This window comes from Duganella sp. OV510 (assembly GCF_900100205.1).
Classification (GTDB): domain Bacteria; phylum Pseudomonadota; class Gammaproteobacteria; order Burkholderiales; family Burkholderiaceae_D; genus Rugamonas.
On the sequence record NZ_FNEQ01000004.1, the window covers coordinates 1 to 56,680 of the forward strand.

At 61.5% G+C, this 56,680-nt stretch carries 53 protein-coding genes and 1 tRNA gene (1 of these 54 cut by a window edge); 10 read left to right on the forward strand and 44 right to left on the reverse strand.

Going from position 1 to position 56,680, the window contains the following annotated elements; translation table 11 throughout:
• Nucleotides 1-114 precede the first annotated feature (114 nt).
• From BLS51_RS12270 to BLS51_RS12305, 8 genes are all read right to left on the reverse strand, one after another.
• Nucleotides 115-1,368 (reverse strand): amidohydrolase, encoded by a 1,254-nt coding sequence (locus tag BLS51_RS12270; protein ID WP_090192398.1) that lies wholly within the window; start codon nt 1,366-1,368, stop codon nt 115-117.
• Nucleotides 1,369-1,377: 9 nt separating this feature from the next.
• Entirely contained in the window at nt 1,378-1,959 is a 582-nt protein-coding gene (gene pth / locus BLS51_RS12275) for an aminoacyl-tRNA hydrolase (RefSeq protein ID WP_090192399.1), read from the reverse strand.
• 76 nt (nt 1,960-2,035) lie between these two features.
• On the reverse strand, nt 2,036-2,638 hold the full coding sequence (locus BLS51_RS12280; protein WP_090192400.1) for a 50S ribosomal protein L25/general stress protein Ctc: 603 nt from the start codon (nt 2,636-2,638) through the stop codon (nt 2,036-2,038).
• A 135-nt stretch (nt 2,639-2,773) separates the two neighbouring features.
• Complete coding sequence (locus tag BLS51_RS12285; protein WP_090192401.1) at nt 2,774-3,724, reverse strand: ribose-phosphate pyrophosphokinase; 951 nt, start codon at nt 3,722-3,724, stop codon at nt 2,774-2,776.
• 152 nt (nt 3,725-3,876) lie between these two features.
• A tRNA-Gln gene (locus BLS51_RS12290) sits at nt 3,877-3,953 on the reverse strand.
• A 75-nt stretch (nt 3,954-4,028) separates the two neighbouring features.
• Nucleotides 4,029-4,898, reverse strand: coding sequence for a 4-(cytidine 5'-diphospho)-2-C-methyl-D-erythritol kinase (ispE, locus tag BLS51_RS12295; RefSeq protein WP_090192453.1), 870 nt, complete (start codon nt 4,896-4,898; stop codon nt 4,029-4,031).
• A gap of 10 nt (nt 4,899-4,908) precedes the next feature.
• Entirely contained in the window at nt 4,909-5,508 is a 600-nt protein-coding gene (locus BLS51_RS12300; protein WP_090192402.1) for an outer membrane lipoprotein LolB, read from the reverse strand.
• Nucleotides 5,509-7,287: a tetratricopeptide repeat protein gene (locus BLS51_RS12305; protein WP_090192403.1), complete on the reverse strand. Its 1,779-nt coding sequence runs from the start codon at nt 7,285-7,287 to the stop codon at nt 5,509-5,511. It abuts the gene before it with no gap.
• A gap of 135 nt (nt 7,288-7,422) precedes the next feature.
• Here BLS51_RS12305 and mutM point away from each other — a divergent pair, with 135 nt between their 5' ends.
• From mutM to mutY, 3 genes are read left to right on the forward strand one after another with little or no spacing between them, the layout of a single operon-like run.
• Nucleotides 7,423-8,262 (forward strand): bifunctional DNA-formamidopyrimidine glycosylase/DNA-(apurinic or apyrimidinic site) lyase, encoded by an 840-nt coding sequence (gene mutM / locus BLS51_RS12310; RefSeq protein ID WP_090192404.1) that lies wholly within the window; start codon nt 7,423-7,425, stop codon nt 8,260-8,262.
• Nucleotides 8,263-8,275: 13 nt separating this feature from the next.
• Nucleotides 8,276-10,204 carry a dynamin family protein gene (locus tag BLS51_RS12315; RefSeq protein ID WP_090192454.1) on the forward strand — a complete coding sequence of 643 codons (1,929 nt, stop codon included), beginning with the start codon at nt 8,276-8,278 and terminating at the stop codon, nt 10,202-10,204.
• Between the two features lie 13 nt (nt 10,205-10,217).
• The gene (gene mutY / locus BLS51_RS12320) at nt 10,218-11,348 is read left to right on the forward strand and encodes an A/G-specific adenine glycosylase (protein ID WP_090192405.1); all 1,131 of its coding nucleotides are present in this window, start codon (nt 10,218-10,220) and stop codon (nt 11,346-11,348) included.
• Here the strand turns inward: mutY and BLS51_RS12325 are convergent.
• From BLS51_RS12325 to BLS51_RS12370, 10 genes are all read right to left on the reverse strand, one after another.
• Nucleotides 11,345-11,773 (reverse strand): DUF1640 domain-containing protein, encoded by a 429-nt coding sequence (locus BLS51_RS12325; protein WP_090192406.1) that lies wholly within the window; start codon nt 11,771-11,773, stop codon nt 11,345-11,347. The two genes, mutY and BLS51_RS12325, sit on opposite strands and share 4 nt — an antisense overlap.
• A gap of 9 nt (nt 11,774-11,782) precedes the next feature.
• On the reverse strand, nt 11,783-12,040 hold the full coding sequence (locus BLS51_RS12330) for a hypothetical protein (protein ID WP_090192407.1): 258 nt from the start codon (nt 12,038-12,040) through the stop codon (nt 11,783-11,785).
• A 78-nt stretch (nt 12,041-12,118) separates the two neighbouring features.
• Nucleotides 12,119-13,255: a deoxyguanosinetriphosphate triphosphohydrolase gene (locus BLS51_RS12335; protein WP_090192408.1), complete on the reverse strand. Its 1,137-nt coding sequence runs from the start codon at nt 13,253-13,255 to the stop codon at nt 12,119-12,121.
• A gap of 6 nt (nt 13,256-13,261) precedes the next feature.
• Nucleotides 13,262-14,905, reverse strand: a complete 1,644-nt coding sequence (aroKB, locus tag BLS51_RS12340; protein WP_090192409.1) for a bifunctional shikimate kinase/3-dehydroquinate synthase AroKB — start codon at nt 14,903-14,905, stop codon at nt 13,262-13,264.
• Between the two features lie 12 nt (nt 14,906-14,917).
• Nucleotides 14,918-17,095 (reverse strand): beta strand repeat-containing protein, encoded by a 2,178-nt coding sequence (locus BLS51_RS12345; protein WP_229207794.1) that lies wholly within the window; start codon nt 17,093-17,095, stop codon nt 14,918-14,920.
• 29 nt (nt 17,096-17,124) lie between these two features.
• A complete protein-coding gene (pilQ, locus tag BLS51_RS12350) occupies nt 17,125-19,299 on the reverse strand; it encodes a type IV pilus secretin PilQ (protein WP_090192410.1) in 2,175 nt (724 codons plus the stop codon).
• Nucleotides 19,296-19,847 (reverse strand): pilus assembly protein PilP, encoded by a 552-nt coding sequence (locus tag BLS51_RS12355; protein WP_090192411.1) that lies wholly within the window; start codon nt 19,845-19,847, stop codon nt 19,296-19,298. Before BLS51_RS12355 ends, pilQ begins: the two co-directional genes overlap by 4 nt.
• Nucleotides 19,844-20,521: a type IV pilus inner membrane component PilO gene (locus BLS51_RS12360; RefSeq protein ID WP_090192412.1), complete on the reverse strand. Its 678-nt coding sequence runs from the start codon at nt 20,519-20,521 to the stop codon at nt 19,844-19,846. The genes BLS51_RS12355 and BLS51_RS12360 overlap by 4 nt, the downstream gene beginning before the upstream one ends.
• The gene (locus BLS51_RS12365; protein ID WP_090192413.1) at nt 20,521-21,126 is read right to left on the reverse strand and encodes a PilN domain-containing protein; all 606 of its coding nucleotides are present in this window, start codon (nt 21,124-21,126) and stop codon (nt 20,521-20,523) included. The genes BLS51_RS12360 and BLS51_RS12365 overlap by 1 nt, the downstream gene beginning before the upstream one ends.
• Complete coding sequence (locus tag BLS51_RS12370; RefSeq protein WP_090192414.1) at nt 21,126-22,202, reverse strand: pilus assembly protein PilM; 1,077 nt, start codon at nt 22,200-22,202, stop codon at nt 21,126-21,128. Before BLS51_RS12370 ends, BLS51_RS12365 begins: the two co-directional genes overlap by 1 nt.
• A gap of 226 nt (nt 22,203-22,428) precedes the next feature.
• Between BLS51_RS12370 and BLS51_RS12375 the strand changes: the two genes are divergently transcribed.
• On the forward strand, nt 22,429-24,768 hold the full coding sequence (locus tag BLS51_RS12375) for a penicillin-binding protein 1A (RefSeq protein ID WP_090192415.1): 2,340 nt from the start codon (nt 22,429-22,431) through the stop codon (nt 24,766-24,768).
• Here the strand turns inward: BLS51_RS12375 and cyaY are convergent.
• Complete coding sequence (gene cyaY, locus BLS51_RS12380; protein ID WP_090192416.1) at nt 24,765-25,103, reverse strand: iron donor protein CyaY; 339 nt, start codon at nt 25,101-25,103, stop codon at nt 24,765-24,767. The two genes, BLS51_RS12375 and cyaY, sit on opposite strands and share 4 nt — an antisense overlap.
• Before the next feature lie 43 nt (nt 25,104-25,146).
• On the opposite strand from cyaY, the gene BLS51_RS30620 reads away from it, so the two are divergent.
• Nucleotides 25,147-25,320, forward strand: a complete 174-nt coding sequence (locus BLS51_RS30620) for an LPS translocon maturation chaperone LptM (protein WP_373994367.1) — start codon at nt 25,147-25,149, stop codon at nt 25,318-25,320.
• Nucleotides 25,321-25,325: 5 nt separating this feature from the next.
• Nucleotides 25,326-26,603: a diaminopimelate decarboxylase gene (gene lysA / locus BLS51_RS12385; protein WP_090192417.1), complete on the forward strand. Its 1,278-nt coding sequence runs from the start codon at nt 25,326-25,328 to the stop codon at nt 26,601-26,603.
• 87 nt (nt 26,604-26,690) lie between these two features.
• On the opposite strand, the gene BLS51_RS12390 is transcribed toward lysA, so the two are convergent.
• From BLS51_RS12390 to BLS51_RS12410, 5 genes are all read right to left on the reverse strand, one after another.
• Nucleotides 26,691-27,284, reverse strand: a complete 594-nt coding sequence (locus tag BLS51_RS12390; protein ID WP_090192418.1) for a protein-methionine-sulfoxide reductase heme-binding subunit MsrQ — start codon at nt 27,282-27,284, stop codon at nt 26,691-26,693.
• Nucleotides 27,284-28,255 (reverse strand): protein-methionine-sulfoxide reductase catalytic subunit MsrP, encoded by a 972-nt coding sequence (msrP, locus tag BLS51_RS12395; protein ID WP_090192419.1) that lies wholly within the window; start codon nt 28,253-28,255, stop codon nt 27,284-27,286. Before msrP ends, BLS51_RS12390 begins: the two co-directional genes overlap by 1 nt.
• Before the next feature lie 70 nt (nt 28,256-28,325).
• Nucleotides 28,326-29,489, reverse strand: a complete 1,164-nt coding sequence (gene ccsB, locus BLS51_RS12400) for a c-type cytochrome biogenesis protein CcsB (RefSeq protein ID WP_090192420.1) — start codon at nt 29,487-29,489, stop codon at nt 28,326-28,328.
• Between the two features lie 13 nt (nt 29,490-29,502).
• Nucleotides 29,503-31,596, reverse strand: coding sequence for a cytochrome c biogenesis protein ResB (locus BLS51_RS12405; protein ID WP_090192421.1), 2,094 nt, complete (start codon nt 31,594-31,596; stop codon nt 29,503-29,505).
• 129 nt (nt 31,597-31,725) lie between these two features.
• Nucleotides 31,726-32,394: a c-type cytochrome gene (locus BLS51_RS12410; protein ID WP_090192422.1), complete on the reverse strand. Its 669-nt coding sequence runs from the start codon at nt 32,392-32,394 to the stop codon at nt 31,726-31,728.
• Nucleotides 32,395-32,553: 159 nt separating this feature from the next.
• Between BLS51_RS12410 and yihA the strand changes: the two genes are divergently transcribed.
• Both yihA and hemB read left to right on the forward strand, forming a co-directional pair.
• Nucleotides 32,554-33,273 carry a ribosome biogenesis GTP-binding protein YihA/YsxC gene (yihA, locus tag BLS51_RS12415; protein WP_090192423.1) on the forward strand — a complete coding sequence of 240 codons (720 nt, stop codon included), beginning with the start codon at nt 32,554-32,556 and terminating at the stop codon, nt 33,271-33,273.
• Nucleotides 33,266-34,267 carry a porphobilinogen synthase gene (hemB, locus tag BLS51_RS12420; RefSeq protein WP_090192424.1) on the forward strand — a complete coding sequence of 334 codons (1,002 nt, stop codon included), beginning with the start codon at nt 33,266-33,268 and terminating at the stop codon, nt 34,265-34,267. Before yihA ends, hemB begins: the two co-directional genes overlap by 8 nt.
• Before the next feature lie 10 nt (nt 34,268-34,277).
• On the opposite strand, the gene BLS51_RS12425 is transcribed toward hemB, so the two are convergent.
• From BLS51_RS12425 to BLS51_RS12445, 5 genes are all read right to left on the reverse strand, one after another.
• Nucleotides 34,278-35,174 carry a hypothetical protein gene (locus BLS51_RS12425; protein WP_090192425.1) on the reverse strand — a complete coding sequence of 299 codons (897 nt, stop codon included), beginning with the start codon at nt 35,172-35,174 and terminating at the stop codon, nt 34,278-34,280.
• A 317-nt stretch (nt 35,175-35,491) separates the two neighbouring features.
• The gene (locus tag BLS51_RS12430) at nt 35,492-38,641 is read right to left on the reverse strand and encodes an efflux RND transporter permease subunit (RefSeq protein ID WP_090192426.1); all 3,150 of its coding nucleotides are present in this window, start codon (nt 38,639-38,641) and stop codon (nt 35,492-35,494) included.
• 3 nt (nt 38,642-38,644) lie between these two features.
• A complete protein-coding gene (locus BLS51_RS12435; protein WP_090192427.1) occupies nt 38,645-39,811 on the reverse strand; it encodes an efflux RND transporter periplasmic adaptor subunit in 1,167 nt (388 codons plus the stop codon).
• Nucleotides 39,812-39,933: 122 nt separating this feature from the next.
• Nucleotides 39,934-41,289 carry an ATP-binding protein gene (locus BLS51_RS12440; protein WP_175472568.1) on the reverse strand — a complete coding sequence of 452 codons (1,356 nt, stop codon included), beginning with the start codon at nt 41,287-41,289 and terminating at the stop codon, nt 39,934-39,936.
• Nucleotides 41,286-42,014, reverse strand: a complete 729-nt coding sequence (locus tag BLS51_RS12445) for a response regulator (RefSeq protein WP_090192457.1) — start codon at nt 42,012-42,014, stop codon at nt 41,286-41,288. The genes BLS51_RS12440 and BLS51_RS12445 overlap by 4 nt, the downstream gene beginning before the upstream one ends.
• A gap of 189 nt (nt 42,015-42,203) precedes the next feature.
• On the opposite strand from BLS51_RS12445, the gene BLS51_RS12450 reads away from it, so the two are divergent.
• The gene (locus tag BLS51_RS12450; RefSeq protein ID WP_090192428.1) at nt 42,204-42,740 is read left to right on the forward strand and encodes a Spy/CpxP family protein refolding chaperone; all 537 of its coding nucleotides are present in this window, start codon (nt 42,204-42,206) and stop codon (nt 42,738-42,740) included.
• Here the strand turns inward: BLS51_RS12450 and dsbD are convergent, their stop codons facing one another.
• Nucleotides 42,741-44,777, reverse strand: coding sequence for a protein-disulfide reductase DsbD (dsbD, locus tag BLS51_RS12455; RefSeq protein ID WP_090192429.1), 2,037 nt, complete (start codon nt 44,775-44,777; stop codon nt 42,741-42,743).
• 136 nt (nt 44,778-44,913) lie between these two features.
• On the opposite strand from dsbD, the gene BLS51_RS12460 reads away from it, so the two are divergent.
• Nucleotides 44,914-46,569, forward strand: a complete 1,656-nt coding sequence (locus BLS51_RS12460) for a M20/M25/M40 family metallo-hydrolase (RefSeq protein ID WP_090192430.1) — start codon at nt 44,914-44,916, stop codon at nt 46,567-46,569.
• Between the two features lie 50 nt (nt 46,570-46,619).
• Here BLS51_RS12460 and BLS51_RS12465 read toward each other — a convergent pair whose 3' ends face one another.
• The 14 genes from BLS51_RS12465 to rplR all read right to left on the reverse strand — a co-directional run.
• Entirely contained in the window at nt 46,620-47,861 is a 1,242-nt protein-coding gene (locus BLS51_RS12465) for a PepSY-associated TM helix domain-containing protein (RefSeq protein WP_090192431.1), read from the reverse strand.
• A gap of 56 nt (nt 47,862-47,917) precedes the next feature.
• Nucleotides 47,918-50,125, reverse strand: coding sequence for a TonB-dependent siderophore receptor (locus BLS51_RS12470; protein ID WP_090192458.1), 2,208 nt, complete (start codon nt 50,123-50,125; stop codon nt 47,918-47,920).
• 137 nt (nt 50,126-50,262) lie between these two features.
• Nucleotides 50,263-50,658, reverse strand: a complete 396-nt coding sequence (rplQ, locus tag BLS51_RS12475; RefSeq protein WP_090192432.1) for a 50S ribosomal protein L17 — start codon at nt 50,656-50,658, stop codon at nt 50,263-50,265.
• A 183-nt stretch (nt 50,659-50,841) separates the two neighbouring features.
• The gene (locus tag BLS51_RS12480; RefSeq protein WP_026637581.1) at nt 50,842-51,819 is read right to left on the reverse strand and encodes a DNA-directed RNA polymerase subunit alpha; all 978 of its coding nucleotides are present in this window, start codon (nt 51,817-51,819) and stop codon (nt 50,842-50,844) included.
• Nucleotides 51,820-51,929: 110 nt separating this feature from the next.
• The gene (gene rpsD, locus BLS51_RS12485; RefSeq protein WP_090192433.1) at nt 51,930-52,553 is read right to left on the reverse strand and encodes a 30S ribosomal protein S4; all 624 of its coding nucleotides are present in this window, start codon (nt 52,551-52,553) and stop codon (nt 51,930-51,932) included.
• A 191-nt stretch (nt 52,554-52,744) separates the two neighbouring features.
• Complete coding sequence (gene rpsK / locus BLS51_RS12490) at nt 52,745-53,149, reverse strand: 30S ribosomal protein S11 (protein WP_072786827.1); 405 nt, start codon at nt 53,147-53,149, stop codon at nt 52,745-52,747.
• Between the two features lie 14 nt (nt 53,150-53,163).
• Complete coding sequence (gene rpsM, locus BLS51_RS12495) at nt 53,164-53,529, reverse strand: 30S ribosomal protein S13 (RefSeq protein ID WP_090192434.1); 366 nt, start codon at nt 53,527-53,529, stop codon at nt 53,164-53,166.
• 27 nt (nt 53,530-53,556) lie between these two features.
• A complete protein-coding gene (gene rpmJ / locus BLS51_RS12500) occupies nt 53,557-53,670 on the reverse strand; it encodes a 50S ribosomal protein L36 (protein ID WP_005663407.1) in 114 nt (37 codons plus the stop codon).
• Nucleotides 53,671-53,704: 34 nt separating this feature from the next.
• Entirely contained in the window at nt 53,705-53,923 is a 219-nt protein-coding gene (gene infA, locus BLS51_RS12505) for a translation initiation factor IF-1 (protein WP_005663428.1), read from the reverse strand.
• Nucleotides 53,924-53,943: 20 nt separating this feature from the next.
• Nucleotides 53,944-55,278 carry a preprotein translocase subunit SecY gene (gene secY, locus BLS51_RS12510; protein WP_090192435.1) on the reverse strand — a complete coding sequence of 445 codons (1,335 nt, stop codon included), beginning with the start codon at nt 55,276-55,278 and terminating at the stop codon, nt 53,944-53,946.
• A 30-nt stretch (nt 55,279-55,308) separates the two neighbouring features.
• Nucleotides 55,309-55,740 carry a 50S ribosomal protein L15 gene (rplO, locus tag BLS51_RS12515; RefSeq protein ID WP_090192436.1) on the reverse strand — a complete coding sequence of 144 codons (432 nt, stop codon included), beginning with the start codon at nt 55,738-55,740 and terminating at the stop codon, nt 55,309-55,311.
• Nucleotides 55,741-55,765: 25 nt separating this feature from the next.
• On the reverse strand, nt 55,766-55,948 hold the full coding sequence (gene rpmD / locus BLS51_RS12520; protein ID WP_090192459.1) for a 50S ribosomal protein L30: 183 nt from the start codon (nt 55,946-55,948) through the stop codon (nt 55,766-55,768).
• Nucleotides 55,949-55,958: 10 nt separating this feature from the next.
• The gene (gene rpsE, locus BLS51_RS12525) at nt 55,959-56,477 is read right to left on the reverse strand and encodes a 30S ribosomal protein S5 (protein WP_090192437.1); all 519 of its coding nucleotides are present in this window, start codon (nt 56,475-56,477) and stop codon (nt 55,959-55,961) included.
• Between the two features lie 9 nt (nt 56,478-56,486).
• On the reverse strand, nt 56,487-56,680 hold the 3' portion of the coding sequence (rplR, locus tag BLS51_RS12530) for a 50S ribosomal protein L18 (protein WP_090192438.1). 169 nt of this gene lie beyond the right edge of the window; only the last 194 of its 363 coding nucleotides appear in the window; its start codon lies off the right edge, out of view — the gene reads right to left on this strand; the stop codon is at nt 56,487-56,489.

A 56,680-nucleotide genomic window follows, 5' to 3' on the forward strand; every position in this document is an offset into this window, starting at 1 on the left:
ATGCATGAAAGCGGTGGGTAAAGTTAAGTTTTGTTGGTCGCACAACAAGTCTAACTTTTCTTCACCGCTTTCTCATTTCTAGATGCATTTCACAGAAATCCGTGAAGAGCCTTTTTATTTGGGCATGACGTTCATGACGGCGAGCGTCATTGCCTGGGCGGCGGTTTTGATCGAGGGTTCGGGTACCGGGGCGTAGTAGGGGGAGTGGTTGAAGGCGACCGGCTTGCCGCCTTTGTCGGCTTCGGCCACGACTTTCGGGTCGTAGACGCCGGTGAAGAAGAACATGCCGGGCACGCCCTGGTTGACGTATTGCGAGAAGTCTTCGCTGGCGGTCATCGCTGGCATGCGGGCGACGTTGGCGTCGCCGAAGGCTTGCTTCAGCACGCCTTCGGTGCGGGTCACCAGCGCGTCGTTGTTGTCGATCGCCGCGCCGCCGGGGATCAGTTCGACGTCAGGCGCCGGCGCGTCGGCCATCGTGGCGGAGGCGTTGGCGATGCGGCGTACGCCGGCCAGTATCTTTTCACGCACCGCCGGGCTGTAGCTGCGGATGGTGCCGCGCACTTTTACCGTGTCGGGGATGATGTTGCCTACCGTGCCGCCGTTGATGGCGCCGATGGTCACCACGCCGAATTCCTTCGGATCTTTTTCGCGGCTGATGACGGTCTGCACATCCACCACGAAGCGCGCGGCGATGGTGATCGGGTCCAGCGCCTTGTCCGGCGCCGAGCCGTGGCCGCCGCGCCCTTTGAAGGTGATCTCGATGGCGTCCGAGTTCGACGACACCGGCCCGCTGTTGTAGCCGATGGTGCCGTAGGCCAGCGGCCACGAGTGCAGCGCGAAAGCATAGTCCGGCTTGCCGAAACGCTTGAACAGGCCGTCTTCCAGCATGGCCTTGGCGCCCGCGACGGTTTCTTCGGCCGGCTGGCCGATGAACATCAGCGTGCCTTGCCATTGCGATTTCAGCGTCACCAGCGCGCGCGCCGCGCCCAGCCAGGCGGTCATGTGGACGTCGTGGCCACAGCTGTGGGCGGCGCCGTTCTTGCTGGCGTAAGGCAGACCGGATTTTTCATCCATCGGCAAGCCGTCCAGCTCGGTGCGCACCATGACCAGCGGCCCGGGGCCGTTCTTGTAGATGGCCACCACGCCGGTCTTGCCGACTTTTTCCGTGACCTCAAAACCGATCTTGCGCATTTCGGCGGCCAGCTTGCCGGCAGTGCGGGTTTCCTGGAAGGCGATTTCCGGATTGGCGTGCAGATCCTTGTAGATCGCGTCCAGCTGCGGGTAGATGCCGTTGATGACGGTGCCGGCATCCTGCGCCTGGGCGGTGGCTGCGGCGGCCAGTAGTGCAACGATCGGTAATAGTTTCATCGGTTCCTTTCAGTCGGTGTGCAACTTGGTGGTGGCGGCGGCGAATTCGCCCTTGATAATCTGTGGCAGGATCAGCAGCGATTTGTCGATCGCGCGCTCGATCAGTTCCTGGTCTTCGCGGCGCGGACGGTGCAGCACGAAGTCGGCCACCTGCTGCGCCAGGTTCAGCGTGCGCGGGTGGCCGATACCAAGGCGCAAACGCCAGTAATCCTGCGTACCAAGCGCTGCGGTGATGTCTTTCAGGCCGTTGTGGCCACCCGATGAGCCGCCTTTTTTCAGGCGGGCGGTACCGGGCATCAGGTCCAGCTCGTCATGCACGACCAGCACTTCGTCGGCGGCGATCTTGAAGAAGCGGCACAGCGCGCCGACCGACTGGCCGGACCGGTTCATAAAGGTCAGCGGTTCCAGCAGATACACTTCTTGGCCGGCGACCGACGCCTTGGCGACCATGGCGTTGTACTTGCTGTCGCGCTGCAGGCGCGCGCCGCTGTCGTTGGCGAGGTTGTCCACCAGCCAGAAGCCGGCGTTGTGGCGGGTTTGTTCGTATTCAGGGCCGGGATTGCCGAGGCCAACGATGAGACGGATAGGCATGGAGTGCGAGTGAAATAAAATGATTATGGCAAAAAAAAACCCGCCAGAGGCGGGTTTTTCTCAGAGAAACTAAGAATTACTTCTTGGTTTCTTCGGTAGCAGCAGCTTCAGCAGCAACGTGGCCAGCTGGTAGCGATGCGGTAGCGATGGTCAGGTTGTTGCCGTGGGTAACAGCGGTCACGCCTTTTGGCAGAACCAGGTCAGCCACGTGGACCGAGTGGCCAACATCAACGTTGGTCAGGTCAACGGTGACGAATTCTGGCAGGTCGGCTGGCAGGCATTCGATGTCCAGTTCGTTGGCAACGTGGCTGATGGTCGCGCCGTGCAGTTTGACTGCTGGCGATACTTCAGCGTTAACGAAGTGCAGCGCCACTTTCACGTGGATTTTCTTGTTGGCGTCAACGCGCTGGAAGTCAGCGTGCAGTACCAGTTGCTTGAATGCGTGCATCTGGAAGTCGCGCAGCAGGACTTTCTGTGCTTTGCCGTCGATTTCCAGGTCCAGGATCGACGAGTGGAACACTTCTTTTTTCAGCGCGTGGTACAGCGCGTTGTGATCCAGCGAGATAGCGACCGGTGCTTCGGTACCGCCGTAGATGATGCCAGGGGTTTGGCCCGAATTGCGCAGGCGGCGGCTCGCTCCGGAACCTTGCAATTCGCGTTTGAATGCAACTACTTTCATGTGAAACTCCAATATATAACAGGGCTTGCGCCCCGTTGTGATGAAGCGCCCCGCGACCAGGCGCGCTTCGGGAAAAACGGCGCGCAACGGATCAACCGCTGCGCGCCGCCTGAAAAACTGATACTCGCCGGCTGCTTAGTCGACGAACAGGGAGATCACGGAATCACCCTTGATGATGCGTTTGAAGGTCTCTGCCAGCAGCGGTGCGCAGGTCAGTTGACGGATCTTGGCGCATTGCTTGGCGTTGTCCGACAGCGGAATCGTGTCGGTCACCACCAGTTCGTCCAGCGACGAGCTGTTGATGCGGTCGATCGCAGGACCGGACAGCACGGCGTGGGTGCAATACGCCACTACTTTCTTGGCGCCGCGCTCTTTCAGCACTTCAGCAGCCTTGACCAGCGTGCCGGCGGTGTCAACCATGTCATCCATGATGACGCAGTTGCGGCCTTCAACGTCACCGATGATGTTCATCACTTCGGAAACATTGGCTTTCGGACGGCGCTTGTCGATGATGGCCAGGTCGCAGCCCAGGCGTTTTGCCAGGGCGCGGGCGCGGACCACGCCGCCGACGTCCGGCGACACGACCAGCAGGTCTTCATTGTGTTTCTTTTGCAGGTCGCCCAGCAGAATTGGCGATGCGTAAATATTGTCAACCGGGATATCGAAGAAGCCCTGGATCTGGTCTGCGTGCAGATCCATGATCAGGACGCGCTCGACGCCGGCTTCTTCCAGCATGTTGGCAACCACTTTGGCCGAGATCGCCACGCGCGCCGAACGTGGGCGGCGGTCTTGACGGGCATAACCAAAGTAAGGAATCGCAGCGGTGATACGGCCGGCCGATGCACGTTTCAGGGCGTCAACCATCAGGATCAGTTCCATCAGGTTGTCGTTGGTTGGCGCGCAGGTCGATTGCAGCACGAAGACGTCTTTACCACGAACGTTTTCGTTGATTTCCACCATGACTTCGCCGTCCGAGAATTTCGAAACGTTCGCTTTGCCGAGGGGGATGCCGAGATTTTTTGCGACTCCCTCTGCCAACGCAGGATTAGCGTTGCCGGTAAAAACCATCAGGTTTTCGTAAGCCATTGGGATTCCAGAGAAGTTGTAGAAGATTCTTTGAAGAGCCAGCGCAAGCCGCGCGGCACTGAACACTAAATGGAATGAGGCGCATCGAGCGCCTCACTTTTTGCTCTACCTGGCCGGAGACTAGTGCCTCGACGGTTCCAGATACAAACGAATGGCAGGGGAACAAGGATTCGAACCTTGGTATGCTGGAATCAAAATCCAGTGCCTTAACCAGCTTGGCGATTCCCCTACGCAACTTGCTGCTTGTCGCTACAGGCCAGCATTATACTGGCTTTTTCACGCTTCGCAAAATCTTTTTTCCGCCTCACAACTTCGCGGTGAACATCGGATGCCGTGGCAGCGCTTTTGCTTTCCAGGCCTTCCACTTCGCTGGCACTTTCGCAAGTACCGCATCAGCGTCTACCTCGGTTGCTACCGCACTGAACACACATGCACCGGAGCCAGTCATCCTGGCATCACCGTAAGCACCCAGCCATTCTACCGCTTCTGCTACCGGCGGGAATAACTTCGTTGCTACCTGTTGCAAGTCGTTCTTCCCAAACCCCAACTTAATGGAGTGGCTGGAAAAGTCCGTTATATTAACGGGCGGTGTGTCCCTTGTCAATTGTTCCGAACCAAAAATTGCAGCCGTCGGCACCATGACGCCCGGTTCGATAACCACATACCAACATTCCGGCGCCTGCACCGCTTGCAGCGCCTCGCCCACGCCTTCGGCAAAGGCGGTTTCGCCGAAGATGAAGAACGGGATGTCGGCGCCCAGCGGCAGGCCCAGGTCCATCAGTTCCTGCTGGACCAGGCCGGCGTTCCACAGCTTGTTCAAGGCCATCAGCGTGGTGGCGGCGTCGGACGAGCCGCCGCCGACGCCGCCGCCCATCGGCAGCACCTTGTCGATGGCGATATCGACACCGCGCGGCAAGGCGCCGCTGCGGCGCAGCACTTCCGCCTGCAACAACTTCGCGGCGCGTATCATCAGGTCGCTTTCTTCCGGCACGCCCGGCATATCGGTCACGCGGCGCAGCGCATGGTCGTCGCGCAGCGTGAAGTGCAGAGTGTCCCCATGGTCGATCAGCTGGAACACGGTCTGCAGCAGGTGGTAGCCGTCAGCGCGACGGCCGTTCACGTGCAGGAATAAATTCAGCTTGGCCGGAGCCGGGCAATTGTTCAGTTCGGTCATGGCCGGCATTTTACTGTTGCTGTGGACGGATAACGATGCGGATCTGCATGTCATCCACGGCCTCGCCAAACACAATGCGGGTGGCATCGATACGTTTCGGCTGCGGCACGGCAGCGCTGTCGTCCTGCCAGCTCACATATTCCAGCTTCCAGCCGTCACGCGTGATGACATTGTCATTGGACGGCGAGGCGACGAAGCGCTTGCCGTCGCGGTCGGTGGCGTAGCCTTGCAGCCAGTCGCGCAGGCCGGACACCGGCAGCGTCCAGCCCAGCGCTTGCCTGGTCAGCGTATCCAGGTCGGGCGCGGTCTTCGGCGGCTTGCCGCTTTCGGTCAGCGTTGCCGAGTTCGGCGTGACATGGATGACGGCCACCGTTTGTCCAGTCGGCGAGATCAGGTTGACATCGGTATTGGTGCTGGTCTGCCGCCAGCTAAAGCTGCCGTTCAGCGGCTCGCGCTTGCCGTCACGGGTGTAGCTGATGAAGATGCCGCCGGCCAGCTCGATATTGTCCTGGTAGGCGGCGACAGCGGCGCTGGAGCGCGGCGCCGTGGCGGTGGTGGCGCAGCCGGACAGCATGGCGATGCAGGCGGCGATGAGGAGTGGTCGTATCATTTATAGGCTTTGGTTCAGGCGCGCCAGGGTGCTCTTCAGCGCGTCGTTTTTAGGATCTTTGGCGTGCGCTTCTTTCCACAGCTTTTGCGCGCCGCTGACATCGCCCTTGGCGAACAATACTTCGCCCAGGTGCACGGCAATCTCCGGATCGCTGCGCACCGCGTAGGCGCGGCGCAGATAGGATTCCGCTTCGTTCAGATTACCCATGCGGAACTGCACCCAGCCCATGCTGTCCATGATGAAGGGATCGCCCGGCGCCATCTGCAAGGCCTTGTCGATCAGCGCGTGGGCTTCCGGCAGGCGCTCGTTGCGCTCGGCCAGCGAATAGCCCAGCGCATTGTAGGCGTGCTGGTTGTCGGGTGCGGCAATCATCACCTGGCGCAGCGTTTTTTCCATCAGTTCCACCTCGCCCAGCTTTTCCGCCACCAGCGCGAAATCGTACAGCAGGTCGGGATGGCCGGGATAGCGCTTGGTGGCGTTTTCCAGCACCACGTAGGCGGCACGGTGGTCGCCGGCATCGCGCAGCAGTTGCGCGTCGGTCTGGAACACTTGCGCCTGATCGTTCGGGTCGGATGGCTTGAGTTCTTCCAGCTGCTTGCGGGCTTCGTCGACATTGCCTTTGCGCGCGGTCAGCACGGCCATCTTCATGCGTGCGGCCAGGTAGATTTTCTCGTCGCTGCCATCGATCTTTTCCAGCCAGTTGTAGGCCGCGTCCAGGTCGCCACGCTGTTCGGCGATTTGCGCCAGGATGTGCAGCACTTTCGATGGATCGCGCTCGTCGTTCGGATGGTCCTGCAATACGTTGACGAAGCGGCTGAAGTATTTTTCCGCTTCCGGCAGGTCGTTGGCCTGCATCGCCATCACGCCCAGCGCATACAGCGTGGCGATGTTGTCTGGCTGGTCTTTCAACAGCAGCAGGAATTGCTTGCGCGCCTCGTCCGGCTGCTTGTTGTCGGCCAGGATGCGGCCATAGGCGGCGCGTACTTCAGTGGCTTTCGGATATTTCACCAAGAAGGCTTGCAGTTGCTGGATGGCGCTATCGATATCGCCGGATACTTGCGCGCTGGTCAGGATGGCCAGTTCGGAATCCGGCTTGATCGCCAGCGCCTTGGTCGCCTCGGCGCGGGCGCGCGCCTGGTCGCCCAGGCTGAACGCACCTTGCGCCAGGATCAGGTGGGCTTCCAGCGTGTCGTCGTACTGCATCAGCACGCGCTCTTGCAGCTTGTAGGCGGCCGCCTTGTCCTTGGCGCGCAGCAGGAATTGCTGCATCTGGAACATGGCTATCGGACGCGCCGCCGGCTTGGCTTTTTGCAGGCGCTGCTCGAAGGCGGTTTCCGCTTCGCTCAGGTCATCGGCGGTGACGGCAAAGCCGAGGAAGAACTGGGTCGCCTCATCCGAATCCGGCGCCAGGCTGCGCCACAGGCGGATCGCCGACATGGCCTCTTCCGGCTGCTTGGCGGTCAGCGCCATCTCGGTGGCGCGGCGCGCCAGTCGCGGATCGCGGGTTTGCTGCGCCATGGCCATCATGGTGATGTAGGCGCCCTGCCACTGGCCATTCTTGAATTCCAGCTCGGCCTTGGTGATGCGGAACAGCAGGTCACCAGTCAATTCGGTATTCGGTAGTGCTTCCTGCGCCGGCGCCGGTGCTTCGGCAACGGCTGGCGCAGCGGCCTCCGCCTCGGCGTGCGGCTCGGCGGGAGGCTCGCCCTGCTTCTGTGGCGCGACAGCGCACGCCGACAGCAAGGCTGAGAGGGTTACAATGGCGAAAGCGTTTTTCAAGGGTAGATCCTGACTGGTCAGCAAAGGTCGTCAAATTTTACGCCGATCGCATCACGCGCGGAGTTTGACTAGTGTAACCAAATATTCCGTTGCAGCCAGATTCTCCCGTCCTTTATTTCCTCTACAGCCAGACAGATGCCAGAATTACCAGAAGTAGAAGTGACCCGGCGCGGCGTCGCGCCCCATGTGGAAGGCCGCATCGTGCGCAGCGTGGTGCTGCGCCGCGCGGGCCTGCGCTGGCCCTTCCCGCCCGCGCTGCCGCAACTGCTGGCCAAGCGCCAGGTGCTGCACACCGGCCGCCGCGGCAAGTATCTTCTTCTGCATTTCGAGCATGGCACGCTGATCATCCACCTCGGCATGTCCGGCCATCTGCGCGTGCTGGCGCCCGGCCTGGCGCCGGAGAAGCACGACCATTTCGACCTGGAAGTCGAAGGCCAGGACGGCAAGGACAGCCAGGTGCTGCGCATGAAAGACCCGCGCCGCTTCGGCGCCGTGCTGTGGCATGACGCGGCCGATGGCGCGCTGGAACACCACGTATTGCTGCGCGAACTGGGCGTCGAGCCACTGGAAGACGGCTTCAGCGGCAAATTGCTGTACGATCAGACCCGGCAGCGCAGCGCGCCGGTCAAGCAGGTGCTGATGGCCGGCGATATTGTCGTGGGCGTGGGGAATATTTACGCGTCGGAAAGTCTGTTCCGTGCGGGCATCAATCCGAAGACGCCGGCCAAGCGCATCAGCCTGGCGCGCTATGAAAAGCTGGCGCAGGCGGTGCGTGAAATCCTGGCCGAGGCGATCGTCCAGGGCGGCAGCACGCTGCGCGACTTTATCAGCGTCAACGGCCAAAGCGGGTATTTCCAGCAGACATATTTCGTCTATGATCGGACTGGCAAGCCGTGCCGTGTTTGTGCGGCGCCGATCCGTCAGATCAAGCAGGGCCAGCGTTCTACATTCTATTGTGTGAACTGCCAAAAATAAGGGCATGCAGATGATGGTCAGGGATTTCGAACAGTACAGCGCCTGGCGGCAAGGCGTGGTCACCGCACTGAAAAATTATCAGTCGTGGATGGCGGACGCCGCCCTGGCAGACGCCGCCACCGAGCAGCGCATCGTGCGCAACCTGGCCCGACTGGAGGACGACAAGCTGTCGGTAGCCTTCGTGGCGGAATTCTCGCGCGGCAAATCGGAACTGATCAACGCCATCTTCTTTGCCGAATACGGCCAGCGTATCCTGCCGTCCGCCGCCGGCCGCACCACCATGTGCCCGACCGAGCTGCAATGGGACGCCAGCCTGGCGCCGTCGATCCGCCTGCTGCCGATCGAAACGCGGGCCGACAACCTGTCCACCAGCGATTACCGCGAGCAGCCCTCCGCGTGGACCGTGCTGCCGCTGAACCTGGATGCCGGCGGCGACATGCACGAGGCCTTCAAGCAGGTCAGCAAGACGCGCTACGTGCCGGTGGAAGAAGCCAAGCGCTACGGCCTGTACGACGAGGACGATCCCGACATGCCGGCTACGCTGGACGAGCACGGCAATGTCGAGATTTCGCTGTGGCGCCACGCCATCATCAACTTTCCGCATCCGCTGCTGCGGCAGGGGCTGGTGATCCTCGACACGCCGGGCCTGAACGCCATTGGCACCGAGCCGGAACTGACGCTGAACCTGATCCCGAACGCGCACGCGGTGCTGTTCATCCTGGCCGCCGATACCGGCGTAACCAAGAGCGACATCGAAGTCTGGCGCAATCACATCGGCGCCGGCGCGGGAAGGCTGGTGGTGCTGAACAAGATCGACAGCATGTGGGATGAGCTGCGCAGCGAGGAAGATGTCAACGCCGAGATCGCGCGGCAGCAGGCCAATGTGGCGCACATGCTGGCGCTGGAGCCGCGCCAGGTGTTTCCGGTGTCGGCGCAGAAGGCGCTGGTCGGCAAGATCAATCACGACGTGGCGTTACAGGCGCGCAGCCGCCTGCATGCACTGGAAGGCGCGCTGTTCAATGAGCTGATTCCGGCCAAGAAGGAAATCGTCCGCAAGCAACTGAGCGAGGAATTGCAGGCGCTGAATACGGCGCAGGTGGGCATGCTGAACGCGCGCGCGCGTGGCATCGTCGAGCAGCTGCATGAACTGCGCAGCCTGCGCGGCAAGAATCAGAACGTGATCTCGCACATGATGCGCCGCATCGATGTCGAGAAACGCGAATTTGACGCCAGCCTGTTCAAGCTGCAGGCGACACGGGCGGTGTTCACGCGCCTGTCGACCGAGCTGTACACCTGCATGGGCATGGACATCGTGCGTGACAATATCGAATTGGTGCGCGAGGAAATGCAGCGCAGCCGCTTCTTCATCGGCGTGCGCGACGCCGTGCGCGGCTATTTCGAGCGCACCCGCGCCAACCTCGATGCCGCCGAACACAAAACCATCGAGATCACCGAGATGATGGGCGTGATGTATCGCCGCTTCTCGACCGAGCACGGCTTGACTTTGGCGCTGCCGATGCCATTTTCGCTGGAGCGCTATCGCGAGGAAATGGCGTCCATCGAGGCGATTTACTCCAAGACTTTCGGCACTGCCACGCTGCTCACCACCAGCCGCGTAACGGTGATGGAGAAGTTCTTCGACACCATCGCTTCGCGCGTGCGCGGCTGCTTCAAGTCAGCCAACAACGATGCGGAGGCGTGGCTAAAGGTCATCATGGCGCCGCTGGAAGCGCAGATCCGCCAGCACAAGGATCAGTTGAAACAACGGCTGGCGTCGATCCAGCGCATCCACGATGCGACCGATAGCCTGGAGCAAAAGATAGACGCCTTCGAACGCAGCCAGCGCGAGCTGGAAGAACAGAAGGCACGCTTGAATGAATTGGCCGGTGCGATCAGCATCGCCATCAATGCGGAGTTTGTGGCGCTGGACGCCGCCGCGTAATCTTAGGAAAAGAATGAAAGTTGTAGCAGTAGAGAATTTTGCCGATCCCAGTTTCTCGGCCGATCTGATCGGCTGGCAAAAAGTCCATGGCCGCCATGTGCTGCCGTGGCAGAACACCCGCGATGCGTATCTGATCTGGCTGTCCGAGATCATGCTGCAGCAGACGCAGGTGTCTGCGGTGCTGGGCTATTACGCGCGCTTCCTGGAGCGCTTCCCTACCCTGCGCGACCTGGCTGCGGCGCCGGTCGAGGATGTGATGGCGCAATGGAGCGGACTGGGCTACTACACGCGGGCGCGCAATCTGCACAAGTGCGCGCAGCGCGTGGTGGCCGAGTATCACGGCGTGTTTCCTGCCGATCCACTGTTGCTGGCGGAATTGCCAGGCATCGGCCGTTCGACGGCGGCGGCGATCGCGGCATTTTCCAGCGGCCGCCGTGCGGCCATCATGGACGGCAACGTCAAGCGTGTGTTTGCGCGCGTCTTCGGCATCGATACCTATCCAGGCGAGCGCAAGACCGAGGAAGCCATGTGGCGGCGTGCCGAGGCGCTGTTGCCGGAAGAAGGCATCGAGTCCTACACGCAGGGCCTGATGGACATGGGTGCGACCTTGTGCACGCGCAGCAGCCCGTCGTGCGAGCGCTGCCCGATGCAGCCGCGCTGCGTGGCGTTTGCCACCAGCCGCACCAGGGACCTGCCGGTGCGCAAGCCGAAGAAGGCGACGCCGGAGAAGCATGCAGTGATGCTGGCGATTGTCGACAACGGGCAGGTGTTGCTGGAGCAGCGCCCGCCAAGCGGCATCTGGGGCGGGCTGCTATCGCTGCCGGAACTGGATGGCCACGTTGCGCTGGAAGATGACGAGACGCCTGAGGCCGGCCACGACGCGCTGCTGCGCGCGGTCAGCCGCTTTGGCGAGATGGAGTCGTGCGAACGGCTGTCGACGGTAACGCATGTCTTTACGCACTACAAGCTGCACATTGCGCCGCACCGCGTGACCCTGGCACGACGGCTGCCCATGGCTGCCGAGCCCGGCAACATCTGGCTGGACGCCGCCCACATCGCCGATGCCGCCCTGCCCGCGCCGATCAAGAAGCTGCTGCTGGAATTACTTGGCGATCAGCGCGACGCCCAGCAACGCATGTTCTAGAGATACTTAACGGCCGCCAGCACCAACGCGGCCACGCTAAACTGCGAGGCGAACATCCACTTCAGCAAGGTGGCGGTCGATTTGTCGATTTTTGCGCCCAACTCCTGGCGCAGAGCTTCAATCTTGTCGTTGATTTCTTCGCGCAGAGCGTCGATCCTGGAATTCATTTCTTCGTGCAGAGCTTCAATCTTGACGCTCATTTCTTCGTGCAGAGCTTCAATCTTGACGCTCATTCCTTCGTGCAGAGCGTCGATCCTGGCATTCAATCCGTCGCGTTGCCCGTCGATTTTGGCGTGAATTTGAGCGAAGCCGATGCGCACGTCCGAGCGCAAGTCCGCAAACGCATCGCTGCGGACATAGTTGGACTGGATAACGGCAACCTCCATCTCCAGTGTGCTGACACGCTCGCCGATATGCTCGTCCATGCGATGCCTTTATGAAAAATAGCGCGCTATCGCCAGCGAGATCGAGGCGTTGGCGATCACCACGGTGAGGAACCACTTGATCAGCCGGGTTTCCATGGAAGCCATCCGCCCCTCCAGTCTGGCGATTTCGGTATGGGCTCTGGCAATTTCTACGTGGGTATTGGCGATGGCCGCATGGACTTTACCGAACTGTATCGCCATCTCTCCCCGAAAGGCCATCAGCTCGACCTTGGTGACGAAATATTTTTCGAGTTCAAATATGTCCATGGCGGCCTCCGATGAAGCTTCATCTTCCGCCGCACAAGGCGATGCGTCAAGCGCACCGCCTCCGGTGTTTGACGCAGATCAGAGCTCGTCCAGCGAGAACAGGCGGCGGTGTTCGCGGATGGCGTAGCGGTCGGTCATGCCGGCGATGTAGTCGGCGATCTTGCGCGCCTGCTTGTTGATGTCGCCGGATTTATCCTGGTAATCCGGCGGCAGCAGCACCGGCTCCGCCATGAAGGAGTCGAACAGCTCGCGCACGATGCGGCTGGCTTTCACCCGCATGCGGTTGACCTTGTAGTGACGATACAGGTTGGCGTGCAGGAAGCGCTTCAATTCGGTCGCATCCTTGCGCATGCCCTCCGAGAAGCGGATCAGCGGTGGTGCCGCGCGCACGTCGTCGATATTCTTCGGCGCAGTATCGGCAATGCGCGCGCTCGACGTCACGATCAAATCATCAGCCAGCGCGGTAATCAGCCGACGCAAGGTTTCATAGATGGCGCGGCGGCCCGACAGGCCCGGATACGCCTGCTGCACATCACGCCACAGGCGCGCGAAGAAATCCACCTGCTCCAGCTGCTCGATCGAAATCAGGCCGGAACGCAGGCCGTCGTCGATGTCATGGCTGTTGTAGGCAATCTCGTCGGCCAGATTGGTCAGCTGCGCCTCCAGCGACGGCTGCGTGCGATCGATGAAGCGCTGCGCCACCGGCCCCAGCAACTTCGCATTGTTCAGCGAGCAGTGCTTGAGGATGCCCTCGCGCGTCTCAAACATCAGGTTCAGGCCGTCATAGGCGCCGTAGTGCTCTTCCAGCTCATCAACCACGCGCAGGCTTTGCAGATTGTGCTCGAAGCCGCCATGGTCGTGCATGCACTCGTTGAGTACATCCTGGCCGACGTGGCCGAACGGCGTGTGGCCCAGGTCATGCGCCAGCGAAATCGCCTCGACCAGGTCCTCGTTCAGCCGCAGGTTGCGCGCCAGCGAGCGGCCGATCTGCGCCACTTCCAGGCTGTGCGTCAGGCGGGTGCGGAACAGGTCGCCTTCGTGGTTGAGGAACACCTGGGTCTTGTACTCCAGCCGGCGGAACGCCGACGAGTGAATGATGCGGTCGCGGTCGCGCTGGAACTGGCTGCGCGACGCGTGGGCCGTCTCCGCGTGCAGGCGGCCAACGCCGCCCTCGGAATGGGCGGCGTACGGGGCGAGGTATTCTTCCGGCTGCATGATGCTTTACACGCAGGCGGCCAGCGTCGCCAGCAGCAGCTCGTGCGGGGCGTTGCTGATCTTCGATGCGCCCAGCGGATTCATCAGGATGAATTTGATGGCGCCGCCCTCGTTCTTCTTGTCGACTTCCATCGCCTCCAGCCAGCGCTCGACGCCGAGATCCGGCGCCTTGACCGGCAGGCCGGCGGCGGCGATCAGCGTGCGCACGCGGTCCACGGTGGCCGCATCGACCAGGCCCATGCGCTGCGACAGGTCGGCCGCCATCACCATGCCGCAGCCGACCGCCTCGCCGTGCAGCCAGGCGCCATAGCCCATGCCGGCCTCGATCGCGTGGCCGAAGGTATGGCCGAAGTTGAGGATGGCGCGCAGGCCGCCCTCGCGCTCGTCCTGGCGCACCACGTCGGCCTTGATTTCGCACGATCGGGCAATCGCATAAGCCAGCGCGGCCTTGTCGCGCGCCATCAGTTTTTCAATATGCGCTTCTATCCACTCGAAGAACGGCAGGTCGATCACCGCGCCGTACTTGATGACTTCCGCCAGGCCGGCCGACAGCTCGCGCGCCGGCAGGGTTTCCAGCGTCGAGGTATCGGCGATCACCGCGCGCGGCTGGTAGAAGGCGCCGATCATGTTCTTGCCCAGCGGGTGGTTGATGCCGGTCTTGCCGCCCACCGACGAATCCACCTGCGACAACAGCGTGGTCGGCACCTGGATGAAGTCGACGCCGCGCATATAGCTGGCGGCCGCGTAGCCGGTCAGGTCGCCGATGACGCCGCCGCCCAGCGCGATCAGCGTGGTCTTGCGGTCGGCCTTGTTTTCCAGCAGGGCATCGAAGATCTGCATCAGGCTGGTCCAGTTCTTGAACTCTTCGCCATCCGGCAGGATCACCGTGGTCACTTGCTTGCCGGCATTGCGCAAGCCGCTCTCGATGCGTTCCAGGTACAGTGGCGCCACCGTGGTGTTGCTGACGATGGCCACCTTGCCGCCGTGCACATGGCGCGCCAGCGCGGCGCTATCTTCCAGCAGCGCCGGTCCGATGGAAATCGGGTAGCTGCGCTCGCCCAGGTCTACGTTTAACAGGATGTTGGATTGTTCGTTCATCGATGGTTCGGCGTGGGTGGAACAGTTGGGCGCGGCCTCGCAGGCGCGCGCTTCCAGCTGGTTCAAAATGGTCTGAACCATTGATTGTACGTTAGGACGGCCGGTGTCGATGACCAGATCGGCGATTTCCAGGTACAGCGGATCGCGCACGTCCATCAATTCTTCCAGCTTCTTGCGCGGATCGGCGGTTTGCAGCAGCGGGCGGTTCTTGTCATGGGCGGTGCGCTGCAGGATACTGTTGACGGTGGCGCGCAGATAGATCACCGTGCCGCGCTCCTTCAGGTAGGCGCGGTTGTCGGCGTTCAGGATGGCGCCGCCGCCGGTGGCCAGCACCAGGCCACCCTGTCCAGTCAGCTCGCGGATGACCTCAGCCTCGCGGCGGCGGAAGCTGGCTTCGCCCTCGATTTCAAAGATCCATGGAATCGACGCGCCGGTGCGGGCCTCGATCTCGTGGTCGGAATCAATAAAATTCAGCCCCAGCTTGCGCGCCAGGATGCGGCCGATGGTGGTTTTCCCTGCCCCCATCAGGCCGACTAGAAACACATTTTGCATGCACGATCCAACTTATAACGGGTTACTGCACTGAGTCGACACCCCGTATGGACTCATCTCGCCCGGTGGGCGGATGTTCTGGGTAGAGTAATCGGTGCTTAATCCCGACAAGTGTACCAGAGAGGTGTAGCGGGACTCGGTGCCGCTGGCCTGGCCGCGTATCGTCAGGTTCACATCCAGCCAGTAGACGCGGTCGCGCGGATACACCAGCGACACCATGGCGCGGCCGCTGGCGTCGGTGGTCACCGATGGCGTCACCGTCACCGGGATGCCCGGCTCCAGCGTGCCATTGCCGTTGACGTCCTCGCCGGCGTCGAGGATGCCGTTGTTGTTCAGGTCCTCGTTGGCGCAGCCGTTGCGTACCGCCGGTGCCCATGGACCGGGCGTGACAAAGGTCAGGTAGCCTTTGAAATAGGTTACCGGCAGCACCGAGGCGGTCAGGTTGACGCCGGGGACGGCGTTGCCGGCGGCGTCGGTGACGATCACCGCGTAATCCATCTGGTACGTCGCGCTGGTCGGCGTGCCGACCGTGTTGCCGGTGCCGGCGCTGATGAACAGCGATTTCTGCGCCACCGTCAGCCGGGCGACGGCGGTGGCGCCCGAGCCGCCAACCAGCCGCGCCTGGATCTGCACGCCGTCGGTCGGTGTCACCGAGGTGCCGGCAATGAAGCTGGTGGTGGCGGTGCCGTCAGCGCCAGTGGTGACCACCGCCGGCTGGGTCAGCGCGCCGCCACTTGGGTCGGCGATGATGGAGAAGGCCACCGTGGCGTTCTTCACCAGGTTGTTCTGCACCGTGCCGTCGCGCACGATGGCGCGCAGCGTGGCCTGCTGGCTGGTGCTGCCGGTGGTGTTGACACCGACTATCGCCGGATCAGCCTGTAAGGTGATGGTCGCCAGCGGCGTTACCGGCGCCACAAACTCCAGTTCGGTCTGGGTGGTCTGGCCGCCAGCGTTGGCGGTCAGCGTGGCGATGCCGGGACCGGTGGCGTTGACATAGGCGTTGGCGGCGCCGCCGGACAGGCCCAGCGCCCCGCTCAGCGCCACGGTGCAGGCGGCGTCGCCATACACCGTGCCGCGCGAGGTGCTGAGGGTGACACTGCTGCCCGGCGCATTGGTCACCGACACCTGCTGGCAACCGCCGATCGATGCCGAGCTGATGACGTTGCCGGAAACGTCCAGCACGCGCAGCGCAAAGGTCGAGGAATTGATCGACAGGCTGGACGAGGCGATCTCCCCCATCGAGCGCACCGTGATGATGTCGGCCGAACCGCCGCTGGCGACATAGCTGAGCACCAGCTGGCCACCGGCATTGGTAACCGCCGCGCCGCCGCCCTTGACGCTGAGTGAATTGGCGTTGGAACTGAAGGTCACCGGCTTGCCGACCAGCGCATTGCCGGCCGAGTCCACCAGCTTGACGGTCACGTCGGTGGACGACCCCACATTCACGGTCGGCGTGGCGTTGACGGTCAGCTTGTTGCCGCTGACATTGACCACCGCCGTCGCCGGCGCGGCGCCCGGCACACTGGCGCTGACCTTGATGGCGCGCGAGGTGGCGTCGCCGCCGGTGCCCAGTTTCTCGGTGACGGTGCCGCTGGCGTCAGTGACGCGGTTGGTCAGCGTCAGGCTGCCGGAGTCGGAGCTGAGGCTGACGGTCACGCCCGGCATCACGGTGTTGTTGGCGTCGCGTACCAGCGCGGTCACCACCACCTCGTTGCCGGCGATGCCGGCCGAGGCCAGCGTGCCCTTGTCGGTGGTCAGCGTCAGCGTCGGGACGGCGCTCACCACCTTGACGGTGATGGTGGCCGACCTGGCATTGCCGGCGCTGGCGCTGATGGTGATGTCGCGCTGCGAGGAATCGCCCTTGACGCTGAGTTTCTCCACCACCTCGCCGGCGCTGTTGCTGACCCGGTTGCTGCTGCTGATGGTGCCAGAGCTGGCGCTGAAGCTGACCGTCTCATTGGCCAGCGCATTGCCGCCAGCGTCCTTGACGATGGCGGTCAGCGTCACCTCGGTGCCGTCCAGCCCGGACGAGGCGATGGTGCTCGCACTGGCCGTCAGTGTCACGCTGCCGGCCTTGGAGGGCGCCACGCCATTGCTATTGGTGCCGGGCGAGCCGCCACCGCCGCCGCAGGCCGACAGCAAGCCTGCGCAGGCCAGCGTCGCCAGCCATCCTGTGAATTTGTTCATCATCAAGCGCATCCCCTAAACAATGAGTCCAATCACCGCGCCGTCGACAGGCGCTCCGTCACGATCTTCGGCGTGATAAATACCAGCAGCTCCGTCTTGTCGTTGGTGCGGCTGTTGCTGCGGAACAGGTAGCCCAGCACCGGAATGTCGCCCAGCAGCGGCACCTTGTCGGTGGTGCTGCGCTCGGTTTGCTGGTAAATGCCGCCCAACACCACGGTGCCGCCGTTGTCGACCATCACCTGGGTCTTGACGTGCTTGGTGTCGATGGCGAAGCCGGAACGGGTTTCCTGGCCGACGCTGTCCTTGTTGACGTCGACGTCGATGACAACATTGCCGTCCGGCGTGATCTGCGGCGTCACCTCCAGCCGCAGGTTGGCCTTGCGGAACTGGATCGAGGTGGCGCCGCTGCTGGTGGCCACCTGGTAAGGCAGCTCGATGCCCTGCTCGATCAGCGCCACCGCCTTGTCGGCGGTAATCACGCGCGGGCTGGAAATGATCTTGCCGGTGCCATCTTCCTCCAGCGCCGACAGCTCCAGGTTGAGGAAGCGGTTGGCGGCCGACGAGAACAGGCTGATCGCCAGGCTGCCGGCCTGCGCGCCGTTGATGTTGCCGGCCGGCAGATTGATGAACTGGGTGTTGTTGAAGCTGGTGTCGGTGACCGCCACCTGGCCGGTGGTCTGGCCGACGCCGGTCAGGTTGCCGCCAATCGCGAAGCGGGTGTTGCCGTTGCCGATCTGGTAGCCGGAATCGCCGCCACGGATGGTGCGCATGTCGGAAAAGCCCAGCTTGGCGCCGAGGTTGCGGGTGAAGGTATCGCTGGCCTCGACGATGCGCGCCTCGATCAGCACCTGCTTGGTGGCGATGTCGGTCTTGGCGATCAGCCGGCGCACGTCCTCCAGCTTGGAGGCGATGTCGGTGACGAACAGCTGGTTGGTGCGCGGTTCGATGATGGCGCTGCCGCGCTTGGACAGGATGCGCGCCTTGGCGTCGCCGCCCTCCAGCCCGAACACGGTCTTGAACGCTTCCGCCTTCTGGTAATTCAGCTGGAAGATTTCTGATTTGAGTGGCTCCAGATCGGCGATCTGTGCGCGCTGTTCCAGTTCCAGTTTTTCCTTGGTCAGCAATTCCTCCTTGGGCGCGATCCAGATCACCGAGCCGTTCTTGCGCATGTCCAGGCCCTTGGCTTGCAGGATCACATCCAGCGCCTGGTCCCACGGCACTTCGCGCAGGCGCAAGGTCAGATTGCCGGCCACGCTGTCGCTGGTGATGATGTTGAGGCCGGAAATATCGGCAATCGCCTGCAAGGCGGCGCGCACTTCAACGTTCTGGAAATTGAACGACAGCTTTTCGCCGCGATAGCCCTGCGAGCCTTGCGTCAGCTTGTTCGGATCTTCCTTGATCGGCTTGACGTCGACCACCAGTTGGGTGTCGCTCTGGTAGACGGTCTGCTCCCACAGGCCGCGCGCCTCGATGATCAGGCGCGTGTTCTCGCCCTGCGGCACGGTGGTGACCAGCGACACCGGCGTGCCGAAGTCGCCGACATCCAGCCGCCGGCGCAGGTTTTCCGGCACGCCGGTCTTGAGGAAGTCGACCATCACACCGGTCGGCGTCTGCCGCACGTCAACCGCCACCTGATTGTTGGGCAGGTCCACCACCACCCGCCCTTCGCCATTGGCGCCACGGCGGAAATCCAGGTCGCGCAGCAGCTGCTTGCCGGCCGGCGCAGGCGCGCTGCGGGCGGCGGGCAGACCGTTGCCGTCGACCGCCGTGGCCAGGCCGCCGGAGCCGTCGATGGTCAGGATCACCGCGTTGCCATCAATGGCGGTGGCGTAGTTCAGCGTGCGCTTCAGGTTGAACACCAGGCGCGATCGCTCGCCAGCCTGCACCAGGTTGACGCCGCGCAGGTCGCCCTGGTTGAACTCCAGCACGTTCTTGTCGGTGGCGTTGATGGTGGCGCCGAAGTCGAGCGCGATGCGCGCCGGATTGGTGATGGCAAAGCTGATCGGCTGCGCCACCGGCGCGTTGCGCAGGGCGATCCGGACGATGACATTGGCGCCTTGCTGGTTGGCGGTGATCGATTCGATGGCGTTGGCGGCCGGGGCTTGCGCCCGCGCGCCGCCAGCCAGCTGCAAGGCCAGCGTCAGCGCCAGCACAGGCGCCCAGACTGCGGCGGACCAGGCCCGCCTGGCCAGGGTATGAGCGGTCATTTGGTGGTCTCCTTGCTTTCCTGCAGTTCCAACTTGGACAGGCGCTCGACCCAGTCGCCGGTGGCGTCCTGGACGATTTCCTTGAGGTTGACGCTGTTCTCGTCGATGCTGGTGACGACGCCGAAGTTCTGTCCCAGATGCTGGCCCTTCACCACCTGGTGCACGGCACGGTCGACTTGCAGCACGGCATACATCACGCCTTTCTTTTCGATGGTGCCGACCATCTGGATCGTGTCCAGCGGGTAGGTTTCCAGCAGTTCCTTGCGGCGCTGCGTATCCGGGTGGAGGCCACTACCGCCGCCTTGCGCCGCCTGCTTGGCCAGCTCGGCCAGCAGCTTGTTGGGGTTGAACGGGTCCGGCTCTTCCTTGTTGACGTAGGCGAAGGGAATGAAGACCTTGGGCTCGGCCAGCGGCGGCACCTTGACCCTGGTCTGCGCATCAACCTGTTTCATCCAGGTGCGTACTTCCTGCACGTCGCTGTCGCCGCAGCCGGCAAGCACGAGCAACAAGATGGTGGCAGTCAGCGTGGTGGCGGTCAGCGTCCTCATGATTTTTTCGCCGCCTTTTTCTTGTCGGCGGCGGCCTTGCGCTGCGCTGCCACTTCTTCCGGATCGAGATAGCGGAAGGTCTTGGCCACCGCTTCCAGCGTCAGCGTGCCGTCCTTGCCGGAGGATAGCGCCAGGTTGTTGAGCGTGACGATGCGCGGCAGGTTGGCGATGTCGCCGGTGAAGGCGCCAATGTCGTGGTAACTGCCGTTGATCTTGATGTCGATCGGCAGCTCGGCGTAGTAATCCTTGATGACCACCTGCTGCGGCTTGAACAGGTCGAATTGCAGGCCGCGGCCAGCGCCGGCCTGGTTGATATCGGTCAGCAGCGCCGCCATCTCGGCCTTGCTCGGCAACTGTTTCTGCAGGCGCTCGACGTACTGGTCGACCTGCGCCTTTTGCGCGCGCAGTGCATCCAGGTTGATCGCCTGCTCGGTCTTCATCCGGTATTCGGTGCGCAGCTTGTTTTCCGCCATGGCGCCAGCTTCCTGCTCCTCGAACTGCGAACTCCAGTAACCGAAGTAGCCTGCCACGCACACCGCCGCCGTCACGCCAATCGCGCACAGCAAGCGCGGCGCCAGCGGCCACTGTCCGGGATGGCGGCCATTCAGGTCGCGGAACTGCTCGGCCAGGCCGGCAAACAGTTCGTTGAGGTTGATGTTGGCCCTGGACGCCATCAGCCGCGCTCCCTGGCTTTGCCGTTGTCTTCCGGCTGGTCCTTGTCGCGCGGGCGCTTGATCATCACATTCAGATTGAACTCCACCACTTTCCTGGCGCTCTTGCCCTGCCCCAGCCCGGTCGACTTCACCTCGATCAGGTCGGGCCGCTCCAGCCATGGCGACACGCCGGCCAGGTTGCGCAGCAATTCCGACACCCGCTCCTGCGACTGCGCATAGCCATTCACTGCAACCTTCTGTCCATCCTGGCGGAAGGCCTTGAGGTAGACGCCGGGCGGCGTTTGCCTGACCAGTTCATCCAGCAGGTAGACTGGCTGGTTGCGGTCGCCCTGCAAGTCTTCGACCGCCTGCTGGCGCGCCTTCAGCGCTTCGATTTCCTGCTTCAGCGTGGCGATCTCGGCGATCTTCTTGTCGAGGACGGTGATGGCGGTTTTCAGTTCCTGGTTGCGGGCGTCCTGGATGGCGATGGCGCGCGCGTTGTAGCCGCCCACCAGCAGCACGATGCCCACGCCGATCACGCCGCCCAGCGCCAGCAGCGTATAGAAGGCTTGCTTCTTCTGCTTGCGCTTTTCTTCGCGGTGAGGGAGCAGGTTGATGCGTATCATCAGCCGAACCTCCGCAAGGCCAGGCCACAGGCCACCAGGTAAGCAGGCGCATCCAGCCGCAGCTGCGATTCGCGCACTGAGGGACCGATCTGCATGCCCTTGAATGGTGCGATGACAGCGCTGGAGATGCGGGTGCGGCTGGCCACCAGTTCCAGCAGGCCAGGCATCAGCGCGCAGCCGCCAGCCAGGAACAGCTGGTCGACCCGGGTATAAGGCGTGGAGGTGTAGAAGAACTGGATGGCGCGCGTGACTTCCAGCGCGGCGCTCTCCAGGAAAGGCGTCAGCAGTTCGGCGTGGTAATTGTCCGGCAGGTCGCCGGTTTTCTTGCGCGCCTCGGCTTCGTCGAAGGACAGGCCGTAACTGCGCACGATGTCCTGGGTCAGCGTGTTGCCGCCGAAGGGCTGCTCGCGCTCGTAGACGGTGACGCCGTCCAGCATCACCGAAATGTGGGTGACCTGGGCGCCGATCTGGAACAGCGCGATCACCTGGCCGACGCCGCCTTCCGGCAATTGCGTGACCACCCGGTCCAGCGCAGCACGGGCGGCGTAGGATTCGATGTCCATCACGGTCGCCTTCAGGCCGGAGGCTTCGGCGATTGCCACCCGGTCCTCGACCTTTTCACGGCGCGAGGCAGCCAGCATCACCTCGATATCATCGGCCGAGCTGGCAGCCGGGCCGATGACGTCAAAGTCGAGACTGACCTCATCCAGCGCGAACGGGATGTACTGGCTGGCTTCGGACTCGACCTGGATTTCCAGCTGGTCTTCCGACATGCCGGCCGGCAGGATGATCTTCTTGGTGATAACGGACGCGGGCGGCATGCCCAGCGCCGCGTGTCTGGCGCGGGTACCGCTTTTCTTCCAGACCCGGCGCACGGTTTCCACCACCTGGTCCATGTTTTCGATATTGCCGTCGGTGACGGCGTTGCGCGGCAGCGGCTCGGCGGCGTAGCGCTCCAGCCGCAATTCGCCCTTGGCACCCTGCGCCAGCTCCACCAGCCGCACGCTGGAGGTGGAAATGTCGATGCCCACCAGCGGCGGGTTGCCCTGGCCCAGCAGGGCCTTCAGCTCGATCATACGAGTCCTCCGGCGCCGTGGGGGCCACCTATGCTGCAATCCATCCGAACCGGAACTGTTTGCATAAAAGGAAACTCGCTAAAAACCTGCGTTTAGAAGGTTTATATCTGCCTGTACATTAAATCGAGCCAATTTAAGTGTAAAGGTATTTCTATTGTGCACAATTGCCCTGGTGTGAGGGTTTCACCACACTTATTACGGCCTTCGGCTCGCTTATAATGCCCGCATGACCTCTAATAATTCGGAAACCCCAACACCATCGAAACCGCGCACCACTGCATCCCGTTTCTTCCTGCTGGCCGGCCTGTCCGTTGCCGGCCTGGGCGTGACCGGCGTGCTGCTGGTGGTGTTCGGCCTGGCCATCGCCTACCCCAACCTGCCGGAAATCGACACGCTGACCGATTACCGCCCGAAGATGCCGCTGCGTATCTTCTCCGCCGATAATGTGCTGATCGGCGAATTCGGCGAGGAGCGCCGCAATCTGGTGCGCATCAAGGACATCCCGGACGTGATGAAGAAAGCCGTGCTGGCGATCGAGGACGACCGCTTCTACGAGCACGGCGGCGTCGACTACACCGGCATCCTGCGCGCCACGCTGCACAACGCAGTCGGCAGCGGCGGCAAGCAAGGCGCGTCCACCATCACGCAGCAGGTGGCGCGCAACTTCTTCCTGTCCAGCGAACAGACTATCAAGCGTAAAGTCTACGAAATGCTGCTGGCGTGGAAGATCGAGAAGAACCTGACCAAGGACCAGATCCTGGAGGTCTATATGAACCAGATCTACCTGGGCCAGCGTGCCTATGGGTTCTCGTCCGCCGCACAAATCTACTTCGGCAAAAACCTGCGTGACATTAGCGTGGCCGAGGCCGCCATGCTGGCCGGCCTGCCGAAAGCGCCATCCGCTTACAATCCGGTAGTCAATCCGAAACGCGCGCGCACCCGTCAACAATACATCCTGCAGCGCATGCATGATTTGGGCTATATCAGCGACAAGCAGTACGAAACCGCCAAGGCCGAAGACCTGAAGGTCAAAACCGACAGCAGCGAGTTCGGCGTGCACGCCGAATACGTGGCCGAGCTGGCGCGCCAGCTGGTGTATGAACAGTTCAAGGAAGACACCTACACCCGTGGCCTGAACGTGTTCACCACCATCACCAAGGCCGACCAGGACGCCGCCTACCTGGCGCTGCGCAAGGGCGTGATGGACTACGAGCGCCGCCACGCCTATCGCGGCCCGGAAGCGTACATCGACATCCCGGCCAAGAAGGAAGAAGCGGACGACGCCATCGAAACCGTGCTGGCCGAACATCCGGACAACGACGACCTGATCGCCGCCGTGGTGCTGTCGGCCACGCCGCAGCTGATTACCGCCGTCACCGCCTCGGGCGAAGAAATCAAGATCAGCGGCGCCGGCCTGGAGCAAGGCCGCTCGTGGCTGTCCGACAAGAATCCGCCAAACAAGCGCATCCGCCGTGGCGCGGTGATCCGCGTGCTACAGGAAGGCAAGGACTGGCTGGTGGCGCAGATGCCGGAAATCGAATCGGCGTTTGTCGCGGCCAGCACCACCGATGGCGCGATCAAGGCGCTGGTTGGCGGCTTCGACTATAACCGCAACAAGTTCAACCACGTGACGCAGGCATGGCGCCAGCCGGGCTCGTCGTTCAAGCCGTTCATCTACTCGGCATCGCTGGAGCGCGGCCTGTCGCCGGCTACCATCATCAACGACGCGCCGATCTCGTTTGACGCCGGCCAGACCGGCGGCCAGGCATGGGAACCGAAGAACTACGACGGCAAGTACGACGGTCCGATGACCATGCGCAAGGGCCTGACCAAGTCCAAGAACATGATCTCGATCCGCATCCTGCACCGCATCGGCGCCAAGTACGGCCAGGAATACGCGACCCGCTTCGGCTTTGACGCCGACAAGAACCCGCCCTACCTGACGCTGGCACTGGGCGCCGGCAACGTCACGCCGCTGCAGATGGCTGGCGCCTACGCGGTGTTCGCCAACGGCGGCTACAAGATCAGCCCTTACCTGATCTCCAAAGTGACCGACGCCGACGGCAAGATCCTGTCGCAAGCCCATCCGGACCTGGCCGGCGACGAGAAGAATCGCGTGATCGACGAGCGCAACGCCTTCCTGATGGATTCGATGCTGAAGGACGTGGTGCGCTACGGCACCGCCGCCAAGGCGAATGTGCTGGGCCGCCGCGACATCGCCGGCAAGACCGGCACCACCAACGATTCGATCGACGCCTGGTTTGCCGGCTACCAGGCCAAGCTGGTCGGCATCGCCTGGATCGGCTACGACCAGCCGAAGAACCTGGGCAACCGCGAAACCGGCGGCGGCCTGGCGCTGCCAATCTGGATCAACTACATGCAGAAGGCGCTGAAGAGCATTCCGGTCGAGGAACGCGCGGTGCCGGAAGGCGTGATGCTGGTGGGCGACGAGTACTACTATGCGGAGAATCCGCCGGGCACCGGGGTCAACAACCTCGATGCGCCGGGCCACGGCACGCCGGCCGAGGAAAAGGCCAAGGATGCCGTGAAAAACGAGCTGTTTTAAGCTTCAGGCGCCAGCACCACTGGCGCGCCGCCCTGTTTGGTGACTTCCTCGGACAGGGTGGCAAACAGCTCGGAGCCGTCGCGGGTGTTGAGCCACTGGCCATCCTTCTGACGGTAGTGGTAGCCGCCGGAACGCGACGCGACCCACAGCTCCTGCATCGCCGCCTGGCTGTTGACGATGATCTTGGAACCATTGTCGATAAACTCGATTTCCAGCACATTGCCGCTGCGGCTGCACTCCACATCGGTCATATCGGCATCGTTCAAACGGTCCAGGGCCGCCTCGATGGCGTCCAAGGTGGCTTCGGCTTGCGCCAGGAATTCTGATTCGCCCATGCTACACTCCAGTATCTGCACTTAAATAATCTGTGATTCTATCGTGAAGTCCAATTTCCGTTTGATTATTGGCACAGCCACCCTGTGCCTGACCGTATTGCTGAGCGGCTGCGGCCAACCCGGCCCGCTGTACTTGCCCAAGCCTCCAGCGGCCAAGCCTGCCAAGAGCAGCAACGCCCCTGTCCCTACTCCTGAAACCGCTGCTCCTCAACAATAATTCTTATGTCGCAATTTTCGTATAAAGACGGCGTGCTGCACGCCGAAGGCACCTCGCTGAGCGCGATTGCCGAGCAGTTCGGCACGCCGACCTATGTGTACTCCAAGGCCGCGCTACTGAATAACTTCGCCGCCTACTCCGACGCCTGCCTGGGCCGCGATGCGCTGGTGTGCTACGCCATGAAGGCCAATTCCAACCTGGCCATCCTCGACCTGCTGGCGCGCCAGGGCGCGGGCTTCGACATCGTCTCCGGCGGCGAACTGCTGCGCGTGCTGGCGGCCGGTGGCGACGCTGGCAAGGTGATTTTCTCTGGTGTCGGCAAGAGCGTGGCGGAAATGCGCCTGGCGCTGTCGCATGACATCCTGTGCTTCAACGTCGAATCGATCCCCGAGCTGCACCGCCTGAACGAAGTGGCCGGCGCCATGGGCAAGAAAGCGCGCATCTCGCTGCGCGTCAACCCGAACGTTGATCCGAAGACCCATCCTTACATCGCCACCGGTCTGAAAGCCAGCAAATTCGGCGTCGCGTTTGACGACGCACTGGCCACCTACCGCGCCGCCGCCCAGTTGCCGCACCTGGACGTGGTTGGCATCGACTGCCACATCGGTTCGCAGCTGCTGGACGACGCGCCGCTGCTGGAAGCGCTGGACCGCCTGATCGAGCTGATCGACCAGCTGGGTGCGGAAGGCATCGAACTGCACCACCTGGACATCGGCGGCGGCATCGGCATCAACTACGGCGTAGCGGGCGAAGCGGCGCCGGTGCCGGTGGGCGACTACCTGGCCCGCCTGTTCGCGAAAATCGACGCCTGGCGCGCCGCACGGCACGATGGCAAGGCGATCAAAGTCATCTTCGAGCCGGGCCGTTCGATCGTCGGCGACACCGGCGTGCTGCTGACGCGTGTGGAATTCCTCAAGCATGGCGAAGAGAAAAACTTCTGCATCGTCGACGCCGCGATGAACGACATGGCACGTCCAGCGCTATACCAGGCGTGGATGGACATGCAGCCGGTGGTACAAAGTGGCGCCGAGGCGGCGGTGTATGACGTGGTCGGCCCGATCTGCGAATCGGGCGACTGGCTGGCGCGCGACCGCCCGCTGGCGATTACCGCCGGCGATCTGCTGGTGATGCACACGGCCGGCGCCTACGGCATGACGATGGCCTCCAACTACAACACCCGCGGCCGCGCCGCCGAAGTCATCGTCGACGGCACCGTCCCGCACCTGGTCCGCCAACGCGAAAACCCCGCCGACCTCTACGCCCTCGAATCCATCATCAAGTAAACATCCGGGGTCAGTTCTGCCAAACGTACACGGTCTCAACTGCGTCGCAGTTGAGACCGTGTACGTTTGGCAGAACTGACCCCGGTTTTATTTGCGGGCGGCCCACCAGAGGCGCATGAGCAGCAGCACGCCGAGTATCGTGCCGAAGATGATCGGTTCGGTGAAGTTGTGCTTGCCCGCTTTCATCCACCAGAAGTGCAGTACCGCCAGCGGTGCGATCCCGTAGATCAGCCGGTGCAGCCATTGCCAGCGCTTGCCGCCCAGCCGCTTGATCATGCCGTTGGTGCTGGTGACCGCCAACGGGATCAGCAGCACGAAGGCGATGAAGCCGACCGTGATGAAGGGCCGCTTCAGCACGTCTTTCCACATCTCCGCTACATCAAAGAAGTGGTCGAACCACAGGAAGGTGATGAAGTGCAGCAGGCCGTAGAAGAAGGTGTACAGGCCCAGCATGCGGCGCAGCTTGATCAGCCAGTTCCAGCCGCTCAGCCGCCGCAGCGGCGTTATCGCCAGCGTGAAACACAGGAGGTACAAGGTCCAGTCGCCGGTGCCGCGCGTGATGAATTCAAGCGGATCGACCAGTTGGTCGCTTACCGTCAGGTAGACCATGCGCAGCAAGGGGACCAGCGCGGCAATGAAGACGCCGCCCTTGAGCCAGCTGACTTGTTTGGTCGTCAGCATCAGTAGTATTTCTTCAGATCCATGCCGGCGTACAGCGGGGCGACATCGTTATAGCCGTTGAACATCAGCGTCTTGCGCTTGCGCGACAGGAAACCGTCTTCGCCGATGCGGCGCTCCGAGGCCTGCGACCAGCGCGGGTGGTCAACGTCCGGATTCACATTCGAGTAGAAGCCGTATTCGCCTGGCGCCGACAGGTTCCACGAGGTGCGCGGCTGGTCCTTCACAAAGCGGATCTTGACGATCGACTTGGCCGACTTGAAGCCATACTTCCACGGCAGCACCATGCGCACCGGCGCGCCGTTCTGGTTCGGCAACACTTCGCCATACATGCCAAAGGTCAGCAGCGCCAGCGGGTGGTTGGCTTCGTCGATGCGCAAGCCTTCGGTGTACGGCCATTGCAGCACGCGGCTGCCAATGCCCGGCATCTGTTTCTTGTCCGCCAGTGTGACGAATTCCACGTATTTGGCGTTGCCGGTCGGCTCGACCTTTTTGATGATTTCAGAGAACGAGTAGCCGATCCACGGGATCACCATCGACCAGCCCTCCACGCAACGCAGCCGGTAGACGCGCTCCTCCAGCGGCGCCAGCTTCAGCAGCGCATCAAGGTCCAGCGTCATCGGCTTCTTGACCTCGCCTTCGATGGAAACCGTCCACGGACGGGTCTTCAGCGTGCCGGCATACATCGCCGGTTCACTCTTGTCGGTGCCGAATTCGTAGAAATTGTTGTAGCTGGACGCGTCCTTGAACGGCGTCTGCTTGTCCATCGCCGAGAAGGCGGGATTCAGCTTGGCGGGCAACTTCATGCCTTGGGCGAACGCTTCGCGCTGCGCCATCTCCAGCAGCGCTGCGCTGCCGACCGCTCCCATGGCGATCTGCTTGATGAAGGTGCGGCGCGATTCGTACAGCGCGCGTGGCGTGATTTCCGAGGAAAACGGCAGGTCGATGCCGTTGGGACTGCGCTTGATCAGCATGATGGCTCCGGTAGATTCGTGTCAGGGCTAACCTTACACCAATCTACCTGAGCCAGTTTTAAACTTCTGTTTACAATTTACCGTAGGAGTGCAAACCGGACAGGAACATGTTGACGCCCAGGAAAGCAAAGGTCGTCACCAGCAGGCCCACCAGCGCCCACCACGCCGCCGGACGGCCGCGTAAACCAGTCATCAACCGCATGTGCAGCCAGGCCGCGTAGTTCAGCCAGACGATCAGCGCCCAGGTCTCTTTCGGGTCCCACGACCAGTAGCCGCCCCACGCTTCCGCCGCCCACAGCGCACCCAGAATCGTGGCGATGGTGAAGAAGGCGAAACCAGCCGAGATCGCCTTGTACATCACGTCATCCAGCACTTCTTCCGACGGCAGGCGGTCCTTCAGGTAGCCCGAGGTTTTCAGCAGATAGGCTGCCGCCACCATGGCCGCCAAGGCAAAGTTGCCATAACCGATAAAGTTGGCCGGCACATGGATCTTCATCCACCAGCTTTGCAGCGCCGGCAGCAGCGGCTGGATGTCAGCCGCGTTGCGCGAGGTGGTGTACCACATCAGGAAGCCGATCGCGGCCGAGATCACCAGCAGCACGAACGGGCCCATCTGGCGGGTGGCGTAGCGTTGTTCAAAATACAGGTAGAACATCGCGGTAATCAGCGAGAACAGGATGAAGACTTCGTACAGGTTGGACACCGGAATGTGGCCGACATCGGCGCCGATCAGGTAGGACTCGTACCAGCGCACCATCATGCCGGTCCAGCCCAGCACCACGGCAGCCCAGCTCAGCTTGGTGCCCAGGCTGGATACCGATGCCGAACGGCCGATAAAGCCGATCCAGTAGAACACGGTGGAGATGACAAACATCACGCTCATCCACAGCACCGCCGACTGGCTGGACAGCATCATGCGCAGCCAGAATTTCTGCGAGCCGTTGTCCAGCTGGCCGTTGTACATCGAGATCGCCCACAGTGACAGCAATGCAATCAGCGGCATCAGCCAGCGCACCGGCTTCCAGTGCCAGCCGAGCGCGGCGAAGGTCGGCGCGGCCAGCAGCAGGATGCCCTGTTCGTAGATGTCCATGTAGTGGCCGTAGCGGTTCAGGCCGAACACGGCGCCGGCCAGCAGCGCCAGCGCGAATAGCCAGTCCACCACCGTCAGGCGTTTGAAATAACCGGGCGCCTGCTGGTATGTCTGCGCGGCTTGCTGGGATTGAGTCAGTTCCATTCGTTTCTCCTGCTTATGCTGCCGACTGCGGCAGTTTTTCCTTCAGTGTTTCAAATTCATTCTCGAAGTCCAGCGTCTTGCGCTGGGTGCTCATGGCCATCAGCGCCTCGCTGCCGTGGTCGCCGTCTTTCAGCCAGATCCACAGGCGGCGCTCGCGGATATAGAACATGGCAAACACGCCCAGCACCAGGAACAAACAGCCTAGATATACCACGTTCTTGCCCGGCGAACGGGTAATCTGGAAGACCGACGCCTTGATTTCAGTAAATTCATCCAGCTGCAGGTAGACCGGCGCGCCGTACAGCGCCACGTCCGACAGCGCGTTGGTGGCCAGTTGCAGGAAGCGCGCGTGCGTCTCGTCTTCGGTGACCGCCTCCAGGCCATCCTTGGCACGGGCGATCTGCCACAGGTCCCACAGGCTGCCGTTGAGTATCTTCATGAAAGCGTCGACGGTTTTTTCCTGCGCCTCGGCCGGCACCCTGGACAGGAATTGCGACACCGCCATGAAGCCGCCACCCTGCTGGTTGCCGGCGAAGATGCTCAGGCTCTTGTCGGCCGATGCCTGCAAGGTGTCGCGCATGGCGTTGTTGGGCGAATTGAGCGTGGCGCGCTCGGCGTAGCGTTTGGCCGCCGCAGCGCGCAGCGCAGGATTTTGCAGCGCCGCGCGCAGACGCATCCATTCATTCAGGCCGTGCGCATCGTCGGCAGGGATGCGCAGATAGCTGAAATTGTCGGCCGGATTGGTGCGCATGCCGGCCAGGAATACCGTGGCGCCGTCAATGGTGACCGGCTGCATGTAGTTGTTGAATTCGCGCGCCTGGCCGGTCTTGTCGCGCAGCTTGTAGCTGACGCTTGGGCCGATGTTTTTCAGGTCCTTGTTGACGGCGTTCTTGCCGGCCGAGCCAGTGTGCTTGTCCAGACTCTGCGCCAGTTCTTCCTGCAGGCTGCGGCCCTGCTTGACCGAGCGCGGATCGTTGGTGGCGCCGATGTTTTCGACGTTGAACGGACGGAAGCCCGACCATTCGACCGTGTACTCGTCGTTCAGCGTGGAGGCACCGCCGACTTCGCCATTCATGTCGAAGCGCTTGTCGTCGCCGCCCAGCATGGCGTAGCCCTTCAGCTTGAGCTTGGAGCCGCCATCTTCAAAGCTGGACTGGTAGATCGCCAGGCCGTTGAAGATCAGCGGCTTGTTGACCTCGATGGTGGCCTTGGCGGTTTCGCCGGTGGCGTTGTTGCGCACCTCGACATCGCTGGCGTACAGCTTGGGCATGCCGGTGCTGTAGAAATCAATGGTGAATTTCTTCAGGTCGATGGTGATCGGCAGCTCCTGGATCAGCACGCCATCCGGACGGGTCAGGATGGCGGTGTTGCTGGTCTGTCCTTCCGGAATCATGGTATTGCCGCGGAAGGTGGGATTGTTGATGCTGAGGCGGTGCTGCGGCGGCACTTGTGAGATCAGGCCGCTGCCCTTGAACGGCGTCTTGCCGAGGAACCATTCCTGCATGCGGATCGGCACATCCGAATCCAGCAGGCCGCCGATGCAGATAATCACAATCGACGCGTGGGCAAAGATATAGCCGAACTTGTTGGCCGCGCCCTGCTTGGCAGCCACCAGCGTGCCGTTGTCCTTTTCCACCAGCTTGACCTGGTAGCCGGCGTCCTTCAGGCGGTCGGCGCTTTGCTGCGCCAGCGCGGCGCGCGGCAGCGGCGAGCGCCATTGCATCTTGTGGTGGAAATTCAGCAGCGACTGCTCGCGCACGTTCTCGCGCCAGCTGCGCATATCCTTCAGCATCTTGGGCGCATTGCGGACGATGCACAGCGTGGTGGAGACCACCAGCGCCGTCATCAGCAGCAGGAACCACCAGGCCGAGTAGACCGTGTACAGGCCGATCTTGCGGAACACTTCGAACCAGAACGGGCCGAACTGGTTCAGGTAGTTGGACGAGGCCTCGCCCTGCTTCATCACCGTGCCGATGACGGCGGCGATGGCGATCATCGCCAGCAGGGCGATGGCAAACCGCATGGAGGAAATCAGTTCAATGATTTCACCAACGATGGGGCGGCGGGTTTTCAGCTGGATGCCGGTGGTGCTGGGGCTGCTACTCATGCGGAATTCTTTAATGAAGAGGTTGGGCGGCAGGATACCAAGAAAAAGGGCAGCCTGCTCACGCAGCCGCCCCCTTCTTTTTGCCTATTTTTAGCTGGTCCGCATTCGTGCGATGCGGTTTGTATAACTTTATTTCAAGCCTGCTACATAATCCGCGACAGCCTTCATCTCTTCGTCGGACATGCGCTTGGAGATCGGCGCCATTTCCACGCTCTTGCGCGCGCCGGACTTGAACAGGCCCAGTTGCGCAATGGTGTAGTCCTGGTGCTGACCGGACAGGCGCGGATACTGGACCGGGATGCCGGCGCCATTGGCGCCGTGACAGCTGGCACAGGCCGGTACACTCTTCTCGGCGATGCCGCCGCGATAGATCTTCTTGCCCAGTTCCACCGTGTCCTTGTTCTTGGCGGCGCCGGGATTCTGCTTCTGGCTCACCAGCCAGGCGGCGACGTTGTGCTTTTCTTCATCGCTCAACATCTTGGCATAGGTGGTCATCACCGGCTGGCTGCGGTCGGCGGTGGTGAAGTTCACCAGTTGCTTGTACAGATAGCCTTCATGCTGGCCAGCCAGCTTGGGATTGACGCTGATGGTGGAGTTGCCACCGGCGCCATGGCAGGACACGCAAGCTGGCAGGCCGCGGGCGGCGTCGCCATCGGTGTACAGCGAAGCGCCTTTGGCTGGATCGATTTTCGGGGCGGCAGGTTGAGCGGGCTTCTTGTCTTCGGCGTGGGCGGTGGCCGTGACGGCCAGCAGAGCGACGAGCAAGGATTTAACAAGCGGTGAAAACATACTATTCACACTATTCATTCAAGCACCCTTGGAGGAGTCTAAAAAGTTTTTAAACCTCGTGTGGCAGCGCAGCATGAAAATGTGCTAAGAGGCACGAGGTAACTACTCATTGTACAATAGCTTAAAAAAATTCCTGCCTTAACGTGTTGCTTTTTTCCCCACTCCCCCATGTCTAAACTCTGGCAAGCCCGCTTTTTTACTACTGTTAACCAATTACGCGACCTCCCTGACACCCAGGTGCCGGAGATCGCCTTTGCGGGCCGTTCCAATGCCGGTAAGTCGACCGCCATTAATATTCTGTGCAACCAGAAGGGCCTGGCGTTTGCCTCCAAGACCCCTGGCCGCACCCAGCACATCAACTTTTTCTCGATCGGCGGCGCCCACGTGGCCCAGCACCGCAAGGACCCGACCATTGTCGACGAAATCCAGGCGCTGCTGGTCGACTTGCCGGGCTACGGCTATGCCGAAGTATCCGGCTCGGCCAAACTGCACTGGCAACGCCTGCTGGGCGACTACGTGCAACGCCGCGACCAGCTGGCCGCGCTGGTGCTGATCATGGATTCGCGCCGTCCGTTCACCGAACTGGACGTGCAGATGCTGGAATGGTTTGCCCCGACCGGCAAGCCTATTCATTGCATTTTGACGAAAGTTGATAAACTAAACCGGAATGAATCCGTCAACGTGCTGCGCCAGGCTCAGGCTAAGCTGGACAGCTACGTCGACGAAGACGGCGAAGGCTTCCCCTTCACCGTGCAGCTGTTCTCCGCGCTCAAGCGCATCGGCATCGACGAAGCCAACGACAAGATCCTGGAGTTGTTCGGCCTGGCCGACGACGACGCCGCGCCAGCGCCAACCTCTTCAGAGTCGGAAAGTGATAGCAATGAGTAAAGTTTCTTCGCAATTCCCCGCCATCCGCATGCGCCGCATGCGCCGCGACCCATTCTCCCGCGCGCTGATGCGCGAAAACGTGGTGACGGCGGCGGACCTGATTTACCCGGTCTTTATTCTGGAAGGCACGCACCAGCGCGAGGCGGTGGCCTCGATGCCGGGCGTCGAGCGCGTCTCGGTCGACCTGCTGCTGAAGGTGGCGGAAGAGTGCGTGTCGCTGGGCATTCCGGTGCTGGCGCTGTTCCCGGTGATCGATGTGTCCAAAAAAACGCCGGACGGCGTTGAAGCCACCAATCCGGACGGCCTGGTGCCACGCGCGGTGCGGGCGCTGAAACAGGCCTTCCCCGACCTCGGCATCCTGACCGACGTCGCGCTGGACCCGTACACCAGCCATGGCCAGGACGGTCTGATCGATGACAACGGCTACGTCATCAACGACATCACCACCGACATGCTGATCCGTCAGGCGCTGTGCCACGCGGCAGCCGGCGTTGACGTGGTGGCGCCGTCGGACATGATGGACGGCCGCATCGGCGCCATCCGCGAGGCGCTGGAAGCGGGCGGCCACATCCACACTCGCATCATGGCCTACTCGGCCAAATATGCATCGGCGTTCTACGGCCCGTTCCGCGACGCGGTCGGCTCGTCGGCCAACCTCGGCAAGGGCGACAAGAACCAGTACCAGATGGACCCGGCCAACAGCAACGAAGCGCTGCGCGAAGTGGGCCTGGACCTGGCCGAAGGCGCCGACATGGTGATGGTCAAGCCGGGCATGCCTTACCTGGACATCGTGCGCCGCGTGAAAGATGAGTTTAAAGTGCCGACCTTCGCCTACCAGGTCAGCGGCGAGTACGCGATGATCAAGGCCGCCGCGCAAAACGGCTGGCTGGACCACGACAAAGTGATGATGGAATCGATGCTGGCCTTCAAGCGCGCCGGCGCCGACGGCGTCCTCACCTACTTCGCGCTCGACATCGCCCGCAAGCTGAAATAAAAATCGCGATTTATTTGCGGCCCAGATTGTAGTATTCGGGGAAGATTTCGCGCATCAGGAATTCGAACAGCTGCTTTTCGTCTTCCTTGCGCGCGCTCATCGTCACCGTGCGGCCCAGGCGATGCGACTCCCAGTCGAAGTCGCCGGTCTTTTCGCCACGGATGATCTTGATCATTTCCTTCACCGTGGCCGTTTCAATGTCCTGCTCGGCGCCACGCTCAACGCTTACCTGCTTCAGCCAGTTGCGCTTGAAGTTGGTGTTAAAGCCGCGGAATTTGATCTCGGCGCTGTTGAAACTGATCTTCTTGACCGTGAACAGGCCGCCGCTTTCGTCGGCCGTGGCGGCGCTGTTGGCGCGCGCGATATTGGCCATCGCCACCCGCTTGGCGCGATCGCCTTCGCTCTCCACCGCCGGGGTTGGCGGCGCCGGTGGATTCTGCGCTTCGCGCGCGGCACGGCGCTTGGCAATCATTTCCGACATATCCTGTTCCGGCGGTGGCGGCGTCATCTTGGCCTGCACCGGCGGCACATAGGTTTCCAGTTTTTCACGCGGCGCCACCGGCGCCTGCTTGGCCTCGGAGGCCTTGCGCGGCGGCTGTGGCTTCGGTTTGGCCTTCGGTGCTTCCGGCTTCGGTTTCGGCTTGCTTGGCTGCTTTGCCAGCGGCGCGATGTAGACCATCTGCCCGCCCTTGACCGACGGCGGTTTCATCGGCGGCGTGTGCGACGGCGCAAACAGGTAGTACAGCACGCCCAGCAAGTGCAGGCCAATCGAAATGCCGATGCCGATGCGGTTGTTACGGGACTTGCGCTCCCACGTCGCATAACTGTCCTGCGCGGCCGGCAGGCGCTGGCCGCAAGTCTCGCAGTAGTCGGAATGTGCGGAAAGAATGTGGGAGTCGTGGTGCAAGATACAAACCTTGGGGAACGCGAGTCGTCAAAATGGGGCCATAGTGCCAGAGTCCCGCAATTTTGGGAACCGCTCCAAATGCCATGCCTTGGCACCAGACTGTCTACTTTACAAGTTTCAGCTCTTGACGGGTGTTACTGTATGTATCAATTGCTTTGCAAAGTATCAACGATTTGACACCCGGAGCGCTGGTTTCCCTATCATAGAACGCAGCGCCGCCTTGCTGTGTTCGGCACACCACATCGGCCGACGCTGGCGGCGTTTAACAAATTACCGATGCGTAAGGATGTGGGGCCGCCGTTCCCGGTGCGTGATTTTCAATGCTTATTTACCGTCTTCAACGGCAGCGGATGCACCGCTTCGTGGCCGGCTGGCGCGATGGCGGCATCGGCGGCGATTTCCACGTCGCTCATCGGCCCGGTGCCGCTGTATTTGTCGAGGAACAGGTAGATCACCGGCGTGATGTACAGCGTGATCACTTGCGAGAAGATCAGGCCGCCCACCACGGCCAGGCCCAGCGGCTGGCGCAGTTCGGCGCCGGCGCCCAGGCCCAGCGCGATCGGCAGCGCGCCCATCAGCGCCGCCATGGTGGTCATCATGATCGGGCGGAAACGCAGGATACAAGCCTGGCGTATCGCCACTTCCGGCGTCAGCCCCTCGTTGCGCTGCGCGTGCAGCGCGAAGTCGATCATCATGATGGCGTTCTTCTTGACGATACCGATCAGCATCAGGATGCCGATGATGGCGATCATGGTCAGGTCCAGATTGAACAGCCGCAGCGTAATCAGCGCCCCCACCGCCGCCGACGGCAGGCCGGCCAGGATGGTCAGCGGGTGGATGTAGCTCTCATACAGCACGCCCAGCAGCACGTAGATGACGCCCAGCGCGGCGATAATCAGGATCAGCTGGCTGCCCTGCGAGCTCTGGAACACCGCCGCGTCGCCGCCGTAGTTGGTGATGATCGATGGCGGCAGGCGCATGTCGGCGCCCCAGGCGTCGATCTTGGCGGTGGCCGTGCCCAGCGGCACGTCCGGCGCCAGGTTGAACGACAGCGTGATCGCCTGCAACTGGCCCTGGTGGTTGACGGCGGTAGGGCCGATGGTGCGTTCCACCGTGGCAAAGCTGGACAGCTGCACCAGCTGGCCAGTCTTGTTGCGCACCGAGATCCGCGTCAGCGCGCTGTCGAACTGGCGGTCGGCGTCGGCCGCTTCCAGGATCACGTAGTAGCTGGCGGCCGGCGAGTAGATCGTCGATACCTGGCGCTCGCCAAAGGCCAGGTACAGCGCGGTGCGGATGTCGCCGATTGCCACGCCGAGGTTGTTGGCCTTGTCGCGGTCGATTTTCAGCGACGCTTGCAGCCCCTTGTTCTGCGAGTCGCTGGTGACGTCGCGGAAGTCCGGATCGGCGCGCATGCGCTCCATGTATTTGTCGGCCCACTCATTCAGCGCGCCGGGACTGACCGATTGCAGCGTGTACTGGTAGCGCGACTTCGACTGGCGGCCGCCCAGCTGCAAGTTCTGCACCGGGCTCAGGTAGACGGCAATGCCCGGCACCTGCTTGGTGGCCTTGCGCAGGCTGTCCAGCACTTGCGGCATCTTCTGGCGTTCGCTGCGCGGTTTCAGCACCAGGAACATGCGGCCGGTATTGCCGCCGCCGACGAAGGAAGTCACGTCCTGCACGTTCGGATCGGCCTTGATGACGGCGGCGACCTTCTCCTGCAACTCCATCAGCGAGGCCGACGAGATATCTTCCGACGCTTCGGTGTTGACGCGGATCTGCCCCAGGTCTTCCTCCGGGAAGAAGCCTTTCGGGATGGTGATATACAGCACCGCCGTCAGCGCGAAGGTGCCCAGCGCCAGCAGCAACACGATGTAGCGATAATGCAGCGCGGTGTCCAGCGTACGGGCGTAGAAGTCGCGCAGCGCGCCGAAGCCGGCTTCGAACCAGCGGCCGAGGAAGTTGCCTTTGTCGTGCTCTGGATCGATGGCGTCGGCCGGCAGCATGCGGCTGGCCAGCATCGGCACCAGCATCAGCGACACCGCCGCCGACACCAGCACCGACAACGCCACCACCACGGCGAATTCGTGGAACATCAGGCCGATCACGCCCGGCATGAAGAAGATCGGAATGAACACCGCCACCAGCGACACGGAAATCGAAATAATCGTGAAGCCCATTTCCTTGGCGCCCACCAGCGAAGCTTCCAGCGGCCGCTTGCCCATCTCGATGTGGCGCACAATGTTTTCCAGCACCACGATGGCGTCATCGACCACCAGGCCGACCGCGAGCGTAATGCCCAGCAGCGAGACGTTGTCCAGCGAGTAGCCAAACGCATACAGCAGCGCCAGCGCGCCCAGCAGCGAGATCGGCATGGTGATTGCCGGGATAAACGTCGCAGCGGCGCGGCGCAGGAACAGGAAGATCACCATCACCACCAGGAAGATGGTCAGCAGCAGCGTCAGGTTGACGTCGTGGATCGCTTCGCGGATCGACACCGAACGGTCGTTGACCAGGTTGATGTTGATCGACGCCGGCAGCTGCGCCTTGAACTGCGGCAGCAGGCGGCGCACGCCGTCCACCACCTGCACGGTATTCGCATCCGGCTGGCGCTGCACCAGCAGCACGATGGAGCGCTCGCCGTTGTAGCTGCCGGCCGCCTTGGTCGACTGGAAGCTATCCTGCACTTCGGCCACATCCTTCAGGCGCACCGGCTCGCCATTGCGCTGGGCGACGATCAGCTCGGCGTAGTCGGCGGCTTTCATCAGCTGGGCGTTGCCGGTGATGGTCAGTGTCTGCTTCGGTCCGTCGAGAATGCCCAGCGGCGTGTTGGCGTTGGCCGACTTGATTGCATCCTGCAGCTCTTGCAGCGTCAGGTTGCGCGCGTTCATCAGGTCCGACTTGGCGCGGACGCGCACGGCAAAGCGTTTCTGGCCGTTGACCGACACCTGCGCCACGCCAGGCAGCGTCGACAGGCTAGGCGCGATCAGATTCTCGGCGTAATCATTCAGCTCCGACAGGCTCAGTGACGGCGAGTTCATGGTCATGAACAGCACCGGCGCGTCGGCCGGATTGACCTTGCGGTAGGACGGCAGGTCCGTCATCTCGATCGGCAACTGGCGCTGGGCGCGCAACAGCGCCGCCTGCACGTCAACCGCCGCTTCGTTGACGTTGATGCTGGGATCGAACTCCAGCGTCAGCGAGGAGTTGCCCAGCGTGTTGGTGGAGGTAATCAGCGATAGGCCGGCAATGGTCGAGAACTGCTTCTCCAGCGGCAGCGCCACCGACGAGGCCATGGTGTCCGGCGAAGCGCCCGGCAGGTCGGCCGAAACGTTGATCACCGGCGTGTTGTAACTCGGCAGCGCAGCCACCGGGATGTAGAAGTAGGACAGCACGCCCGCCAGGATCAGCGTGGCCGACAACAGCACCACCATCACCGGGCGGCGGATGCACAACTCGGAAAGGTTCATCGCTTAGCCTTTCTGCTTAGGACCATCAGCCTTGGCATCGGCCGGCTTGTCCGCCGCCGCGATGCGCACCTTGCCGCCCGGCCGCAGGTTCTGCTTGCCGTCGACGATTACCTGTTCATCGCCATTCAGTCCCGACACGGCGGCACTTTCGCCAAAGGCATACAGACGCTTGATGTTGACCACCTTGGCGGAATGGTCCTTGTCCACCGCGTACACAAACGTGCCGCGGGTATTGCTAATGATAGCGTTTTGCGGAATCACCGTCGCATCTTTCAGCACCTGCGAAATCAGCTTGGTGTTGACGTACTGGCCTGGCCACAGGCTGGTGTCCTTGTTGTCGAACTGGGCCTTGACGCGGATCACGCCGGCCACCGGGTCGACGGTGTTGTCAATGAAGCTGAGCTTGCCGTTGACCGCCACGCTGGAATTGTCCAGCGTCACCTGCACCGGCACTGCGCCTTCGCGCTGCGCCGCCATCAGGCCAGCCAGCGCGGTTTCCGGCAGCGTGAACGCCACCGTGATCGGATCCAGCTGGGTTACCGAAGTCAGCAAGGTGGTCATCTGCACCAGGCTGCCCGGATAGACGTTGATGGCGCCGACGCGGCCGTTCATCGGCGCGCGGATCGCGGTGTAGCTGGCGTCGACGCCAGCCGAGCGCACGGCGGCGATGTCGGCCTGCAACAAGGCGCGGGCCGAGTCGACCTGGGCTTTCAGCGTATCCACCGCGCCCTGGGCGATGAATTTTTTGTCCAGCAATTCGGTGGCGCGCTGGTACTGGCGCTCGTAGTCGGCCAGCGAGGCGCGGTCGCGTTCGACCTGCGCTTGCGCCTTGTCCAGATTGGCGCGCTCGCTGCGGTCGTCCAGCGTGAACATCAGTTCGCCGGATTTGACGAACTGCCCTTCCTTGATATGCACTTTGGCAATGGTGCTGGTGGTCTGCGGGTGCAGGTCCACCGTGCTGATCGGCGTGACCGTACCATTCGCCTGCAGCGTCACCGGCACATCCTGTTTTTTCGGCGCGACGATGCTGACCGTGGTTGGCCCTTGCGGCGCGTTGTTGTTCATTTTGCTGCCGGTCGGCGGATGGTCGCCACCATGCGTCGCGTACCAGATGCCGCCGCCCACTACCACGATTGCGCCGATCAGGGATGCTAAGGAAGATTTTTTCATTTTAATAATAATTTTGCCGTCGAAAAATATTGCCGCCGTGCATGGGCGGAATATTGTCGCATAGTATCCATGAGAAAAACTGCACCCGTATTACGCCGGACAGTTTTTTCTCATGAGGTAGATCAGTTGCCTGCGTAGTATTCCGGCACCACGAGTGTCACCTCCAGCCCGCCGTCCTTATGGTTGGCCAGGGTGACGGCAGCGCCGTGCTGTTCAGCGATATTGCGGGCGATGGTCAAGCCCAGCCCCGTGCCGCCGGATTCGCGCGACCGCGAAGTTTCGATGCGATAGAACGGTTCGAACACCCGTGCCATCTGGTCCGGCGCAATGCCCGGGCCGCCGTCGCGGATACTGATGCGCGCCGAGCCCACCAGGCGCTCCACCGTCACGTTGGCATAGCGACCATATTTGACGGCGTTATCAATCAGGTTGACCAGGCAGCGGCGGATCGCCAGCGGCCGGCCCATCAGCGCCATGGCGGCGCGGCCACGCAGTTCAACCTGTTGGCCGACGTCGGAAGCGTCGCTGCAGACGCTGTCGAGCAGCGCGTCCAGGTCCAGCGCCTGCATGGTTTCGCTGGAATCCATGCTGCGCGCCAGGTCCAGCCCTTCCTTGACCATTTGCTGCATGGCCGACAGATCGTCAATCAGACGCTGCTGTAATTCCTTGTCGTCGACTTTTTCGAGCCGCAGGCGTAGCCGCGTCAGCGGCGTCTGCAAGTCGTGGGTGATGGCGGCCAGCATCTGCGTGCGCTGGGTGATGTGCTGGCGGATACGCGCCTGCATGGCGTTGAAGGCAGCGCTGGCCTGGCGGATCTCAGAAGCGCCGCTGAGCACCACCGGCGCGTGGTTGATGTCGTTGCCGAGATCCTTGGCCGCTTGCGCCAGGCGCTTCAGCGGACGCATCGACATGCGCGCCACCCAGTAGGCAAGGAAGGCGATCGACAGCAGGAACGGCGCCAGCGACAACAGCTCGCTGTTGGCCGAGGCTGGCGCCTGGCGCGGTGGCAGCACCGACAGCTTGAGGATCTGGCCGTCGTACAGGCGCACGTTCATGGTTTCGCAAGTGCCGCGCCACTGGCTGGAGGCAAACAGGCTGGTGGTCTGGCGCGGCTGGTCGCAGGCAGCTGGATGCTCGTTCAGCGGGATCAGCTTGTAGCGCTCGCCCAGGCGCTGTTGCAGCGCGGTGGAGAATTCGGTCGGCGGCAGCGTTGGCAGCTGCGGCGTGTCGCTCATCTCCAGCTTGACCGTGCCACGCGCGGCAGCAACCAGGAAGGTCGGGCGCGCGCTTTCCGGCATGACGTCGGCGGTGGTGATCAGTTGCTCGGCCCGTTCAAGCGCGTGGAAGTCGCGGTAGCGCTCCAGCGCGCGGGTGCGTTCGTTGACGGCCAGCCACTGGGTCAGCGCCGCCGAAGCGACGATACCCAGCAGCAGGACCAGGAACACGCGCCCGGTCATCGAACCGAGGAAGGCTTTCACGCTTGTGGCTCCACCGTCACCTGGCCGGCCAGCACGTAGCCGCCGTTGCGCACAGTCTTGATGATTTGCGGCATGCGTGCGTCTTCGCCCAGCTTTTGCCGCAAGCGGCTGATCTGGATGTCGATCGAGCGGTCGAACGGATCAGCGTCGCGGCCTTGCGTCAGGTTCAGCAGCTGGTCGCGGTTGAGCACGCGGTTCGGATGTTCAAGGAACACCTTCAGCAGGCGGAACTCGGCGCCCGACAGCATGATGACGATGCCATCCGGATTAAGCAGGTGGCGCGCGGTCAGATCGAGTGTCCAGCCGGAGAATTTCATTTGCTGCGCCTTGTCGGCGCCAACGCCGACCGGCATGGCGTTGCTGCGGCGCAGGACGCTGCGGATGCGCGCCAGCAGCTCGCGCGGCTCGAACGGCTTCGGCAGGTAATCGTCGGCGCCCATTTCCAGGCCGAGGATGCGGTCCAGCGGCTCGTTGCGGGCAGTCAGCATGATCACCGGCAGGGTCGAGTGGGCGCGCAGCTTGCGGCACAAGGTCAGGCCGTCGTCGCCTGGCAGGTTGAGATCAAGCACGACCAGCTCCGGACGGCCTTCGTCCAGCAGCTTCCACATGGCGGCGCCATCGGGCGCGCACAGCGCGCGGTAGCCGTTCGACTCCAGGTAATCCGCCAGCAAGGTGCGGATGTCGCGATCGTCATCGACAATTAAGATAGTTGATGTGGGTTCCATGCCGTCATTATCCATTGAAGACCATGCGGCAATTGTATCGTCTTGTATATGGGCTTTGGTGCTTAACATCTGGATACAAAAACCGGCACCAGAGCAACGTACTAGCAACCTTCGAGGGCCAATATGGTCTCCAACGCAGCACACATCCGGTGCGGCGATTGATGAACCCTCAACAATGAAGGAACGACCATGAACATCTTACGTAAAAGCATACTGATCGGTTTCACCGTGCTGGGCATGGCCGCAGCGCATGCTCAGGAAACCCAGCCAGCGCAGAAGCCGCACGGCGCTCATCCGCATCCGAACAGGGAACAGATGCAGGTGAAGATGGCCGATATGTACGCCAAGCGCCAGGCGCGTCTGCATGATTTGCTGAAGCTGACCGCGCAGCAGGAATCGGCCTGGGCCAGTTATCAGGCCGCCATCAAGCCTGCGGCTTTCGATGGCCAGCGTCCGGAACGCAAGCCGATGAACAAGCTGACCGCGCCGGAACGCCTGAACCTGGCGCTGGACATGACCAAGAAGCGCGAGGCGTTCCTCGAAACCCGCGTGAAGGCGGTCACCACCTTCTATGCGCAATTGAATCCGGCGCAGCAGACGCTGTTTGATGAGCACGGTTTGCGCGGCCCGCGCGGTGAACATGGTCGTCGCGGCCACGGCCAGCGTGGCGGCTGGGGCCATGGCCATCACGAAGGCTGGGGCGGCCCAGCGCCACGCCAGGGCTGATCAGTTCAGTGCGGACAGGGATGCGGTGAATTTCGCCGCATCCTGGAAGCCGATCACGCGCGAGTTAGGGATTTCCTTGCCCTGCTTATCGAACAGGATGATGCCGGGCGGGCCAAACAGGCCGAAGCGTTTCAGCATGGCCTTGTCGTCGTCATCGTTGGCGGTGACGTCGACTTGCAGCAGCAAGGTGTTGGCCAGCTTGGCGCGCACGTTCGTATCGACGAAGGTGAATTTTTCCATTTCCTTGCAGGACACGCACCAGTCGGCGTAGAAATCCAGCATCACGGTCTTGCCGCCGGTTTGCGCCAGCATGGCGTCCAGTTGCTGCACGGTCTTGACGCGCTGGAAGGCCAGCGGCGTTTCGTGGCCTTTGCCGGTTAAGTGGGCCAGCGGTGCCAGCGGATCACGGCCGCCGCTGACTACGCCGACCAGCTGCATGACGCCCAGCACGGCGACGATCACGCCGAGCGATTTTGCGATCCATTGTCCGTTATTTAGCAGCAGATACATGCCGTAGCCGACCAGCAGGAGGGCCCAGCCCATCATCTGCACGGCGCCCGGCAGCACCGGCGACACCAGCCACCAGCCGACCGCCAGCATCAGCACGCCGAAGAAGCGTTTGACGTTGTCCATCCACGCGCCAGCTTTCGGCAACAGCGCGCCGGCCGAGACGCCAACCAGCAGCAGCGGCACGCTCATGCCGACCGCCATGGCAAACAGCGCAGCGCCGCCGATCACCACATCGCGCGACTGGCTGATGTAGACCAGGGCGGCGGCCAGCGGCGCGGCCACGCATGGGCCGACGATCAGTGCAGAAATCGCACCCATGATGAACACGCCGGCCAGCTTGCCGGAGCTCTGGCGGTTGGAGGCAGCGCTCAGCTTGTTTTGCAGCGCGGCCGGCACTTGCAGTTCGTAGAAGCCGAACATCGACAGCGACAACACAGCCATCAGCAGCGCGAAGGCGCCCAGCACCCATGGATTTTGCAGCGCGCTGGCCAGGCCTTCGCCAGCCAGGCCGGCCGCCACGCCCAGCGCGGTGTAGACCAGCGCCATGCCCAGCGAGTAGGTTGCCGACAGCATCAGGCCACGGCTGCGCGTAGTATTCGCGCCTTCGCCGACGATGATCGAGGACAGGATGGGCACCATCGGCAGCACACATGGCGTGAACGACAGGCCCAGGCCCAGCAAGGCGAACAGCGGCAGGATGACCAGCAGTTTGCCGGATTTCAGTGCGGCTTCCAGGCGGCCGGATTCGTTGACCGGCGCCGACGCGGCCGGCGCTGCGACCGGGGCTGGCGGGACGATGTCGGTGGCGGTTGGGTTAGGCACGGTGTAAATCTTGACGCCCGGCGTCAGCACAGCGGCCTTGCCGCCATCGACGCCCTGGTTGACTGCGCCCTGCCCGGCCGCACCGGGCGCGCCGGCACCTGCACCGGTCGCGACAGCTTCACCAACGCGGCTCGCGCCGGCCGCCCCGATGGCAGTGCGCGCGCCAGCCGAAGCGGATGCGCCCGCAGCGTTGGTCGTACCGGCACCGACCGGGACCACCGCAGACGGCGCCGCCCCCGGCTTGGCAGTTTGTGCCGCCGGAATCGGCACCGATCCGCTGGCGCTCAGCGACGCTTTGTAATCCTGCGGCGCATAGCACAAGCCCTTCTCGGAGCAGCCTTGCCCGCCGACCTGCAACGTGAATGGACCGTTGCCCTCCACCGCCAGCGTAATGGTCACGCTTTTGCGATACGTCTCCACATCCTTGGCAAACGTCTCGTCGTAATGCACCTTGCCTGGCGGGATCTGCGGCACGCCCAACTTGGCGCCCTGCGCGCTGAACTTGAAGCGCTCGCGGTACATATAATAACCGTCGGCGATCTGGAACGTCACCGCCGCCGTATGCCCATCCACCATGCGCGCCGAAAACTTGAACGCCTCCGACGGATCGAGGAACTCATCCGCAGCGCGGGCGGGCTGCAACAGCAGCGCGATCAGCGCCAGAAACGGCGCCAGCAATCGGGTGACACGGACAAAACGGGACATGACGGCTTTCTCTCAAGGGAACTGTTCATTCGAGCAACAGCATAGTACACCGATGGCGTTTTTCCCGCCTGAGCAGGGCCTTAAAACCTTGATCTATGCGAAACTCGATTTTTTCACCGCACCGGAGCCCCAGCCTATGTCCCCTCTACGTCCCCTGTTGCTAACCACGCTCGCGCTGAGCACCCTGCCCGCACTCGCCCAAGCGCCGGCCAAGGCGCTGAACGCCATTTCCGCGCAAGACCTGACCGCGCACATCAAAACCCTGGCCTCCGATGCGTTTGAAGGCCGCGCCCCCGGCACGCCCGGCGAGGCCAAAACCGTCGCCTACCTGCAGCAGGAATTCAAGAAGCTGGGCCTGAAGCCCGGTAATCCGGATGGTAGCTGGGTGCAGGCGGTGCCGATGCGCGGCCAGAAACCCACACCCAGCTTCAGTTACGCCATCAACGGCCAGAAAGTCGCGCTGAAGTTTGAAGACGATTTTGTTGCGCATTCGACCAGCCAGCCATCGACCGTCAACGTCAACAACTCGGAAATCGTGTTCGTCGGCTATGGTGTGCAGGCGCCGGAGTACGGCTGGGATGATTACAAGGGCGTTGACGTGCGTGGCAAGACCATCCTGATGCTGATTAACGATCCGGCCATTCCCGATCCGAACAATCCGGCCGAGCTGGACCCGGCCATGTTCAAGGGCAAGGCCATGACGTACTACGGCCGCTGGACCTATAAATACGAAATCGCCGCCAAGCTGGGCGCGGCAGCCGCCATTATCATTCATGAAACGAAACCTGCCGCCTACCCATGGGACGTGGTGCGCAGCGGCGGCAATAGCGAGCAGTTCAGCCTGCTGCGCGAGGGTGACGATCCGGACGCGCCAGCGGTGCCGGGCTGGGTCCAGCTGGACAAGGCCAAGGCCATGCTGGCCGCCGCCGGCTACGATTTCGACACGCTTAAAAAACAGGCGCTGACCAGAGACTTCCGCCCGGTCAGCCTGAAAGGCACGGCCGACTTCAAGGTCGAGAATATTTCGCGCACGGTAAATTCCAATAACGTGGTGGCGAAAATCGAAGGCAGCGATCCCAAGCTGAAAAACGACTATGTCATTTACAGCGCCCACTGGGATCACTTAGGCGTGGACGGTAAAACCGGCAAGATTTATTACGGCGCGCTGGATAATGCTTCGGGCGTTTCGGCATTGCTGGAGCTGGCCAAGGCGTATAAAGCCCTGCCACAAGCGCCTAAACGCTCCGTGCTATTTATTGCCACCACTGCCGAAGAGAAAGGCCTGCTTGGCGCCAGATATTATGCCGCACATCCGCTTTATCCGCTGAAAAAAACGGTTGCCAATATTAATATCGATGGTATTAATGCCTGGGGCAAAACGCGGCAGATTGAAAACGTCACCTCTGGCCATTCCAGCATCGATGGATTGCTGGAGAAATATGCCAAGGCGCAGGGTCGTTTAATGGAAAAAGATTCGCGCCCTGAACTAGGCAGTTTCTATCGCGCGGATCAATTGGAATTGGCGCGCGCTGGCGTGCCGGTTTTATACACCAAGGCACGCAGCGGCTATTTGAATAAGCCGGATAACTACGCTACCGACGTTGTGAACAACTATTTCACCCACGACTATCATCAGGTGACCGACAGTTTCCGCACCGACTGGGACTTCAGCGGCGGCGTGCAGGATATCCAGCTGCTGTTCCAGGTGGGACTGGATATCGCCCAGGGCGTCACACCTACCTGGAACGCCGGCTCCGAATTCAAGGCCGCCGGCGACCGCCGCTTGCAGTAACTCACGCTCGAAATTAGCGGGTACGTGCCAATTTCTGGCACGTACTCACATCAAGCCTCCACCAGATCGCCCGCGCGACGCTCCGCAGTCACCACGCGCGATGCGCGTTTGCGCCACCAGATAATCACACCGGTCACGCTCAGCATGGCCACCACCACACCCATCACCGAAATCAGGATACGGCCCGGCAGGCCGAGGATGCGGCCGGAGTGCAGCGGGAATTGCGCCTGGACGAAGATATCGGCCGCCGTGCCTTTCCATGGCAGACGCTCGCCCAGCAGCTTGCCGTTGGCGCCGTCGTAATACAGATAAGCCGGGCCTACGCCGCCGGAGCCGTGATCGTCGCCAGGTTTATAGAAACTCACGCCATACACATTAAATGCATTGGTATAGAAAACAGCGCCGACTGGCTCTTCCCAGTTGCGCTTTACCGCCTCCTGCGCCGCAGTTTCCACCACGCCGGCATATTCAACTTTTGGCGTATGTGGTTTATTCAATTCAGCCATAGGAATAACATCGAATGGCGTAGGCGTTACTTTTGAGATCTTGCTCATTACCGGGTAAAAGATTTCGCTATACAGATTCAGCGAGAATGCGGTAAAGGCAAGAATCAGCAATAATCCCCACGTCCACAAACTGAATGCGCGGTGCAAATCGAAATTCAGTTTATTGCTGCCGCTATTCCAGCGTACTTTCCAGGCCGGTTTCCAGCGTTGCATCCATGGTTTGCTGGCTTCTTTACGACGCAACGGCAGAGTCAAATAGAAACCGACAAAACTATCCACCACCCAGATCATGGCAATACCGCCCATCAGCCATAAACCCCAGCGGTCGATGCCCCACATTTCCGGAATATGCAGCGTGTAATGCAGGCGATACAGGAAGGAGACAAAGGTTTCCTTGGTAATCGGCCACACCGCGCCCCATTCGCGCTTACCCAGTTCGGCGCCGCTGACAGGGTCGACAAACACCTGGTTGAAGCCAGGCTCATATAATTTTCCGGTGGCCGGATTGACGCGCGGCGACACGCCAAACGCCACCGCCTCGCCCTTCTCGATCTGGATCGGGATGAAGGACACCAAGATTTTCGGGTAGCGCGCTTCGACCTGCCGGGCCAGTTCCAGCGAAGGCTGCGGCGTGCCGGGCGTGTGGGCTTCCATCAGGTGCGGATTGAGCAAGTCGTCCAGCTCGTGGTCCCACGAAATGATGGCGCCGGTGACGCCGCTGATGAACAAAAAGCCTGCGGTCAGCAGGCCGAGATATCGGTGTACCAAGGTCCAGAAGGCGCGCATGGGATCTCCTCAGAAAAAAAAGGCCGGCCCCCGAAGGCCCGGCCTGCAACGTTAGCTTAGAACTTGTACTTCAGCGTCAGCGCCGTGGTGCGTGGCGCGGCGTAGGTAATCGCGCCATACGCGGCAAACATGCCGAAGTGCTTCTTGTCAGTAGCATTGTTGATGTTCAGCTGGGCCGACAGGTTTTTGCTGATGTCATAACGCGCCATCAGGTTGACCAGCGCGAAGCTGTCCTGCTCGATCAGGCCGCCGTTTGCCGCCACCGCTGCCGCTGGCGCCGCTGGATCGGCCGTGTAGGTACGGCCTTCCCAGTTGACGCCGCCACCCACGGTCAGATTGCTCAGCTCACCAGCGAACTGGTAGGTGGTGAACACACGCAGCAGGCGGCGCGGATAGATGCTGTTGAAGTCGGTGCCGGTGGCGTCCTTGGCACGGAACTGGCTGTAGCCGAAGCTGCCGTTCCAGCCGCGCGCCAGTTCGCCGTTGACCTCAAACTCGACGCCACGGCTGGTGGCGCCATCGACGCCGTTGTAATAAGCCTCTGGCAGCAGCGGGCCGGCGCCGTCGCGGTCAACCAGGCCGGCGGCCTGGGCCAGGTTGTCCTGCTTGATCTTGAAGATGGCCAGCGAGGCATTCACACGGCCATCGAGGAACTCGGCCTTGATGCCGGTCTCGGCGGCCTTGCCCTTGATCGGGTCCAGCGTATTGCCGGCCTGGTCCTTGTAGTTCTGCGGCAGGAAGATGCTGGTGTAGCTGCCATACAGCGAGTAGGTGTCGTTCAGGTCGTAGACCACGCCGGCGTACGGGGTGATTTCGTGGTCGTTCTTCACGCTGTAAGCAGGCGTCCACAGGCCATAGCCCTTCTGCTCGAAGTTGGTGACGCGGGCGCCAACGATGACTTTCAGCGGGTCGCTGATCGAGAAGCGCACCATGCCGTACAGCGCATCCTGCCTGGTTTCGCTGGCTTCGTAGAAGGTTTCCGGACCCCAGGTCGGCGTGTTGTAGGTGTTGCCGTTCCAGTTGTTGAAATTGCCCACGTCGGAGCCGGCGCTGCCAAAGTCGGCGGCGCGGCTGTTGGAGTTGAATTTCTGCTTCGAGTGCATCAGGCCGATCGAGGCGTCGTGCTTGCGCTCGAACAGCGAGAAGCCGCCGCTCAGCTGCAGGTTGACGTCGTCCTGCTTGGTGGTGGTGACGTAGGAGCCGGCGAACGCGCTCATGCCCACGCCGGTCACGCGGTCAGGCACGCCGGACAGGTACAGCAGGTGCGAGTCGCCGCGACGGTCGCCATGGCTGGCATAGGCGCGCGCCTTCCAGCCGCTGTCGAAGGTGTGCTCCAGGTTGAGGTAGGCGTTGTTGTACGAGGTTTCCCAGCCGGTCCAGGCGGCCGAGGTGGTTTTCGAGACGTCCCAGTTGGTCTTGCTGCCGTCGGTGTACCAGAACGGCAGGCCGCCCCACATCGGTCCGTCCGGATCGTTTTCCTGGCGGCTGAAGCCGACCGCCAGCAGCGTCTTCGGCGTCAGGTCGGCCTCGACGGTGGCAAACACGGTGCGGGCGTCCTGGCCGCCCAGGTTGACCCAGCTGTCACGCTTCAGGTAGTCGCCGACCACGCGGGCGCGCACGCTGCCGTCCTGGTTCAGCGGAGTGGACACGTCCACCTGGGCACGGCGCTCGTTCCAGCGGCCGACGCCGACGTCGACGCTGCCGGTGAATTCCTTGCTGGTGGCGCGCTTGTGCACCAGGTTGATCGCGGCGGACGGGTTGCCGGCGCCGGTGGTCAGGCCGGTGGCGCCGCGCACGACTTCCACGCGGTCGTAGATCGCCAGCGTGGCGGCCACTTCGCCCGAGCTCCACGATTGCTGCCAGGTGGTCGGGATGCCGTCGATCATCAGGTTGGTGATGTCGAAGCCACGCGCGGTGAAGCCGGCGCGGTCGGTTTCGTACTGGTTGACGGAAATGCCGATGACGTTGTTGACCACGTCGGTGACCGTGGTCAGGCCCTGGTCTTCAATTCGTTGCTGGGTCATGACGGACACCGATTGCGGCGTGTCGCGCAGCGAGATGTCCAGCGGCGTGGCGGTACGCGAACGGCCGGTGGTGTAGGAACCACTGCCTTCGGTGGTATCGCCCATTTTCTGCGTCGATACCTGTACGGTCGGCAGCACCGCCGTGCCCTGGTCGTCGGCGCCTTTGTCAGCTTGTGCCAGCAATGGCAGGGCCAGGCTGACCAGGACGGCCAGGTGCTTCATCTTCAACTGCTTATTCATCATTTCCCCGTGTAGGATGCTTTCATCAAAACAGGAATGATAACGATTCTCATTTTTATGTCAATGAAATCTGACCAACAGACGAAAAAAAAGCCAGGCTAAGCCTGGCTTTTCAGTACTACGGGACGACCAGCTGATTACTCAGCGGTTGGTGCGTCTTCGATCGCGGTGACTTCTGGACGGTCCAGCAGCTCAACGTAAGCCATTGGAGCGTTGTCGCCAACGCGGAAACCCATTTTCAGGATGCGCAGGTAGCCGCCGTTGCGGTTTGCAAAACGTGGGCCCAGTTCCGAGAACAGTTTGCCTACGATTTCGCGGTCACGCAGACGGGCGAATGCCAGACGCTTGTTAGCCAGGGTGTCGGTCTTGCCCAGGGTCAGGATAGGCTCAACAACGCGGCGCAGTTCTTTGGCTTTTGGCAGCGTGGTTTTGATGGCTTCATGACGCAGCAGCGATACGGTCATGTTGCGCAGCATAGCCAGACGGTGGGACGAGGTACGGTTCAGTTTACGGAGGCCGTGACGGTGACGCATGGTACTTCCTTTCGATGATGTTTAAATCCGAGTTCTTCGATCGCTCAAGGGTGAACAGGAGCGCGGACCGGTTTTAGTGATTTACGCCCGACACAACACGTGCCGGGCGGTACTGCAAACTACGATCAGTTGGCCACAGGGCAGAACATCGCTACGCGATGTCCAGCACTGTCGCACTATCTGTTATTTTTCCAGACCGGCAGGCGGCCAGTTTTCCAGCTTCATGCCCAGGGTCAGACCACGGGAAGCCAGGACTTCCTTGATCTCGTTCAGCGACTTGCGGCCCAGATTCGGGGTCTTCAGCAGTTCGTTTTCCGAACGCTGGATCAGGTCGCCGATGTAGTAGATGTTTTCTGCTTTCAGGCAGTTGGCCGAACGCACGGTCAGTTCCAGGTCGTCGACTGGACGCAGCAGGATAGGATCGACCAGCGGTGCACGCGATGGTGCTTCGGCAGCAGCTTCGGTGCCTTCCAGTGCAGCAAACACATTCAGTTGATCAACCAGCACGCGCGCCGATTGACGGATCGCTTCTTCCGGCGAGATCACGCCGTTGGTTTCGATGTTGATGATCAGCTTGTCCAGATCGGTACGCTGTTCGACACGGGCCGACTCAACGAAGTACGACACACGGCGCACTGGCGAGAACGACGCGTCCAGAATGATGCGGCCGATGGTTTTGTTGGTGTCTTCCGACAGGCGACGCACGTTACCAGGAACGTAGCCACGGCCTTTTTCGACCTTGATCTGCATGTCCAGTTTGCCGCCGGCGGTCAGGTGAGCGATCACGTGATCCGGGTTGATCAGTTCCACGTCGTGTGGCAGATCGATGTCCGAAGCCAGCACGGCGCCTTCGCCTTCTTTCTTCAGGGTCAAGGTGACAGAGTCACGGTTGTGCACTTTGAACACAACGCCCTTCAGGTTCAGCAGCAGGTCGACCACGTCTTCTTGCACGCCGTCCAGCGACGAGTACTCGTGCACCACGCCAGCGATGGTGACTTCGGTTGGCGCGTAGCCTACCATCGACGACAGCAGCACGCGACGCAGCGCGTTGCCCAGGGTGTGGCCGTAGCCGCGTTCGAATGGCTCCATCACAACTTTAGCGTGACCGGCGCCCAGCGCTTCTACATCGATAATACGTGGTTTCAACAAACTGTTTTGCATGAAATGTCCTCTTCAATACCCTCGGCGCGTTAGGCCGATAAGGCTGATGGCATTAGTGAAAACGCCCGCTTGAAAAAGCGGGCGGGTTTTGGTGCTACTTAAGCTACAAATTAACGCGAGTACAGCTCGACGATCAGCGATTCGTTGACGTCGTTAGCGATTTCGTTACGCTCTGGCAGGGACTTGAAGGTGCCTTCCATTTTCTTGGCGTCAACCGACACCCAGGCTGGCATGCCGACTTGTTCAGCCAGCGACAGCGCTTCAACGATACGCACTTGTTTCTTGGCTTTTTCGCGCACAGCGATGACGTCGCCGACTTTGACTGCGTACGAAGCGATATTCACCACATTGCCGTTCACGGTGAAGGCTTTGTGCGATACCAGCTGACGTGCTTCAGCGCGGGTCGAGCCGAAGCCCATGCGGTATGCTACGTTGTCCAGACGGGCTTCCAGCAGCTTCAGCAGGGTTTCGCCGGTGTTGCCCTTGCGGCGATCGGCTTCTGCGAAGTAGCGACGGAACTGACGTTCCAGCACGCCGTACATACGTTTTACTTTTTGTTTTTCGCGCAGCTGGTTGCCGTAGTCCGAGGTACGGGCGCCCGACTTGACGCCGTGCTGACCTGGTTTGACGTCCAGTTTGCATTTGCTGTCCAGCGAGCGACGGGCGCTCTTCAGGAACAGATCAGTGCCTTCACGGCGGGAGAGTTTTGCTTTTGGTCCGATATAACGTGCCACGGTGCTTTCCTTTTTGTGTAATGACGTCCCAACCACTTGGGTGGCTAGACGCTAGTCTGGTCTGCGATGAGCCAGACGGTGGCGAAGTCTGCCTTGAAGACAGACGACAATAGCCGGGCAGTATAACCGTTACCGGTTTCCTGCACCAGCTGAATTGTGTAACAGCGAGGCCAGCAATGCTGGCCCGGCCATTAGATACGACGACGCTTTGGAGGGCGGCAGCCGTTGTGCGGAACTGGCGTCACGTCCTGGATCTCGGTGATCTTGATGCCCAGGTTGTTCAGCGCGCGCACAGCCGATTCACGGCCTGGGCCTGGGCCCTTGATACGCACTTCCAGGTTCTTCACGCCGCATTCGATCGCGACTTTACCAGCGGCTTCAGCAGCAACCTGCGCTGCAAACGGGGTCGATTTACGCGAACCCTTGAAGCCAGCACCACCGGAGGTCGCCCACGACAGCGCATTGCCCTGACGGTCGGTGATGGTGATGATGGTGTTGTTGAAGGAAGCGTGAACGTGCGCGATACCTTCAGCGACGTTCTTCTTGACCTTCTTGCGTACGCGAGCTGCTGCTGCGCTGCTTTGTTGCTTAGCCATGTGATTTCCCTAGATTATTTCTTGAGCGATTGAGCGGCTTTGCGCGGGCCCTTGCGGGTACGTGCATTGGTGCGGGTGCGTTGACCGCGGACCGGCAGGCCCTTACGGTGACGCATACCGCGGTAGCAACCCAGATCCATCAAACGCTTGATGTTCATGGACAGTTCGCGGCGCAGGTCGCCTTCGACGATGAATTTACCTACTTCATCGCGCAGCTTTTCCAGTTCGCTGTCGTCCAGATCTTTGACCTTTTTATTGGTCGCGATACCCGTTTGCGCGCAGATGAACTTCGCGCGTGGGCGGCCTACACCGTAGATGGCCGTCAGGCCGATAACGGTGTGCTGGTGATTTGGGATATTAACCCCTGCAATACGTGCCATTCGTTATTCCTCGATAAATAACGGTTATTAACCTTGACGCTGTTTATGACGTGGTTCGACGCAGATTACGCGAACAACGCCTTTGCGCTTGATGATCTTGCAGTTGCGGCAGATCCGCTTGACTGAGGCGTTAACTTTCATTATGAACTCTCTTCTAAGGTTCGATTATCTAAATTTACTTGGTCCGGAACACGATGCGGGCGCGGGACAGGTCGTAAGGTGTCAGTTCGACCGTCACCTTATCGCCAGGCAGGATGCGGATATAGTTCATCCGCATTTTACCTGAAATATGCCCGAGCACCACGTGCCCGTTTTCCAGCTTTACTCGAAATGTTGCATTAGGGAGATTTTCCAGGATCTCGCCCTGCATCTGTATGACGTCGTCTTTTGCCATTCGGTGTATTGAAACCGCGCTTATCGCGTCGGAATTCCGCCTTTGAAGTTTGCTTTGCGCAGCAGCGATTCATATTGCTGCGACATCACGTAGTTTTGTACTTGGGCCATGAAATCCATGGTCACAACTACAATAATCAACAGAGAAGTACCACCAAAATAAAACGGCACTTTCCACTCGGCTTGCATGAATTCCGGCAACAAACACACCAGAGTGATGTAGAGGGCGCCAGCCAGTGTCAATCGGGTCAGAATCTTGTCGATGTAACGGGCAGTCTGCTCACCGGGACGTATCCCTGGCACAAAGGCCCCGCTCTTCTTCAAGTTATCTGCTGTTTCTTTGCTGTTGAAGACCAGCGCTGTATAGAAGAAACAGAAAAACACGATCGCAATGGCGTACAACAGTGCGTGGATGGGCTCGCCTGGCCCCATCGATGCTGCCAAATCTTTCAGGAACCGGACCACCGGGTTGGCCGTATCGGCGCCCGTGGTGAACCAGCCCACGATCGTTGCCGGGAACAAGATAATCGACGAAGCGAAGATCGGTGGGATCACGCCGGCCATATTCAGCTTCAATGGCAGGTGCGACGTTTGTCCACCGTAAATCTTGTTACCCACCTGGCGTTTCGCATAGTTGACCAGAATTTTGCGTTGGCCACGTTCCACGAATACCACCAGGAACGTTACCGCCACCACCAGGATCATGATGATGATCGCCGACAGCGCGCCCATCTGACCGGTCGACACCGATTGGCCAAGGCCACCCAGTGCGCCCGGCAAGCCGGCCACGATACCTGCGAAGATGATGATCGAGATACCATTACCGAGACCGCGCTCGGTAATTTGCTCGCCCAACCACATCACGAACATGGTGCCGGTCAACAGCGTAACGACCGTCACGAAACGGAAGGCAATGCCTGGATCCAGCACCAGACCTTGCTGCGACTCCAGCGCGACAGCGATGCCGAACGCCTGGAACAACGCCAGCACCACCGTGAAATAACGGGTGTACTGGGTGATCTTGCGGCGGCCTGCTTCGCCCTCTTTCTTCAGCGCTTCCATCTGCGGCGAAACGATCGACACCAACTGCATGATGATCGAGGCCGAGATGTAAGGCGTGATGCCGAGCGCAAATACCGTGAAGCGCGAGAGCGCGCCACCACTGAACATGTTCAACATGCCCAGGATGCCACCCTCTTGCGACTTGAACAGCTCTGCCAATCGTACCGGATCGATCCCTGGGACAGGGATATGAGCGCCGATACGATAAACCACCAATGCGCCAAGCAGGAACCAGAGCCGGCCCCAAGGGAAACCAGCTGCAGCACTTTTTGCCAATTGTGGATTAGTCGCCAATTTTCGCTCCGATCAGCTGTGTGCGGGGGCTCAGGCTACCGAGCCGCCGGCTGCTTCGATGGCGGCTTTCGCGCCAGCGGTCACTTTCAGGCCTTTGAGGTTCACCGCTTTGGTGATCTCGCCGGACAGAATGACGCGCACATCGCGTGCCAGCACGCTCAGTACGCCAGCTTGTTTCAGCACCAGAATGTCGACATCGCCAACAGCCAGGTTGTTCAGGTCGGACAGACGCACTTCAGCTTTGAAGGTGGCGTTGAGCGACTTGAAACCGCGCTTAGGCAGACGACGTTGCAGAGGCATCTGACCGCCTTCGAAGCCGACTTTGTGGAAGCCGCCCGAACGCGATTTCTGACCCTTGTGGCCGCGGCCCGCGGTTTTACCCAGGCCGGAGCCGATACCGCGGCCGACGCGACGCTTGTAGTGCTTGGCGCCTTCGGCTGGTTGAATGGTATTCAGTTCCATGATTTCTCCGTGAGTAAGCCGGGGCTTACGCAACTACTTTAACGAGATACGACACTTTGTTGATCATGCCGCGTACCGATGGGGTGTCCTGCAACTCGGCTACCGAGTTAACACGACGCAAGCCCAGGCCACGCACGGTGGCGCGGTGGTCTTGACGGGTGCCGATCAGGCCCTTCACCAGTTGTACTTTGACGGTTTTCGTAGTCATGTCGTTCACCTTAACCCAGGATCTCTTCTACCGACTTGCCGCGTTTAGCAGCGATGTCAGCAGGAGTGTGCAGTTTGGCCAGGCCGTCCAGCGTGGCGCGAACCAGGTTGTACGGGTTGCTCGAACCGGTCGATTTCGCGACCACGTCGGTAACGCCCATGACTTCGAAGATCGCGCGCATTGCGCCGCCAGCGATGACGCCGGTACCTGGTTTAGCAGGCGACATCATAACTTTCGAGGCGCCGTGGCGACCCAGGACGGTGTGGTGCAGCGTGCCGTTTTTCAGTGGTACCTTGATCAGGTTGCGACGGGCTTCTTCCATTGCCTTCTGCACACCAACCGGTACCTCTTTCGACTTGCCCTTGCCCATGCCGATGCGGCCATCGCCATCACCGACTACGGTCAGCGCGGCGAAACCCATGATACGACCACCCTTGACCACTTTGGTCACGCGGTTGATCGCGATCATTTTTTCGCGCATGCCATCATCCGGCTTGTCGCTTGCCATTTTTGCTTGCATTTTTGCCATGATCGTTCCTTAGAACTTCAGACCGGCTTCACGCGCGGCTTCTGCCAGCGCCTTCACACGGCCGTGATAACGGAAACCGGAACGGTCGAAGGCGACTTCGGTGATACCGGCTTTCAGTGCTTTTTCTGCTACGCGTTTGCCCACCAGTGCGGCGGCGGCGGCGTTGCCACCCTTGCCGGATTGGCCAGCCAGTTCGGCGCGCA

Bases quoted from the DNA above. Each gene is read 5' to 3' on its own strand.
- cyaY (WP_090192416.1), bottom strand. From the start codon at position 25,103: ATGGGCGAATCAGAATTCCTGGCGCAAGCCGAAGCCACCTTGGACGCC.
- mutM (WP_090192404.1), top strand. From the start codon at position 7,423: ATGCCAGAATTACCAGAAGTAGAAGTGACCCGGCGCGGCGTCGCGCCC.
- rpmD (WP_090192459.1), bottom strand. From the start codon at position 55,948: ATGACTACGAAAACCGTCAAAGTACAACTGGTGAAGGGCCTGATCGGC.
- BLS51_RS12465 (WP_090192431.1), bottom strand. From the start codon at position 47,861: ATGCGCGCCTTCTGGACCTTGGTACACCGATATCTCGGCCTGCTGACC.
- aroKB (WP_090192409.1), bottom strand. From the start codon at position 14,905: ATGCAAAATGTGTTTCTAGTCGGCCTGATGGGGGCAGGGAAAACCACC.
- BLS51_RS12330 (WP_090192407.1), bottom strand. From the start codon at position 12,040: ATGGACATATTTGAACTCGAAAAATATTTCGTCACCAAGGTCGAGCTG.
- infA (WP_005663428.1), bottom strand. From the start codon at position 53,923: ATGGCAAAAGACGACGTCATACAGATGCAGGGCGAGATCCTGGAAAAT.
- BLS51_RS12285 (WP_090192401.1), bottom strand. From the start codon at position 3,724: ATGGCTTACGAAAACCTGATGGTTTTTACCGGCAACGCTAATCCTGCG.
- BLS51_RS12450 (WP_090192428.1), top strand. From the start codon at position 42,204: ATGAACATCTTACGTAAAAGCATACTGATCGGTTTCACCGTGCTGGGC.
- BLS51_RS12435 (WP_090192427.1), bottom strand. From the start codon at position 39,811: ATGAAAAAATCTTCCTTAGCATCCCTGATCGGCGCAATCGTGGTAGTG.
- ccsB (WP_090192420.1), bottom strand. From the start codon at position 29,489: ATGGAACTGACTCAATCCCAGCAAGCCGCGCAGACATACCAGCAGGCG.
- BLS51_RS12470 (WP_090192458.1), bottom strand. From the start codon at position 50,125: ATGAATAAGCAGTTGAAGATGAAGCACCTGGCCGTCCTGGTCAGCCTG.
- BLS51_RS12280 (WP_090192400.1), bottom strand. From the start codon at position 2,638: ATGAAAGTAGTTGCATTCAAACGCGAATTGCAAGGTTCCGGAGCGAGC.
- BLS51_RS12375 (WP_090192415.1), top strand. From the start codon at position 22,429: ATGACCTCTAATAATTCGGAAACCCCAACACCATCGAAACCGCGCACC.
- BLS51_RS12315 (WP_090192454.1), top strand. From the start codon at position 8,276: ATGGTCAGGGATTTCGAACAGTACAGCGCCTGGCGGCAAGGCGTGGTC.
- BLS51_RS12300 (WP_090192402.1), bottom strand. From the start codon at position 5,508: ATGATACGACCACTCCTCATCGCCGCCTGCATCGCCATGCTGTCCGGC.
- pilQ (WP_090192410.1), bottom strand. From the start codon at position 19,299: ATGACCGCTCATACCCTGGCCAGGCGGGCCTGGTCCGCCGCAGTCTGG.
- rpsM (WP_090192434.1), bottom strand. From the start codon at position 53,529: ATGGCACGTATTGCAGGGGTTAATATCCCAAATCACCAGCACACCGTT.
- rplO (WP_090192436.1), bottom strand. From the start codon at position 55,740: ATGGAACTGAATACCATTCAACCAGCCGAAGGCGCCAAGCACTACAAG.
- BLS51_RS12270 (WP_090192398.1), bottom strand. From the start codon at position 1,368: ATGAAACTATTACCGATCGTTGCACTACTGGCCGCCGCAGCCACCGCC.
- rpsE (WP_090192437.1), bottom strand. From the start codon at position 56,477: ATGGCAAAAATGCAAGCAAAAATGGCAAGCGACAAGCCGGATGATGGC.
- rpmJ (WP_005663407.1), bottom strand. From the start codon at position 53,670: ATGAAAGTTAACGCCTCAGTCAAGCGGATCTGCCGCAACTGCAAGATC.
- BLS51_RS12460 (WP_090192430.1), top strand. From the start codon at position 44,914: ATGTCCCCTCTACGTCCCCTGTTGCTAACCACGCTCGCGCTGAGCACC.
- msrP (WP_090192419.1), bottom strand. From the start codon at position 28,255: ATGCTGATCAAGCGCAGTCCCAACGGCATCGACCTGCCGTTTTCCTCG.
- BLS51_RS12365 (WP_090192413.1), bottom strand. From the start codon at position 21,126: ATGATACGCATCAACCTGCTCCCTCACCGCGAAGAAAAGCGCAAGCAG.
- BLS51_RS12355 (WP_090192411.1), bottom strand. From the start codon at position 19,847: ATGAGGACGCTGACCGCCACCACGCTGACTGCCACCATCTTGTTGCTC.
- BLS51_RS12405 (WP_090192421.1), bottom strand. From the start codon at position 31,596: ATGAGTAGCAGCCCCAGCACCACCGGCATCCAGCTGAAAACCCGCCGC.
- hemB (WP_090192424.1), top strand. From the start codon at position 33,266: ATGAGTAAAGTTTCTTCGCAATTCCCCGCCATCCGCATGCGCCGCATG.
- lysA (WP_090192417.1), top strand. From the start codon at position 25,326: ATGTCGCAATTTTCGTATAAAGACGGCGTGCTGCACGCCGAAGGCACC.
- BLS51_RS12370 (WP_090192414.1), bottom strand. From the start codon at position 22,202: ATGATCGAGCTGAAGGCCCTGCTGGGCCAGGGCAACCCGCCGCTGGTG.
- BLS51_RS12480 (WP_026637581.1), bottom strand. From the start codon at position 51,819: ATGCAAAACAGTTTGTTGAAACCACGTATTATCGATGTAGAAGCGCTG.
- mutY (WP_090192405.1), top strand. From the start codon at position 10,218: ATGAAAGTTGTAGCAGTAGAGAATTTTGCCGATCCCAGTTTCTCGGCC.
- BLS51_RS12335 (WP_090192408.1), bottom strand. From the start codon at position 13,255: ATGCAGCCGGAAGAATACCTCGCCCCGTACGCCGCCCATTCCGAGGGC.
- BLS51_RS12345 (WP_229207794.1), bottom strand. From the start codon at position 17,095: ATGATGAACAAATTCACAGGATGGCTGGCGACGCTGGCCTGCGCAGGC.
- pth (WP_090192399.1), bottom strand. From the start codon at position 1,959: ATGCCTATCCGTCTCATCGTTGGCCTCGGCAATCCCGGCCCTGAATAC.
- dsbD (WP_090192429.1), bottom strand. From the start codon at position 44,777: ATGTCCCGTTTTGTCCGTGTCACCCGATTGCTGGCGCCGTTTCTGGCG.
- rplQ (WP_090192432.1), bottom strand. From the start codon at position 50,658: ATGCGTCACCGTCACGGCCTCCGTAAACTGAACCGTACCTCGTCCCAC.
- BLS51_RS12430 (WP_090192426.1), bottom strand. From the start codon at position 38,641: ATGAACCTTTCCGAGTTGTGCATCCGCCGCCCGGTGATGGTGGTGCTG.
- BLS51_RS12445 (WP_090192457.1), bottom strand. From the start codon at position 42,014: ATGGAACCCACATCAACTATCTTAATTGTCGATGACGATCGCGACATC.
- ispE (WP_090192453.1), bottom strand. From the start codon at position 4,898: ATGACCGAACTGAACAATTGCCCGGCTCCGGCCAAGCTGAATTTATTC.
- BLS51_RS12390 (WP_090192418.1), bottom strand. From the start codon at position 27,284: ATGCTGACGACCAAACAAGTCAGCTGGCTCAAGGGCGGCGTCTTCATT.
- yihA (WP_090192423.1), top strand. From the start codon at position 32,554: ATGTCTAAACTCTGGCAAGCCCGCTTTTTTACTACTGTTAACCAATTA.
- rpsK (WP_072786827.1), bottom strand. From the start codon at position 53,149: ATGGCTAAGCAACAAAGCAGCGCAGCAGCAGCTCGCGTACGCAAGAAG.
- BLS51_RS12360 (WP_090192412.1), bottom strand. From the start codon at position 20,521: ATGGCGTCCAGGGCCAACATCAACCTCAACGAACTGTTTGCCGGCCTG.
- BLS51_RS12325 (WP_090192406.1), bottom strand. From the start codon at position 11,773: ATGGACGAGCATATCGGCGAGCGTGTCAGCACACTGGAGATGGAGGTT.